Raw genomic sequence first — 54,607 nt, forward strand, 5'->3', positions numbered from 1 at the left:
TCAGGCTGTGCTCGATCAGCAGGCGCGCGCTGCCGAAGATGAAGTCCACATCGCCGGCGATGCGGCTGTGCGCCACGCGCACGCGGCCGGGGCCGTCGGCATAGAAGGTGTCCTGGTGGCCCAGCAGGCTCACCGCATCGAGCTGGATGCGGTCGCCGCGCGTCAGCAGGGCCACGGCCTGGGCACCACCGCTCTCGCCCGCGCCGCTCGGGTAGCCCTGGCCGGCGCGCACGCCCTCCAGGGCGTCGTTGGCCACCGTCAGGCCGGCCAGGCGCACTTCGTCCTGGGCGATGACCAGGGTGGCGCTGCCGGCCGTGCCCACGCTGCGCTGGCCCCAGCCCGGCACGCAGGGCTGGGCCGCCGCCTCGGGGGACTTGGCCTGGCCGGCGTGACGGTTGTCGACCAGGCGCACCGCACCGGGCTCGCCCACGCCATAGAGCGTGAGGGGCCCGAGGCCGCGCAGGCAGACCGGGCCGCGATACTCGCCGGGTTCGATGCGCACGTAGCGGCGCGCACCGCTGGACGGAGGCAAGGCGTCCAGCAGAGCCTGCAGGGATTGGCCGGGGCGCAGCACGGCGTCGGCCGGCCATTGCGCGCGCGCGCTGTCGGGCTCGGGCGTCCAGTCGCCCAGCCAGGCTTCCCGCGTGAAGGCGGCGGCCTGCTCCGCACTCAGCTGCGGTCGTTCCTGAGCCCAGGCCGTACCCAGCAAGAGCGCCACCATCACGGTCAGCAGCCAGGCCTTCATGTCGGATCGGCCAAATCAGCGAGGTACAGCGCGGGCTCGCCCTCGGCATCGCAGCTGAACAGCACCTGCGTCTCGTCCGGCGTGAACGAGGGGTGCGGGTGCGTGACCTGGCGGTTGCCCTTGTAGACGCCCCAGCTGCTGTCGTGCCGCGCCACGCGGCGGGTGCTGCCGGCCTTCAGGTCGAACAGGTGCAGGAAGGGATCGGTGCGGATTTCATGGGCCGCGCCATCGGCCACGTCGGCGGGCGAGCCGCAGCCGTCGCCGATCAAGAGCGTGCCGTCCGGGTTGCTCATCAGGTGCGAGCAGGGCGGCATCTGGGTCAGCACGCGGTCCTGCAGGGTCAGCGGGTCCAGGCTACGGATCCAGCGCTCGCGCTCGCCCTTGCGGTAGGACACATAGACCATGGCCGAGCCATCGGGCACCCAGAACTCGTGCGTGCAGCTCTCGCCCTCGGCGTGCACCTTGGCGCAGCGGCGGTTCGTGCCGTCCTCGTTGATGAACCACATGCGTGCGTCCACAAGATCGTGCGGGCCCTCGTGGCAGTAGGCCACGGTGTGGTCGTCAAAGGGCCGGTACTGCGGGTGGCCCAACCAGCCCTGCTGTTCCAGGATGACGCTGCGCTCGCCGGTGGCCAGGTCGATGCGGATCAGCCGGCAGCGCGGCTTGGCATGGAACATCTGGTGGAACTTCTGCCAATCGCTCAGAGGGAACCAGTCGTCGGCATGGATCTCGATGCCCACCATGCGCGTGCAGGCCGAGTTGGCCACCCAGGTGCCATAACCCACCCAGCCGGCGGGCACGGTGTAGACGACCTCTTCGCTCAAATCGGCCAGCGCCAGGCGGACCAGCTGGCGCTCCTGGCGCACGAAGTAGAGGTGACGGTCGTCCGGGCTCAGGAAGCCGCCGAAGCTGTTCTCGCCAGGCTGGTCGGTGAGCTGGGTGCTGACCTGGCGGTCCAGGTCGAGCAGGTGGTAGTTGAAGTCCTTACCGCCTTCGTAGGCTGCGCCGTAGACGAGCCGGCGCCCGTCGTTGGTGAAGCACTTTTGATAGAAGTAGGTGCGGTGGCTGGCCACGTCCAACGGCGTCAGGCGCGTCACGCGGGCGCCGGTGTCCGGGTCCTGCCGGGTGACGAATTGCAGCGGGCGTTCGAGGTGTTTCATAGGCGGTGAAGCAGGGCGTTGCCCTCGCGCACCAGGCGACGGGCGGCGTCCTGGTCGGTGGTCTTGGCGTACGCGACGGTCTCGAAGACCTCGCGCATGAACTTGAGGAAGCGGGCGTGCTCGAACAGCGGCGCGGGGTGGCGCAGGCGACCGGCCTCGCGCTGGGCGCGGATCTGCTCGTGGGCGGCCAGTTCCAGCGGGGGAAGTCCACCCTGGGCTCTCAGCACCTCCAGCGCGCTGCGCGCCGAGGGCAGGCCGCGCGTGCGGCCCAGCAACTTGGCGGCCTCGGGGTCGCAGAGCAGGAAGTTCATCAGGCGCGTCGCCCATTCGGCCTGCGCGCTGCTGCGGCCCACGGCGTACATCACGGTGGGGCGGCCGAACAGGCCGCTGTCCTGGGCGCCGGGCAGGGTCGGGAACTCGCCCAAGGCCAATTGGTCGGCGCTGGGCAGCGTGGAAGCCCGCAGGCCGATGAGCGAATCCCAGGTGTAGTTGCCGGCCCAGCGGCCGGCCACCCAGTCGGGCTGCTGCTCAGTGGGCTTCTCGGCCCCGCCCAGGCTGGCGCGCAGGGGCAGCGGGGTGCACACCTGCTCATCCACCAGCCGGCGGTAGCAGCGCACCCAGTCCAGCGCCGCGGCCTCGCTCATGGCGATGCGACGCGCGTCGGGGTCCACGAAGGGCGTGCCGTGGCGCTGCTGCACCCAGCTCTGGGACAGCAGCATCATGTCGTAGAGCTCGCCGTCCAGCGGGTAATGGCCCTCGCCCAATGCCTTGCGGAAGGCGCGGCCGCTGGCGAAGAGCTCATCCCAGTTCGTGGGCAGGGCCAGCCCGGCGCGCTGGAAGCTGAGGCGGTTCCACAGCATCACGCGCGCGCTGAAGGAGGTGGGCAGGGCATTGAGCTTGCCGGCCACCTCGCCATAAGCCAGGTCGGCCGGGCTGAACTGGTCCAGCTGCAGGCGGCGGGCCTGGGCGTGCAGGTCGGCAAAGCCGTTGCCGCGCTTGCTGAACATCGCCAGCCAGGCCCAGTTGATCTGCATGAGATCGGGCTCGGAGCGGCCGGCGATCTGCGTGGTCAGGCGCTCCAGATAGCCGTTGAAGCCCATGTACTCGGCCTTGACGCGCAGGCCGGGGTGGCGGCGCTCGAACAGGCGCAGCGCGGCCAGCGTGGCCTGGTGGCGGCTGCTGCCCCCCCACCAGGCGAAGCGCAGCACGCGTTCCGTCTGGGCATGGACGAAGGGGGCGACGGCCCCGAGGCCGAGAACCAGGCGGCGCTTCATGCCAGGAAAGAGGCGCCGGCCTCGTCCGCAGCGAAGAGCTGCGCGTGCTGCATCTGGAACTGCAGCGTCAGCGTAGAGCCGCGTGCCAGGTTCATCAGGGCTGCGCCCTGCTCGGCCGGCACACGCGCGCTGAAGGCCTGGCCCTGCGCCTCGGCATGCAGGTAGACCTCGGCCCCCATGTGCTCGCAAAAACGCAGCTGGGCCGGCACGGCGACGCTGTGCGCGCCGGCCTGCAGGCCGATGTGCTCGGGGCGCAGGCCGAACTGCACCGGGCCGCTGGAGGGCCGAAAGCGGCCGGCGGGCAGCGGCAGGCGCAGCGTGCCCAGGCCCACCGTGTCGCCCTCGCGCGGCGTCTGGAACAGGTTCATCTCGGGCGAGCCGATGAAGCCGGCCACGAAAGCATTGGCCGGCCGCTCGTACAGCGCCGTGGGGGTGTCGACCTGCTGGATCACGCCGCCCTTGAGCACGCAGATGCGCTCGCCCATGGTCATGGCCTCGGTCTGGTCGTGCGTCACGTAAATGGTGGTGGCGGGCTGGCCGGCCTCGCGCAAGCTGCGGTGCAGCTCGGTCAGGCGCACGCGCATGGCGGCGCGCAGCTTGGCGTCCAGATTGGAGAGCGGCTCGTCGAACAGGAACACCTCGGGCTTCTTGACGATGGCGCGGCCCACCGCCACGCGCTGCGCCTGGCCGCCGCTGAGCTGCTTGGGGTAGCGCTCCAGCAGGTGCTCCATTTCCAGCAGCGTGGCGGCATGGCGCACGCGTTGGTCCAGCTCGGCCTTGGGCGTCTTGGCCAGGCGCAGGCCGAAGGCGAGGTTCTCGTACACCGTCATGTGCGGGTACAGCGCGTAGTTCTGGAACACCATGGCAATGCCGCGCTGCTTGGGCGCCAAGTCGTTCACCGCGCGGTTGCCGATGCGCAGCTCACCGCCGCTGATGGACTCCAGCCCCGCCACCATGCGCAGCAGCGTGGACTTGGCGCAGCCCGAAGGGCCGACGAAGACCATGAACTCGCCGTCCTTCACCTCCAGGTCCACGCCATGCACAGCCTTGAAGCCGTTGGGGTAGACCTTCTCGATCTTGCTCAGGGTGACTGCCGCCACGACTTATCCCTTCACGCCACTGCTGGTGGCGCCCTCGATGAAATGCTTCTGCGCGGCGAAGAACACCAGCACGGACGGAATCAGGGCCACCACCGAGATGGCGATGACGTTGGCCCACTCAACTTCCTCGGTGGCGCCGATGCTCATCTTGAGCGCCAGGCTGACCGGGTATTTCTCCACCGAGGCCAGGTAGATCAGCGGGCCCATGAAGTCGTTCATCGTCCAGATGAACTGGAACACGATGACGGAAATGATGGCCGGCTTGAGCAGCGGCACCACGATGTGCCAGAGCAGCTGCAGCGCGTTGCAGCCGTCGATCTGCGCGGCCTCTTCCATGTCGCGCGGGATGCCGCGCAGGAACTGCACCAGCATGAAGACAAAGAAGGTGTCGGTGGCGAAGGCTGAGGGGACGATCAGCGGCAGGTAGCTGTCCAGCCAGCCGATCTCGCGGAACACCAGGTACTGCGGCAGCCGCAGCACGATCAGCGGCAGCATCATGGTGGCGATCATGATGCTGAAGAGCAGCTTCTTGCCCCAGAACTCGAAGCGCGCGAAGGCGTAGGCCACCAGCACGCAGCTGATCACCGTCACGACGATGCGCGGGATGGTGATCAGGAAGCTGTTCAGGAAGTAGGTCGCGAAGGTGTACTCGGTGCTGGTCTTCCAGCCCTTGGCATACGCGCCGAAATCGAACTGGCTGGGCCAGAAGCCAGCCGAGGCAAAGATCTCGCTATTGCTCTTGAACGAGGCGCCGATCAGCCAGATCAGCGGATAGAGCATCACCGCCGCCACGGCGGCGAGCGTGAGGTAGCGCAGCCACGGGGTCTTGGGCGCCTTCACTTCTTGCTCTCCTTTTCCCCGGCATAGAACACCCAGTACTTGCTGCTCCAGAAGGACAGCAGGGCCAGGCCCCCCACCAGCGCGAACAGCACCCAGCTCAGCGCCGCGCCGTAGCCCAAGTTGAAGAAACGGAAGCTCTGGTCGTAGATGTAGAGCGCCAGCACGTAGGTGGAGTGCAGCGGGCCGCCCTCGGTGATCATGTAGGGGCCGTTGAACTCCTGGAACGCGTGCACCATCTGCATGATCAGGTTGAAGAAGATCACCGGCGTGATGAGCGGCACGGTGATGCGCCAGAACTGCTGGGTCTTGCTGGCACCGTCGATCTCGGCGGCTTCGTAGAGCGAGGTCGGCACGTTCTGCAAGGCGGCCAGAAAGATCACCATGGCCGAGCCGAACTGCCAGGTGAAGAGCAGCACCACGGTCCACATCGAGTAGTGCTCATCGGCCAGCCAGGCAATGGGCTCCATCCCCAGCTGCGCCAGCACCAGATTGACGAGCCCGTTCTTGGCGAACAGAAAGCGCCACAGCACCGCCGTGGCAATGCTGCCGCCCAGGATGGACGGGATGTAGAACGCCGCGCGAAAGGCATTGATGCCGCGCAGCTTGAAATTCAGCACATGGGCGATGAAGAGCGCAAAGCCCACGCGCAAGGGCACGGCCAGCACGGCGAACCAAAGCGTGACGCCGAGCGACTTGGTGAACAGCGGATCCGCCGTGGCCAGCTCGGCGTAATTGCGCAGCCCCACCCACTCGGGCGGGTCGATCAGGTCGTACTGCGTGAAGCTGAGCGCAAAGCTCATCACGAAGGGGAAGAGCTTGAACAGCAGCACCCCCAGCACGAAGGGCAATACGAACAGGAAGCCGAGGCGCTTGTTTTCGTACACGGTGGGTCGATCAGTGACTGTGAATCCGCCGCTCAGCGGAGGGCTCGGTGCGGGTCAGCGACGCAGGCTTTCACCGTGCCAACCAGCCACCGTCAACCGCCACCGTGTAGCCGTTGACGTAATCCGACGCCTGCGAAGCCAGGAACACCACCGGCCCGCCCAGATCCTCCGGTCTGCCCCAGCGGCCGGCCGGGATGCGCTCCAGGATGGAGGCGTTGCGCGCCTCATCCGCCCGCAGCGCGGCGGTGTTGTTGGTGGCCATGTAGCCGGGGGCGATGGCGTTGACATTGATGCCGTGCTGCGCCCATTCGTTGGCCATCAGCCGGGTGATGCCCATGACGCCGCTCTTGCTCGCCGTGTACGAGGGCACGCGCACGCCGCCCTGGAAGCTGAGCATCGAGGCGATGTTGATGATCTTGCCGCCCTTGCCCTGGGCCAGGAAGGTCTTGGCCACCGCCTGCGACAGGAAGAACACCGACTTCAGGTTGAGGTCGATGACATCGTCCCAATCGGCCTCGCTGAACTTGATCGCATCCTCGCGGCGGATGATGCCGGCGTTGTTCACCAGGATGTGGACCTCGCCATTCAGGGTCTTGGCCTGGGTGATGAGATCGGGGATGCAGGCGATGTCCGCCAGGTTGGCGCGCAGGTCCAGGAAGCGCCGGCCCAGGGCCTCGACCTGGCGGCGCGTGTCCTCGGGCGCGGAGACATTGACGCCGACGATGTCGGCCCCCGCCTGCGCCAGCGCCACGGCCATGCCCTGGCCCAGGCCGGTGTTGCAGCCGGTGACGATGGCCGTCTTGCCGGCCAGCTGAAAGTGTTCGAGCACCATGGCAGGCCTTAGCGGAGGGTGGTCATGGGCACGTGGTCCATGTCCTTGAAGACCTGGTTCTCTCCCACCATGCCCCAGATGAAGGTGTAGGCGCGCGTGCCCACGCCGCTGTGGATGGACCAGCTCGGGTTGATGACGGCCTGCTCGTTGCGCACCACCACATGGCGCGTCTCGGTGGGCTCGCCCAGCATGTGGAAGACCACCGCGTCCTCGCTCATGTCGAAGTAGAAGTAGACCTCCATGCGGCGGTCGTGCGTGTGGCAGGGCATGGTGTTCCACAGGCTGCCGCTCTCCAGCTGGGTCAGGCCCATCAGCAGCTGGCAGGTGGGCAACACGTCCGGCACCAGGTATTTGTAGATGGTGCGGCGGTTGCTGGTTTCGGCGCTGCCCAGGGTCTCGGGGCTGGCCTCGGCCTGCGTCACCTTGCGGGTGGGGTAGCTGGTGTGCGCCGGCGCGCTGTTGAAGTAGAGCTTGGCGGGTTGAGCGGCATCGACCGACTCAAAGGCCAGCTCGCGGGCGCCCTGCCCCACGTACAGCGCCTCGCGGGCGCCGATTTCGAACACCGTGCCATCCACCGTCACGCGCGCCGCGCCGCCGATGTTGATCAGGCCCAGCTCGCGGCGCTGCAGGAAGAAATCGGTGCCGGTGTGCTTGCCCAGCTCGGCCGCGAAGGCGACGGCCTTCGTCACCGGCTGGATGCCGCCCACGATGATGCGATCGATCTGGCTGTAGGTCAGCGTCGCCTGGTCGGGCTGGAACAGGGTCTCTACCAGGAAGTGACGGCGCAGGCCGGCGGTATCCAGGCTGCGGGCGTGTTCGCTATGAATGGGTTGACGGATTTCCATGGGGTGTCCTTGGCTGGATCGGATGAGTTGAAACGCAGTTCCGAACTCGCGCTGGCTCGCAGCATAGGTGCTGGCGGCGAAACCGCGGAATCATGGTTTTCAATTAGTGAACCGCTGTTCCACTTTTGCACGAGACCGCTATAGTCCGCCACAACGTAAAGCGAAACACCGTTCCATGAGCCCTTATTTCATTGACGCGGACACGCCCTGGACCGAGCTGGGCGACGGCATCCGCCGCAAGATCGTCGGCCACACGCCCGAGCTGATGTCGGTGCTGGTGCAGTTTGACGAAGGCGCCGTCGGCACGCCCCATGCCCACGATGCGCACGATCAGATTGCCTTCGTCCTCAAGGGCCGCTTCGAGTGCGAGGTGGGCGGCGTGACACGCGTGCTCAAGCCGGGCGACGCCTTCGTGGCGCCGCGCCTGACGCTGCATGGCGTGAAGGCCCTGGACGCCGGCGCCACCCTGCTGGACCAGTTCTCGCCCCGCCGCGACGACTACCTCTGAACAGAAACCGGATGGCCGGGCCGGCACTGCAGCCGCCCCGACCCTGAACACCGGGTGCCCTGCGTGCGCCCCAGAACGAACCCGCCGGCCGCGCCCCTTCGCCGCCGCGCCACACGCACCTGGAGACCCGTGATGCCCACCCTCAAGCCCCACCCCGTGGCCCTGGCCGCCAGCCTGCTGGCCAGCGCCGCCGCCCTGGCGCAAACCCCGCCGGCCAAGGACGAGAAGACCCAGCTGGATGCCGTCGTCGTCACCGGCATCCGCGCCTCGCTCGAATCCGCCCTGAACGCCAAGCGCCAGGACAAGGGCATCGTCGACGTCATCAAGTCCGAGGACATCGCCAAGTTCCCCGACACCAATCTGGCCGAATCCCTGCAGCGCATCCCCGGCGTGGTGATCGACCGCGACGCCGGCGAGGGCCGCAACATCACCGTGCGCGGCCTGGGGGCTGACTTCACCCGCGTGCGCATCAACGGCATCGAGGCCCTGGCCACCACCGGCGGCACCGACAGCAGCGGCGGCGCCAACCGCAGCCGCGGCTTCGACTTCAACGTCTTCGCCGCCGAACTCTTCAACAGCTTGACGGTGCGCAAGAGCAACCAGGCCGATGTGGACGAGGGCTCGCTGGGCGCCACCGTGGATCTGCAGGCCGCCCGGCCCTTCGACCTGAAGCGCTTCGTGGCCACCGGTTCGGTGAAGGCCAAGTACAACGACCTCAGCGGCGAGACCGACCCGCGCCTGGCCTTCCTGGTCTCCAACACCTGGGCCAACGAAACCCTCGGCCTGCTCGTGTCTGGCGCCTACTCCAAACGCCGCCTGTTCGAGGAAGGCTTCTCCACCGTGCGCTGGGACAACGGCGCCTCCTCCGGCGGCTGGTGCGCCCCCAACGGCGTGACCAACAACCCCGCCAACAGCACGGCCACCAGCTGCGGCCCCAGCGCCCAGGGCGTGGGCCGCCTGCCCGCCAGCGCCGAGAACACCGCCGACTACAACCTCGCCAGCAGCGCCGCCAACTTCCACCCCCGCCTGCCGCGCTACGGGCGCCTGACGCACGACCAGGACCGCCTGGGCCTGACCGCCTCGGCCCAATGGCGCCCGGCCGACACCACCCTCGTCAGCCTGGACCTGCTGTACTCCAAGCTGGACGCCACGCGCCAGGAAGACTTCCTCGAAGCCATCAGCTTCAGCCGCACCGCCGCCCAGGGCGGCAAGCCCCAGACCAGCGTGCTGCAGGCCGAGTACGCCGCCAATGGCGCCCTGCTCTACGGCCGCTACAACGGCGTGGACATCCGCTCCGAATCGCGCTTCGACGAACTCACGACCACCTTCACCCAGCCCAGCCTGACGGTGGAGCATGAGTTCACCGACACCCTGCGCGGCGCAGTGAAGATCGGCCGCGCCGACAGCAAGTTCCGCAACCCGGTGCAGACCACCACCACGCTGGATGCGCTGAACGTCAACGGCTATGTGCTGGACTTCCGCGCCAACGACCGCCTGCCCGTCATCGCCTACCCCTTCGACCCCGCGCAGGCGGGTGGCGCCCTGCAGATCGTGGGCGTGCCGGTGGTGGCCAGCGGCACCCAGCCCACCACGGTGCCCAACACCACCACCAGCGAGATCCGCATCCGCCCCCAGGGCGCCAACAACGTCAACGAGATCGGCCAGGCCGATCTCGTCTGGGACGCCCTGCCCAATCAGCTGACGCTCAAGGCCGGCGCCCAGCACAAGAAGTACCGCTTCGACACCTACGAATTCCGGCGCATCAACCAGAACGACACCGTGTTCGCCCCGGCCACCGGCAGCGCGCTCACCACCCAACTCAGCGGCTTCGGCAAGGGCCTGAGCCTGCCCGAGGGCACGCCCACCACCTGGCTGATTCCCGACCTGCGCGCCATCGCCGCCGCCTACGACATCTACTGCAACTGCCTGAAGAGCGGCCCGGCCGGCGGCCCCGGCGACTTCACGCTCAGCTCCACCACCAATGGCAATGCGCGCGGCAACAACCGCGCCGTGCAGGAAACCGACCAGGGCGCCTACCTGATGGCCGAGTTCACGCAGCGCCCCTTCGGCATCCGCGTGGACGGCAATGTGGGCGTGCGCTACGTCAGGACCGAGCAGGTCGCCACCGGCTACCAGTCGATCGGCGGCGGCACCGAGGTCACCACCACCAACCGCTACAGCGACACCCTGCCCTCGCTCAACCTCAGCGCCACGCTCACGCCCGAGCTGCTGCTGCGCGTGGCCGCTGCCAAGGCCATGTCGCGCCCCCAGCTGGGCAATCTGAACCCGGGCGGCTCCATCGCCACCACCGGCACGCTCAGCATCACGGCCGGCAACCCCTACCTCAAGCCCTTCCGCGCCAAGACCTTCGACACCAGCCTGGAGTGGTACCACGGCAAGAGCGCCTTCATCGGCCTGGGCCTGTTCCAGAAGAACATCAGCACCTACATCCAGAGCCTGCGCACCAATATGGCCTTCAAGGAGACCGGCTTGCCGCTCTCCCTGCTGCCCAGCAACTTCACCGGCGACGAGGTGTTCCAGTTCACCTCCCCCATCAATACCGACGGCGGCAAGTTGCAGGGCTTCGAGATCAACATCCAGCAGCCGCTGAGCTTCCTGCCCGGTTGGGGCAAGCACTTCGGCGTGCTGCTGAACTACACGCAGGTGAAGAGCAAGATCACCTACCTGGTCTCGCCCACCAGCAACGCCACCATCGTGGACGACCTGCTCAACATGAGCCCCAAGTCCAGCAACGCCACGCTGTACTACGACGACGGCGAGTTCAGCGCCCGCGTCTCGCTCTCCAAGCGCTCCGCCTTCCTGACCCGCGTGCCGGGCCAGAACAACAACGACGTCGAGGGCAAGAACGGCAGCAGCAATGTGGACCTCTCGCTGACCTACAAGCTCAACAAGAACCTGGACCTGACGCTGGAGGGCGTGAACCTCACCAACGAGGCCAACGACCAGTTCATCAGCCGCGCGCGCAACAGCTCGGTGGTCTATCACGTCACCGGCCGGGAGTTCCTGCTTGGGGCGCGCTACAAGTTCTAAGTGCGCGGCGCTGCTGGCGGCGCTGGCGTTCGGCGCCGCCGCTGCGGCCCAGGGCAGCCCGCCCGCCGGCCCGCGCCTGATCCTGGTGGGCGACTCCACCCTGGCGCCCCGCAGCGGCTACGGCAATGCCCTGTGCGCTGAGTTCCAGCAGCTGCCCTGCCTGAACCTGGCGCGCGGCGGGCGCAGCAGCAAAAGCTACCGCGCCGAAGGCCTGTGGCAGACCGTGCTGGCGCTACTGAACGAGACCGGCGCGCCGCAGCAGAACCTGGTGCTGATCCAGTTCGGCCACAACGACCAACCTGGCAAGCCCGGCCGCAGCACCGATCTGGCCACCGAGTTCGGCCCCAACCTGGCCGCGTATGTGCAGGAGCTGCGGGCCGCGGGCGGCCAGGTACTGCTGATCACCCCCCTGGCGCGCCGCAGCTTCAAGGAAGGCGCCCTGCCGAACGACTTGCGCCCCTGGGCCGAGGCCACGCTGCGCGTGGGCGCCGAGCTGGGGGTGCCGGTGCTGGACCTGAACGCCAGCAGCCACGCCACCGTGCAGGCCCTGGGCCAGGCCGGGGCGGACGCGCTGGCCGAGGCCCCACCGCGCTTTGACCGCACCCACCTCGGCCCCCAGGGTGCCGCCCTGTTCGCCGCCCAAGTGCGCGACGGCCTGCTGCGCCTGCGGCCCGAGCTGGCGGCGGGCCTCACCCTGCGGCCCTGAGCTTGAAGCCCCGATGGACGCGCTGCTGAGCCCCGCCCAGCTGCTGGGCTACGCCGCTTTTGTCTTCGGCGTGGCCTGTTTCGCGCAGACCGACGACCGCCGCTTCAAGCTCTTCATGGCGGCCGAATGCGCGGCCTACATCGGCCACTTCTGGCTGCTGGGCCAACCCACCGCGGTGGCCAGCACCACGGTCTCGCTGCTGCGCTCATTGGCGTCTTTGAAGGCGCGCAGCGCGGCGCTGGGCCTGGGCTTCATGGCCCTCTCGGCCGGCCTGGGGCTTTGGCTGATGCAAGGCTGGCTCTCGCTGCTGCCGATCGCCGCCAGCTGCATCGGTACCTTTGCGCTGTTCTTCCTGCAGGGCCTGCGCATGCGCGCGCTGATGCTGGTGGGCACCCTGCTCTGGCTGCTGAACAACCTGCTCGTGGGCTCGATTGGCGGCACGGCACTGGAGGCGGTGCTGGCCGCCACCAATGCGCACACGATCTGGCGGCTCTGGCGATCGCGCTAGAGCAGAGTCAGAGCAAATCCTGCATCGCCTCGCGCGGAATCACCGCCCCGGGGTGCTGGATCACGCGCGCGGCCAGGCGGTTGCCGAAGTCGGCCGCCTGCGCCGGCGCTTCACCGCGCAGGCGGCGGCTGAGGTAGCCGCCGGCAAAGGAGTCCCCAGCGGCGGTGGTATCCACCACACGCGCCACGGGCTGGGTGGGCACCTCGGTCCACGCGCCCGCGCCGCGCACCAGCGTGGGCGCGGCACCGCGCTTGAGCACGAGCTCGGGCACCGCCAGGTCTTGCGCGGCCGCCACGGCGGCCGCGGCGCTGGGCAGATCGAACAGGGCCTGGTGGTCATCGGTGGTGATCAGCGCCAGCGAGGCCACGGCGAAGGCGCGCTCGAACCAATGCCGCGCCGTGGCTGCATCGCGCCACAGGATGGGGCGGTAGTTGTTGTCGAAGGCCACCCAGCGGCCGGCAGCCCGCAGGCGCGCCGCCAGCTGCAGCAGGCGCTCGCGCCCGGCGTCCGGCAGGATGGCCAGGCTGATGCCCGAGAACAGCAGCGCATCGAGCCCGCCCTCGGCCTGCTCCAGCGGGGTCGGCTCGGTGCAGTCGAAGTAGTCGCGCGCGGCACTTTGGCCGCGCCAGAAGTGGAAGCGGCGCTCGCCCTGTGCATCCAGCTCGATCTGGTACAGGCCCGGCCGGCGCCCAGGCAGCCGGCGCACCAGCGAGAGCTCCAGGCCCTCGCCGCCCCAGCGCTGCAACAGGGCCTCGCTCAGGCTGTCATCACCCAGCGCGCTGGCGTAGCTGACCTTCGCCGGGCCGCAACGCGCCAGGTAGCAGGCGGCATTGAAGGTGTCTCCGCCGTAGTGCTGGCGCAGTTGGCCAAAGGCCGGCCCCTGCAGCTCCAGCATGCATTCGCCCACGGCGGCAACCCGGATGGTCTCCATATTGAACCTATCGCATTAATTTACTTAAAACGTCGTTTCAAGTGTATGGGAGAGCCGGGCTGAAGCCATCCGCGTTGCCCCCAGTGCGGCGCTGAAATGAAAACGCCCGCTGTCGCGGGCGTTGGGCGGGGGAGCATGGGGCGTGGCAGCTCAAGGGCGCCGTGCGAACTCAACCGGCAGCTCGCTGCGCGGCAAGGCCACCAGCAGCACCGGGTAGGTGATGACCGCGGTGCAGGCGATGCCGGGCGGGATGGGGCGCTCGCGGTAAGCCACCAGCAGCTTGCCGGCCTCGGCACGCACGTCCGCGATCTCCAACGAGGCACAGCCGCTGCTGCCCTGCTCGGCAATGGCCAGCACCATGTCCTGGCCGAAGTCCACCTGCGGCGCCGGGCGGTAGGGGCTGCTCTGCAGCTGCCAGGCGTCCACCAGGGCCTTGAACTCGGCGGCACTGCGGACGACCCGCTGCTCGCTCGGCGCAGCCTCGACCAAGCCGCGGTGCAGGTTCAGCACCTCCCAGGCCTGCACCTGCACACTGATCTGCGCGCTCACGCCGGGGAAGTCCTCGCGCTCCACCCGCACGTGGTACTGGCCCACCTGCGGTGGCGCCGTGTACTGGCCGCTCAGGGCATCGATGCGGCCGCCCTCGGCCTCCAGCACCGACCAGCGCACCGGCTGGCGGATGTACATGACGTTGGGCGGGTAGTTGGTGTCCGCACTGAAGCGCCAGCTCTGGCCCACGCGCAGGCTGAGCTCGGGCGCTGGCACGCTCAGGCGCGGCACGAAGGCATCGCGCGCCAGCACGGTCACCTCCACCGTGGCCCCGATGCCGGCGAAGTCGTCCCGCACCACCTGGACGTGATAAGTGCCGGGCTGGGCCGGGGCCTGGTAGGCACCGCTCAGGGCGTCGATGCTGCCGCCCCCCGCCTCCACCACGCTTCAGCGCAGCGGCTGGCGCAGGTAGCGCACATTCGGCGGGTAATTGGTAATCGCCGTGAAGCGATGGCTTTGCCCGGCTGCGAGCGTGAGCTTGTTTTCTGCCAGCGCCAGGGTGGGCACGAAGGCGGCGGGTTCAGGCAAGGGCCCACCGCTGGCCAGCAGGCGCGCCCAGCCGCTCCATTGCTCGGCGCTGGCGCGTTCCTTCAGAGCGTCCAGCAGCTTGTCCTGCGGGTCGGTCGAGGGCTGGCCGGGCGTGGCGGCCTTCAGGGGCGTGGCCACCAGGTCCGGCAGCGCGCTCAGGTCCACCACGCCGTTGAGCAGGCGGCGCACGTCGCTCTCGGCAGCGCGCACCTCGGCGGAGCTGGGCGCGCTGGCCGGGTTGAAGCCGTCAAACAGGCTGGCGGCGTCCTTGCGGCTGGCGCGCAGCACCAGCAGCTCGGTCAGCGGAGTGATGTTGGCCAGCGCCTGCTCGCCCGCCCCCAGGGCGAGCGAGTGCAGGCGGGTGCCGTCGCTCGCGCTCACGCGCAGCAAGCAGGGCTGGCTGGCGCCGCTGAGCTGCAGGCGGAAGCCGCCATCGGCCGCTGTGGTGGCCGTGGCCTCAGCACCCGCGCACTTGGCCTGCACGCTGGCATTCGCCAGCGCCAGACCCACCGCCGCGGTGCCGCTCAGCGTCAGGCTCTGGGGCGCCGGCAACGGTGCCGGTACGGGTGCCGGGTTGGAGCCGCCGCCACCGCAGGCGGCCAGCAGACAAAGCAGGCCGGCCAGCAGCGGCAGGCGTGGGTTCGAAGCGCTTCTGGAAATGGGGCTGGACATGGGAACTCCCGCTCGACGCGGCGCAGGAGTGTCCCTCGCACCCCGTGGAGCGAACCACGGGGTGCGGGTAAGCGGGTGTTTCAGCGGCCGAGGTCGAACACCAGCACCTCGGCCTGCTCGCCCTGCTCGAACTGCAGGCGCAGCGCGGCGCCGGCCCCCGGCTCCAGTTGCAGCGCATCGCCCGCGGCCAGGCGCTCGCCATTCACCACCAGGCTGCCGCGCGCCACATGCAAATAAGCCAGGCGGCCCGGGGCCAGCGTCAGCTCGGCCTGTTCGGCGCCATCGAAGCGGCCGGCGAACAGGCGCGCGTCCGAATTGATGGCCACCAGCCCACCTTCGGGTGCGGCCAGCAGGCCCAGGCGGCCGCGCAGGCTGGCCGGCTCGATCGCCGCCTGCTCATAACCCGGCGCACCTCCGCGGCTGCGCGGCAGCAGCCAGATCTGCAGCAGGTGCACGGGTGCGGCGCTGTGGTTCATCTCGCTATGCAGCACGCCGCTGCCGGCGCTCATGCGCTGGATTTCGCCCGGGCGGATCACCCCGGCATGGGCGCCGCCGGCTTCCCCGTTGCCCATCGAATCCTTGTGCGAGAGCTCGCCGTCCAGGATGTAGGTGACGATCTCCATGTCCCGGTGGCCATGCGTGCCAAAACCACTGTGCGGCGCCACGCGGTCTTCGTTGATGACACGCAGCACGCCGAAGCCCATGCGGCTGGGCTCGTACCAGTCGGCAAAGGAAAAGCTGTGCTTGGCCTGCAGCCAACCGTGGTTGGCGGCACCGCGCTGTTCGGAACGAAAGACCGTTTGCATGGCAGAGCTCCTAGGGAATGCCCTCACTCTAGGGGCTGCGCCCCGCCCGGTGGGCAAGGCAGGATGACGAGGTCGTTCAAATCCTTTAAACCCAGGCTGAGCCATGCACATCGCCGACAAGCGCAGCGTCCTCACGCCCGACGCCCTCGCCATGGTGGACGCGATTGCCCGCACCGGCAGTTTTGCCGGCGCCGCACGCGAACTGGGCAAGGTGCCCTCGGCCCTGACCTACTCGGTGCGCCAACTCGAAGACGCCATGGACGTGCTGCTGTTCGACCGCAGCGCGCGCCACGCCCAGCTCACCGCCGCCGGCCAGGAGCTGCTGCTCGAAGGCCGCCGCCTGCTGATCGAGATCGATGCCGTGGCCAACCGCGTCAAGCGCATCGCCACCGGCTGGGAGGCCGAGCTGACGATCGCTGCCGATGACGTCATCGCCCGCGCACCACTGTTCGACCTGATCCAGTCCTTCCAGACCCAGCAGATCGAGCCCTGCCCGCATGCGCCGGGCAAGCCCGCCAGCGGCCCCGAGCACCCGCCCACGCGCTTGCGCGTGCGCACCGAGGTGCTGTCCGGCACCTGGGAGGCCCTGGTGTCCGGCCAGGCCGATTTGGCCATCGGCACCAATTCCTCGCCGCCGGGCTCGCACATCAGCTGCGAGGTCATCGGTGAGCTGGGCTTCGTGTTCGTCATCGCCCCCAGCCACCCGCTGGCCGCTGTGGACGAGGCGCTGACGGCGCAGCAGATCGCCCAGCACCGCATCATTGCCGTGGCCGACACCGCCCGCCAGCTCACCCAAATGACGCTGGGCGTGGTGCCCGGTCAGGACGTGCTGACCCTGCCCACGCTGCAGAGCAAGCTCGAAGCCACGCTGCGTGGCCTGGGCTGCGGCTGGCTGCCCGAGCCCATGGTGCGCGAACCCCTGGAGCGCGGCCTGCTGGTACGCAAGACCACCTTTGACGACCGCCGCATCACCCTGCACTACGCCTGGCGCGTGGGCGCGCAGCCGCCCGGCAAGGCCCTGAGCTGGTGGCTGCAGCAGCTCAAGAGCGAGGCCACGCGGCGCGCCCTGCTCGAACACCACCGGCTCTGATGGCCTACGTCGGTCGTTTCGCTCCGTCGCCGACGGGGCCGCTGCACGCCGGCTCGGTGCTGGCGGCGCTGGGCAGCTGGCTGGATGCGCGCGCCCACCAGGGGCGCTGGCTGGTGCGAATCGAGGATGTCGACCGGCCGCGCTGCCCGCCCGGCACCGACCAGCTCATCCTGCGCCAGCTCGATGCCCTGGGCCTGCGAGCCGACGCGCCACCGAGCTGGCAGTCGCAGCGCGAGGCGCTGTACGAGCAGGCGCTGCAGCGCCTCATCGCCGCCGACCTGGCCTACCCCTGCGCCTGCACGCGCAAGGAACTCGCCGCCGCCCAGGGCGAGCGCGCAAGGCATGGCGAGCGGGTCTACCCCGGCACCTGCCGGCCCGAGAACGGCGGCCTGCGCGGCCGGCCAGCGCGCGCTTGGCGCTTCCGGGTGCCGGCGGGCGTGGTGCACTGGCAGGACCGCCGCCTGGGCCTCCAGCAGCAGGATGTGGCCCAGGCCGTGGGCGACTTCGTGCTGCGGCGCGCTGATGGCCTGTGGGCCTACCAGTTGGCGGTGGTGGTGGACGACGCCGAGCAAGGCATCACCGACGTGGTACGCGGCGAGGACCTGGCCGACAACACGCCCCGCCAGATCCAGCTGCAACAGGCGCTGGGCCTGCCCACGCCGCGCTACCTGCACCTGCCCCTGGTGCTGGCGGCCGATGGCCAGAAGCTCTCCAAGCAGAACGGCGCCGCCGCCTTCGACAGCAGCCAACCCCTGCAGGCGCTGCAGGCCGCCGCCACGGCCCTCGGTCTGCAGGGCATGCCCGCGTCCGCCACGCTGCCTGAGTGGCTCCACGCCGCCACCCGGGCCTGGGCCGCGACAATCGCGCCCTTTTGACCGGAGCCATTCCATGAACACCCTGCCCAGCGGCCTGCAATTTGAAGACACCACCGTCGGTGAAGGCGCCGAAGCCCAAGCCGGCCGCACCGTGCGCGTGCACTACACCGGCTGGCTGTGGAAAGACGGCGAAAAGGGCGCCAAGTTCGACAGCAGCAAGGACCGCGGCCAGCCCTTCCACTTCCACCTCGGCGGCGGCGAAGTGATCCGCGGCTGGGACGAGGGCGTGCAGGGCATGAAGGAAGGCGGCACCCGCGTGCTGATCATCCCGCCCGAGCTGGGCTATGGCGCGCGCGGCGCCGGCGGCGTCATCCCGCCGAACGCCACGCTCTGCTTCGAAGTCGACCTTCTGAAAGCCTGATCAACCCAGCACGCCCAAGGGCGTGCTGGAGAAATTGCCCAGATTGGGCAGAACGTAGGGCAGCTCGGTGGCGCTCAGGCCCATCCAGCGGCCCAGCTCGGCGCCCAGCTGCGTGACGGCTGTGCTCGGCAGCAGGCGGCCCGAGCCCACGTCGTCGGCCGTTCCCAGTGCCGTGACCGGGAAGTTGCCGTAGATGTTGCGGCCGCGCACGGCACCGCCGACGACGAAATGGTGCGAGCCCCAGCCGTGGTCGCTGCCGTCGCCATTGCTCACCAGGGTGCGACCAAATTCCGAGGCCGTGAAGAGCGTGACCTGGTTCTGCAGGCCCAAGGCGGTGAGGGCCTGCATGAACCAGTCCACCGACAGCGCCACGCGCGCCATGTGGTTGGGTTGGTCGCGCAGCTGGCTGTTGTGGGTGTCAAAGCCGCCGAGCGACACCATGAAGACCTGGCGGCGCAGACCCAGGCGCTGGCCGCTTTCCACCAGGCGCGCCACCATGCGCAGCTGCTTGGCCAGGCCGTCATTGGCCAGCGTCACCGCGTTGGCCGCGCCCAGTTGCACGGGCGTCGTCGGCAAGGCCGCGGTCTGGGTCTGCGCCAGCGCGGCCTGCAGGGCGGCACTGGTGTCCAGCGAGCGGCGCATCACCGCCGCGTACTCGGCCGAATAGGGGTCGTTGCCTGCCGCCACCAGGGTGCGGCGCAGCACGCCGGCCAGCTGGGACGAACCCAGGGTCCAGCTGTTGCTCAGGCCCCGCACGCCCACCGGCCCCTCGCTGCCCACCTGGTATTGCACCGCCTGCGCGCCACTGAGGAACACGGCATTGCCACTGACCGAGATGGCCGTGAACACTGGCTGGGCGTTGGCGGACATCAGGATGTCGCCCATGCGCCCACCCCAGCCGCTGGGCGCGCCCTCGGCCTGCAAGGACTGCCAGGCCGAGGTCTGGTCGTTGTGCGAGAAGAGCTTGGGCGGCAGGTTGCGGCCCTGCTGGAAGTCGGTCTTGCTGACCGGTCGCTGCAGCGGACCCACATTGGCCAGCACGGCGGCACGGCCCCCTTCGTAGAGCGCGCGCAGCGGCGCCAGCTCGGCCGGCATGCCGAAGCTGCGACCGCTGGCCTGGCGGTTCTGGCTGATGGGCTGCAGGCTGGCCAGCGGCACGGCGAGCTCGCGTCGGGCGGCGGCATAGGGTGCGTAGTTGGCGCTGTCGGTTGGCACCACCCAGTTGTGCATGTCGCTGCCGCCATGCAGGTACAGGCAGACCAGGGCACGGTAGCCGGTGGAGACATCGGCCGCCTGGGCCGATTGGTTGGCCAGGGTGCCCAAGCCGGCAAGGCTGAGCGCCAGCGGCGTGGCCGGGCCAACGGCCGAGAGCGCGGCGGCGCTGCGCAGGAACTGGCGGCGGGAAGCGGTTTGGCTCATGGCGGGTCTCACTGGATGTTGAACTCGGGGGCGCTGAGCGCCACGTACACGGCGATGCGGACCCGGTTGAGCTGACTGGCGGCGTCGTTGCCGCCCACCCCGGCCATGGCCTCGATCAAGGCCGACTGCAGCGCCGCCGACATGCGGCCCGCATACAGCTGATGGTTCAGGCGCTGCACCACGGCCTGGGCGTTGCCGGTGTTGAGCAGGGCCACGAGCGGCGTGTAGTCGGCCACCACATCGGCGCTGCTGCCGTTCCAGCCCAGGCCGCTGCCGGCCATGGACTCGGCGCGGTTCACCCAGGTGGCGGTGCTGCCCTCGTTGACGATCTGGAACTCCGGCGCCACCCCACCCTGCTGGGCGATGACGGTGCCCGGCGGCGTGTAGCCGGGGCGGAAGTAGCCGAACACCGAGGGCGCGTTCGTCACCATCTGCGCCAGCGGCTCGAAGTCGTAGACCATCTGGAACTCGCCGCTGGGCGAGCGGGCGTCGAAGGCGCGCAGCCAATGCGCCACGCGCAGCACGGGCTCGCGCAGCTTGCCGGCGCTGGGCAGCACGGGCGAGTTCTGTGCCCAGCCAGCTTCGACGTCCAGCAGCACGGCGCGCACGGTGGCAGCCAGGTCGCCGCGCACACCGCGGCCGTTGTTGGCGAAGGCCGCCGCCACGCGCTGCACATAGGCCGGGCTGGGGTTGCTGCGGGTGAAGCGCTGGATCAGCTGCTTGGCCACGAAGGGACCCATATTGGGGTGCTGGAACAGCGCATCCAGCGCCAGCTTCAGGCGCTGCGCCGGCGCCGCGCTGCCCGGAATGGCCACGGCGTTGGGCTTGCCGGCGAACAGCACGACATCCGCCGTGGAGGCCTGGCCGGGGTAGGCCTTCATGCGCTGCAGGTCGATCTGCGTATCGGCTGCGGCGCTGTAGTCCGGGCTCTTCCAGCGGAAGGTGCTCTCTGTGAGCTGGTTGTCCGGGAAGGCCCATGACCATCCGGTGAACACCTTGGCCAGGGCCATCACGTCGGCATTGGTGTAGGTCTCGATCGGCTGGCCGTTGGCGTCCTTCCTCACGCTGCCATCGGAGTTCAGCTCGTGCAGGCCGATGGTGAAAAGCTGCATCAGCTCGCGCGCGAAGTTCTCGTCCGGCATGCGGCCCGTCGCCGGGTCTTCCTTGCGGTTGCGGATGTGCGAGAGGTAGATGCCCATGGCCGGGCTGAGCGCGATGTCCTCGATCAGCTGGCGGTAGTTGCCAAAGGCGTGGCGGTTCAGGATGTCGAGGTAGTTCGCGTAGGCGCGCTGGTGGTGGTAGAGGTTCGAGTCCGCCATCGACACCATCAGAATGTGGTGCAGCGCGAGCGCCGTGCGGCGGCGCAGCTGGTCCTGCCCCTGCGCCACACCCGCCCAGAAGCGCTGCGGCAGCCAGCGCGTCTGGTACTTGCTGCCATTGGGCCGGTAGTCGGCCCCCAGCGCGTACTTGGCCTGGATGTGGTTCACGAAGTCGTTGCTCGGCTGCATGGCCATCTGGTCGGCGATCCAGCGCGTCGGGCTGCTCTGGCTGGCCAGGGTCTCGGCCTCGCCCGGGCGCGGCCCGAAGCCTGCCTGCAGCAGGAAGCGGGTGGCCTGCGCCACCGCGGGCGACGGCGGCGTGGCAGCGGCCGGCCAGCGCAGGCGCAGCGCCGCGTTCCAGTAGATGCCGCTCTGGCCGGGGCGGGTGTCCACGCCGTCGAAGGCGGCGGCGCCCTTGCCGCGGTCGATCAGGGCGGTGGGGGCCGTGGGCAGCACGGTGGTGGCGCCGCTGCTCAAGTAGTCCACGTAAAGGTTGCGGTCCTCGCCGTTGGCGGCCGCGTCATTGGTGAACACCACGTCCACCTGGGCGCCGGCAGAGAGCGTCGGCACCTCCAGGCTGAAGGTCTGGGCGCTGGTGTTGTTGATCTGCAGGGTGCGCACCAGCGCGCCGTTGACACGGACTTCCACGCTGGGGCCCACGCCCTGCACCAGGCTGCCGTAGGCACGCAGGTTCAGGGTGTCGGCCGCGGCGCCGGCGCACAGGGCCAGCAGCAAGGGCAGGAATACAAGTCGCGGGGAAGTTGAGGCGGCCATGGCAGCAATCTCGGCATTGGAGGCGGCCCGATTGGCGCATGGCCCGGCGCACCGGCCGGTAGCACTTTGTGTCGCGCCGAGCGCGGGGCTGTCGTAGCCCATGCACCAGCTTGGAGCCGCAAGTCAGGACTTGCACGGAGCCGCGTGACGCGTTTCATGCCGCCCCCGCTCCGAGCGGTTCATGGCAGCGGATGAGCGGCGCGCGGTTCGACACACGCGCGCCGGTGCCGCCGATGCAATTTGTCGCAGTTCAGCCGCGCAGCCAGTTCAGCCAGGGTTGCCAGGCAGGAGTGCACAGGCCCACCAGAAGCAGCAGGTTCAGGCTGGTCATGGCCCAGGTCCAGCGCAGAAAGGCCGGCTTGCTGATCTTGTGTGCGAACACTTGCTGGCCCAGCAGCGCGCCCGGCCAGCCACCCAGCAGAGCCAGCAGGTGCAGCGTGACCTCAGGCACACGACCAGCGCCGCGCCGGGCCGACCATTTGTCGATGCCATAGACCACGAACAGGGCCATGGACAGGCTGCTGTAGAGCAGCGGCACGGGCCGCGGCAGCGGCCAAGCCAGGTGGATGCCGCCCAGCACCAGGGCGAAGAGCGGAATCACCAGCAGGCGCGTCGAGGCCAGTTGGCGCGGCGAAGGGGGGGCCGCTGCCTGCGCCCGCGCAGGTGGCGGTGCCAGCAGCGGCTGCACCTGCACCGCGCGCTCGCGGCCGGGGCCGGAGCGGGCGCGGCGAAAACGCACCGCCTCACCCAGGGCCGGCGCCCGGAAACGCAAACGCCCGGCCAGATCGGCGCGCCGCAGCAGCAAGCGCTCACCGCCCTGGTCGGGCGCAATGAAGCCCAGGCCCTTGGCCGCGTCCCATTGCAGGACGCGGCCGCGCTCCTCGCGCGGGCCTGCCACTATTTACTCGTAGTTGCGGCGCGGCTTGCCGAAGCCAGCCGGACGCTCGGACTTGCGCTCGTCCCACGAACGCTCGGCCTGCGGACGGTCACCATGGCCACCGAAGGCGGGGCGCTCGCCATAGGGCTTGCGATCGGCGAACTGGGGACGGTCGCCGTAGGGCTTGCGGTCCGCACCAAAGGCAGGACGCTCGCCATGGGGCTTGCGGTCACCGAAGGCCGGGCGGTCGCCATAGGGCTTGCGGTCACCGAATGCCGGGCGGTCGCCGTAGGGCTTGCGATCACCGAAGGCGGGACGCTCACCGAACTGCGGACGCTCGCCAAAGGGCTTGCGATCACCAAATGCCGGGCGATCACCCTCGTGGAACGGACGGCCTTGGCCGGCAAACTGCGGGCGCTCGCCGAACGGCTTGCGGTCACCGAAGGCCGGGCGGTCACCGAAGGGCTTGCGCTCGCCCCAGGGCTTGCGGTCGCCGCCGAAGGCCGGGCGGTCACCGTAAGGGCTGCGCTCGCCACCGCCGAACTCGGTGCGCGGACGCTCGCTGAACACCACCGGATCCGGCTTCTTGGGCTCCAGGCCTTCGATGCGGCTCGGCGCCAGGGCTTCCTTGGTGTAGGCCTGCAGGCGGCGCAGGCGCGGCAGGTCTTCGCGCATGGCCAGGGTCACGGCCAGGCCGGAGCGACCGGCACGGCCGGTGCGGCCGATGCGGTGCACATAGTCCTCGGCCTTCATCGGCAGGCCCAGGTTGATGACGTGGCTGATGGTCGGCACGTCGATGCCGCGGGCAGCGACATCGGTGGCCACCAGCACGCGCAGCTCGCGGCGGCGCAGGCCTTGCAGGGTGCGGTTGCGCTTGCCCTGCGGCATGCCGCCGTGCAGCGCGGCCACGGCATGGCCCAGCTCGGCCAGCTGGCCGGCCAGTTGCTCGGCCTCGATCTGCGTGCCGGCAAACACCACGGCCTGGTCGACGGTGGCGTCGGCCAGCACATGCTCCAGCAGGGCGGCGCGGTGGTGCGGGTGGTCGGCCCAGTGCAGGCGCTGCTCGATCTGCGCCTTCTGCTCGGGGGCGGAGGCGACGTCGATGCGCTGCGGCTGGTTCAGCAGCTCGCGGGCCAGGCCACCGACGCGGCCGTCAAAGGTGGCGCTGAACATCAGGGTCTGACGCGGCTGCGGCAGCAGGGCGGCGATGGCCTCGATGTCCTCGATGAAGCCCAGATCGAGCATGCGATCGGCTTCGTCCAGCACCAGGGTCTTGATCTCGCTGAGCATGCCGGTCTGGGTGTTGGCCACATCCAGCAGACGGCCCGGGGTGGCGATCACGATGTCGGCACCGGCGCGCAGACGCGCCAGCTGGGCCTGGTAGGGCATGCCGCCCACGATGGTGCAGACCGAGAAGCCCGGAATGCCACGGCCCAGCTGCACCGCCATCTGGGCCACCTGCTGGGCCAGCTCGCGGGTGGGCGCCAGCACCAGGCCGATGGGGTTGACCACAGGACCATTGGCACGCGGCGTGCGCGGTGCACGCGGGCCGCCGCGTTGCGGGCGACCACCGAAGCGCGGCAGGAAGGCCGGCACCAGCTCGGGGTTACTGGCACGGCGCGCCAGCACCTGGGTGAGGATGGGCAGCAAGAAGGCCGCCGTCTTGCCGCTGCCGGTGCGGCTGCTGACCATCAGGTCGGCGCCGGCCAGGCCTTGCGGAATGGCTTGGGTCTGCACCTCGGTGGCGTTTTCGTAACCGGCCTCACGGACGGCGGACAGCAGCTGCTCGGGCAAACCCAGGGAATCAAACGACATCTCGAACTCTCTTCTGACAACAAGGCGCCGCACCGGCCTCCTCGGTCGGTGGACACAGGGCCTCCAGGGCCCGTGGGGTCGCTAGGTACTCCGCGGGCCATCCATTCGGGCCCAATCGGTGCGACGGCATCGCCGCCGACCAGAGCCTGCCGCAGCAGGTCGGACCGAATTGCCGGTCCAAGGAGGAGTCAGAGGAGATGAACGAACCGCGCAGACAGTCGGGCTGCTTGCGCGAAGCGTGCACTGTAACACTGGTGCTAACCCGGATGCACCTTGTTCATGATGCGCATGTGACATGCTGCACAGCAGCAACACAACTGCTTACAGCAGATCACCGAGGGCGAATCCTAGGAAAAAACTGTAACTTTCACACGTAAATTCGCACCCCGATTGGAACTTTGGCCGTTCTGGCCTTCAGGAGCCCGCACCGATGACGGCACTGCGCACCCCCATCCCCTCGCCCTGGGGTGCGTTGCCGGGTCGCCTGGATCGGCTGCTGCTCGGCTTTTCCGCCTACCTGCTGCCATTGCTGCTGGGCCTGCTGACCCTGCTGGCACTGAGCCAGTGGCCGCGCGAATTTTCTGAATCCACCCCTGCCGCGCTGGACCTGCGCCGGCTCGAACACCTGAGCAGCCAACCCAGCCCGGGCCTGCGCGCCTTGCTGAGCCAGCAGGCCATGGCCAAGGCGCACGACACCCGGCTGTCCGAGCAGCCGCAATGGCTGCAGCTGGTGGTGCCCATGGGCACACCCTGGCTGGAATTTCCTTCGCGCCACCTTCAGGCTCTGCGCTGCTGGGACGCCGAAACCGGTGCCCTGCTGGGCCAGGCCGACCGGCGCAGCCAACGGGGCGCAATGGAAGCGCTGAAGGCCGGCTTTGCGCTGCGCCTGCAAGCCAGCCAGGCCGGGCGTGAGCTGATGTGCCAGGCCCAGGCGGCCGGCCCAGCGCGTCTGCAGGCGCTGGCTTGGGCAGAGGCGGCGCTGCAGAGCTCGGTGCTGCAGTTCCACCATGCCGCCGGCCTGCTGGATGGCGGCCTGACCCTGCTGGCGGCCTTCCTGTTCATCAGCGCCCTGATCAACCGCAACACCAGCTACTCGGTGTTTGCCGTCTGGCTGGTGCTGAACCTGCGCATGGCCGCGCTGTCGGCCGGCTGGGATGCCCAGTGGTTCGGCCACCAGGTGCCGCTGGAATGGCTGTACCCCTTGCGCCAGGCCACGATGGCGCTGTACTACCTCAGCACCTATGCGCTGTTCCGAAGCTTCTTCCGCGAGGAGTTGCAGCGCGTGGGTGCCGGGCCGCTGCTGCAGCTGGCGCAGTGGAGCTGCGTGCCGCTGCTGCTGGCAGCACTGACCCTGCCCTACTCGCAGTTCCTGCCACTGATGTGGGTCTGCACCGCGATCGGAGTGGGCGTACTGGTGCATTACCTGGCGCGCATCCTGTGGGTGACGCGCTCGCAGGTGGCGCTCTGGTACGCGGCCTCACTGGCCATCACCTTGGGCGCGGGCCTGGCCGAGGTGCTGGCGGCGGCCTTCGGGCTGCGCGCCTTCAGCGGCATCGGCAACAGCGTCACCGCCGCGCTCTCCAGCAGCCTGCTGGCCTCGCTCTCGGTGGCGGCCCAGATGAAACAGGCGCAGGATGCCCGCCGCGCCGCGCAGGGCAAGCTGGAGCAGACCTTCTCCGCCCTGCCCATCGGCCTGTTCACGCTGAACCTGCGCGGCCAGTTCCTGGCGGCGAATCCGGCCCTGCAACAGATGCTCGGCAGCCAGGTGCTGGAGCCCGGCGCGAACGATTTCCAACGCCACTTCGAGCCCGGCAGCTGGGTGCGCTTGCACGAGCGCCTGTACGCCAGCCCCCAGGTGGAAATGGAGCTCAACAACCAGGGCGAACGCCGCTTCCTGGTACGCGCCGCGCTCAGTCAGGACCGCATCGAGGGCTCGCTGCAGGACGTGACCGAGCGCTCACGCGCGGCCGAGAACCTGCATTTCCTGGCCCATAGCGACACCCTCACGCGCGTGCTGAACCGGCGCGGCATCGAGGCCCGGCTGGACGAGGCGCTCAAGGCCCTGCTGCCCGGCGACACGCTCTGCCTGGCCTACCTGGACCTGGACCGCTTCAAGCTCATCAACGACCTCTACGGCCACAGCGCCGGCGACGCCGTGCTGCAGCAGGTCTGCGCACGTGTGCAGGGCGTACTGGTGGAACCCATGCAGTTCGGCCGTGTGGGCGGCGACGAATTCCTCATCGTCATGGCCGGCATCCGCACGCCACTGGCGCGCCTGATCGCCCAGGGCGTGGTGGGTTGCATCGGCAACAGCCCCTATCGGATCGACGAGCGCGCCTTCCATGTGCGCGGCTCCGTCGGCTTGGTGGAGATACCGGCCGGCACGCCGATCAAGGATGCCATCGCGCGCGCCGACCGTGCCTGCCGCGAGGCCAAGGGCAAACCGCAATCCGAAGGCCTGGTGGTGTTCGAGCGCGACTCCCCCGCTCAGCAGGAGCACGAGGCCGAGATGAAGCTCGTTGCCCTGCTCTCCGCCGGCGAAGAGATCCAGGGCCTGCACCTCGCCATGCAGCCCATCATGAGCCTGCTGCAGCCGCGCGGCTCGCTGAACTTCGAGGTGCTGCTGCGCATGCACGACGGCGCCGGCCGCCCGGTGCCCACGCATCGCCTGATCGCCGCCGCCGAACTCAGCGGCCGCATGAGCGTGATCGACCGCTGGGTGCTGCAGCAGACCCTGCTGTGGATCATTCACCACCGCGCCGAGCTGCCGCAGCTGAAGTTCGTCTGCATGAACCTCAGCGGCGCCTCGCTGAACGACGAGCATTTCGTCGAGGACGTGTTCGACATGCTCGAAACGCACATCGAGGCCGCGCCCTATCTGTGTCTGGAGATCACCGAATCGGTGGCCCTGCATGACCTGGCCAATACCCGGCGCTTCATCAGCCAGGTGCGACAGATCGGCGCCAAGGTGGCGCTGGACGACTTCGGTGCCGGCTACACCTCCTTCAGCTACCTGAAGGAGCTGCCGGGCGATCTGCTGAAGATCGATGGCAGCTTCATCGTCAGCATGAACCAGCACCCGGCCAACATCGCCATCGTCGAGGCCATCGTCAGCCTGGCGCGCAACCTGGGCATGAAGACGGTGGCCGAGTGGGCCGAGGATGCCGAAACGGTGGAGACCCTGGCCGAGATCGGCGTGGACTACGTGCAGGGCTTCGCCGTCGCGCGGCCGCAATCGCCGCAGGAGCTGCTCAAGCTGCGCTCCGCCGCCGACCTGATCGACGACGAGGCGCTGCACGCCTTCATCCAGCGGGTGGAAACCGGTGGCGCCGTCACCGGCATGTTCGTCGGCTCCAGCCCCGGCTTGTTGCGCCAGTGATCAGTGCAGGGCCCGCGCAGCCGCGGGCGTGCCGGCCGGCAGTTGCAGGTCCGGGTGCTCGGTGCCGCACATGAAGTTCAGCAAGGGGTGACGCGCCGCCTGCCAGCGCGCCTGCGCGCCGGGTACATGCAGATGCATCACGCGATGCGGCAGCTGGTGCACATGGGCCATCGCGTAGGTCTGGTGCGGGGCCCAGACATCCTCGAACAGCAGGCGCTGGTACTGGCGATCGATGGGCGTGCGGCCCGTGATGACCATGTGGTCCACGCCCTGGCTGCGGCAGATCAGATAGAAGGCCTTGAACAGCGCCGCCTTCACCAGGCGGCCCCTCTCGCCCTGGGCCAGACCCAGGCGCGTGGCCTCGGCCAGGCGGGCGTTCGCCAGCTCCGGCGGCAGGCTCATGGAAGCCTCCAGGTCCAGCGGGCGGCGCGCATTGGTCTGGATGCGCAGGCTGCCCAGCGGGCTGCCGTCCAGCTTGCTGCGCGCCAGCAGCACCCAGTTGCCGGGTTCGCTGTCGGCGGGCTCGGGCTCGCCCAAGGTCTCGGCAAAGCTGGGCAGGTGGCGGGCGTAGGCGCTCTGGCGCACCCGCACGGCGTCCCGCAGGTCCTGCTCGCTGCGCGCCACCGTCACCGTAAAGGGCAACCGCTCCTGCACAAGCTCAGCACCGCTGGCCGGGCAGGCTGCCAGCGAGGGGGACACACGCAATTCCGAAACCGAGCCAATCATCGAGCGCCTCTCCGTGGGGATCCCCCTCATTCAGGGGGTCGGCGGACTGTAGGAATCGGTAACAGGGCTGCGTAGTCAGGCGGGCGCGCTACCCGCTGTCAGACAAATTCCGACAGGGGAACTACCGAGTCGGTGGCGGCGGCTCGCGCCAGCCCGGCAGGCGTACGCCGGTCAGCATGGCAAGGACACGCAACAGCGTGGCCGTGCCGGCCGCGGCCAGCAGGCTGGGGCCCTCGCCCCAAGCCAGGGCCTGGGCGCCCACCAGCACCCAGCCGCCGGCAAAGGCGCACACGGCGTAGGGCCGGTGGTCGTGGAAGGCCTTGGGGATTTCGTTGCAGACGATGTCGCGCAGCACACCACCGCACACGGCGGTGATGACGCCCATCAGCACCGCCACCAGCGCCGGCAGGCCCTGGTCCAGCGCCAGCTGGGTGCCGCCGGCGGTGAACAGGCCCAGGCCCAGCGCATCCGGCCACTGCATGGCCCGGTTCGTCACCGCCAGGTGCCGCACCTTCAAAAGCGCCATCGCCGCCAGGCACAGGCCCAGCAGCGCCCACAGCCAGTTCGAGTGCTCGACCCAGAAGAAGGGCCGGCGGTCCAGCAGCACATCGCGCAGGGTGCCGCCGCCAAAGGCCGCCAGGCCCGAGACCACGCAGACCCCCACCACGTCCAAGCGCTTGCGTGCGGCTTCCAGCAGGCCGGACAGCGCAAAGGCCAGCGTGGCCAGGGCCTCGATGCCGGTGAGCCAGGGCGAGAGGTTCACAGCAGCTCCGCCCGCAGCCAGCCGCGCAGGGCGTTGAACCAGGCGATGGCACTGGCGCGCTGCAGGTCCTCGCGCAGCAGGCGGGCCTCGCGGATGCGCCCCTGCGCCAGCCAATGCGCGCGCCCCACGCCGGGCAGCAGGCCGGCTTCGAGCCGCGGCGTCAGCCACTTGCCGTCGATGCACAGCGCCAGATTGCCGCGCCCGCATTCGGTCAGCTCGCCCTGCTCGTTGTAGAGGATGAGATCGAAGGCGCCAGCCGGCTTGTGCGCCAGCAGGGCCTCGTAGCCCCCGCGGCGCGTGGTTTTGTGCTCGATGAACTCGCGCGCCAGCCCGCCCGTGGCGATCGGCCGCGGCGCCAGCGCCAGCCGCACCGGCTCGGGCGTGGGCTCCAGCGGCTGGCATTCGGTCTGGAGGGTGCGCCCCAGCTGCAGCCGCACGCGCCAGCGCCCCTGCGGGTGGGCGGCGGCCACGGCATCCAGCGCCGCCTGCAGCGCGGCACGCTCAAAGCCCAGGCCGAAGTGCTTGGCGCAGCGCGCCAGCCGCGCCAGATGCGCCGCACCCTGCGGGTACCGGCCATCCTGCATCCGCAGGGTCTCGATGCCGGCGATCGGCGCACGCGCGCGCTCCAGGAAGCGCGTCTTGGCCTGCCACTCGGCCAGCTCGGCCGCGGGCTCGGAATCCAGCGTGATGCCGCTGCCCACACCGGCACGCAGCGCGCCGCCGGGAAGCTGTTCCACGGTGCGGATCGGCACATTGAAGGTCGTCGCGCCGCCAGGCTGCATCAGCCCCAGCGCGCCGCAGTACCAGCCGCGCGGTGCGGCTTCCAGTTCGCGAATCAGCTGCATGGCGCGGCGCTTGGGCGCACCCGTCACCGAGCCGCAGGGAAACAGCGCGGCAAACAGCTGCGCCAGTCCGGCGCCCGGCTGGGTGATGGCGGTGACCGTGCTGGTCATCTGCCAGACCGTGGGCAGCTCATGCAGCTCAAAGAGCCGCGGCACGCGCACGCTGCCGATGCGCGCCACCTGCCCAAGGTCATTGCGCAGCAGGTCCACGATCATCAGGTTCTCGGCGCGTTCCTTCTCGCTGGTGCGCAAGTAGGTTTGCGCAGCCTCGTCGCTGGCGCGGTCGGCGCCGCGCGGGGCCGTGCCCTTCATGGGCTGCGCGGCCAGGATCCAGGTCTTGCCATGGTCGGGCAGCGGCCGCCAGTCAAAGAACAGCTCGGGCGAGACCGAGGCCACGCCGGGTTCATCACCCAGCTGCTTCAAGTAGAGCGAGAAACCGCCCGGTTGGGCCTGGTGCAGGGCGCGGAACAGTTCGTCCAGGCCCACGCCCTCTTCCAGCGCACTGAGCAGGCGGGTGGTCAGATTGATCTGGTAGCAATCGCCGGCGCGGATGGCGGCGCGCACGGCCTCGATGTGCTCGGCGTCCCGTTCGGGGTCGTGCAGGTCCTGTGCCCAGGGCAGGCAGCGGGCGCGCTCCACGCCAGGCTCGGGCCAGTCCTGCGGGGCTGTGCGGTAGACGGCAAAGGCCGCCAGCAGGCCTTCAGCGGGTTCACAGTCCAGCGCCGGGTTCAGCGCCGCCGCGGCCTCGTAGCGCAGGCCGCCCAGCACCCAAGCGCCGGCGCGGGCGGCGGCGTGGGCGGCGTCGATCACCCCCGCCAGCTCGGCCGGCTGGCGCGCCAGCAGCCACTCGTCCGGCGGCGCCGTCCAGCCGCCGCGCAGGCGCTCACCGTCCTCGCGCGCCAGCGGGTGGCGCGGGAAGTCGAAGGCGGCGAACAGGGGCGTGGTCAAGCCAGGTTCAGGAAGGTCGCGCGGTAATGCACCAGCTCGTCGATGGACTCGTGAATGTCCGCCAGCGCGGTATGCGCCTGGGCCTTCTTCACGCCCTCCAGCACGGTGGGCTTCCAGCGCCGCGCCAGCTCCTTGAGCGTGGAGACGTCAAGGTTGCGGTAGTGGAAGAAGGCTTCCAGATCGGGCATGTAGTTCACCAGGAAACGGCGGTCCTGGCAGACCGAGTTGCCGCACATCGGGCTCTTGCCCTTGCCCACGTACTGCTGCAGGAACTCAATGGTGGCCTTGGCGGCGGCGGCTTCATCGGTGGTCGAAGCCTTGACGCGATCAATCAGCCCGCTCTTGCCATGCGTGCCCTTGTTCCACGCGTCCATGCCGTCCAGGGTCGCGTCGCTTTGGTGGATGGCGAACACCGGGCCTTCGACGCGCACCGCCAGATCGGGGCTGGTGACGACGACCGCCACTTCGATGATGCGATCCTTGTTGGGCTCCAGACCGGTCATCTCGCAGTCGATCCAGATCAGGTTGTTGTCGTTGCGCTCCAGGCTCATGGCAAATCCTTGGTGTGAATCGGCAGGATTGTGCCCACCTACACTGGCCGATCCGTCTGAGAAACCGCGGTCCGCCCTTGCTTGCCCCCTCTTCCGTCACCCTGTTTTTCGTGGCCGCGCTGCTGGCCACCACCCTGCTCAAGCTCTGGCTGAACGGCCGCCAGCTGAGCCATGTGGCCCTGCACCGCGGCCAGGTGCCGGCGGCCTTTGCGGCCAAGGTGCCGCTGGCCGCGCACCAGAAGGCGGCCGACTACACGCTGGCCAAGGGCCGGCTGCAGCTGGTCTCGCTGCTGTTCGGCGCGGCGGTGCTGGTGGCCTGGACCCTGCTGGGCGGGCTGAACCAGCTCAACCTCTGGCTGTTCGGCCAGGTGGGCCCGCAGGCCTGGGGCGGCTTTGCCTACCCGCTGGCCCTGCTGGCGGGCTTCACGCTGATCAATGCCCTGATCGACCTGCCCTTCGAGCTCTACACCACCTTCAAGCTGGAAGCCCGCTTCGGCTTCAACCGCACCGATCTGAAGACCTTCGTGGCCGACCAGTTGAAGGGCCTGCTGGTGCTGGTGCTGCTGGGCGGCCCGCTGGCCTGGGGCGTGCTGGCGGTGATGCGCCATGCCGGCTCCAGCTGGTGGATCTGGGCCTGGGCGCTGTGGTTCGGCTTCTCGCTCACGCTGATGCTGCTCTACCCGCTGCTGATCGCCCCGCTGTTCAACAAGTTCACGCCGCTGAGTGACGCCACGCTGAAGGAACGCGTCGAGCAGCTGTTCGCGCGCACCGGCTTTGCCGCCAAGGGCCTCTTCGTGATGGACGCCGGGCGCCGCTCGGCCCATGGCAATGCCTACTTCACCGGCCTGGGCGCGGCCAAGCGCGTGGTGCTGTTCGACACCCTGCTGGAGCGCCTGGACCCACCCGAGGTCGAGGCCGTGCTGGCGCACGAGCTCGGCCACTTCAAGCTGCGCCATGTGCCCAAGCGTTTGGTGCTGATGGCCGGCCTGACGCTGGCCGGCTTTGCCCTGCTGGGCTGGCTCTCGCAGCAGCCCGCCTTCTACGTGGCCTTGGGCGTGCAGCCCAATCTGCTGGGCGACAACGAGGCCCTGGCCCTGCTGCTCTTCGGCCTCGTGCTGCCGGTGTTTAGCTTTCCCCTCACCCCGCTGATGGCGCGCGGCTCGCGCAAGCACGAGTTCGAGGCCGACGCCTTCGCCTGCCAGCATGCCGACGGCCGCGCGCTGGCCTCGGCCCTCCTGAAGCTGCACGAGGACAACGCCAGCACCCTTACGCCTGACCCGCTGGTGGCGCGCTGGACCTACTCCCACCCGCCGGCTTCTGAACGGCTCCCCGCCATCCTTTCGCACGCGAGGCCCGCATGAACCCGCTCACCGCCCATTGCCAGGCCAATGCCCCCGCGCTCGACGACAGCGCCGTGGCCGAATGGCTGCCCCAACTGCCCGGCTGGACCCACGAAAACGGCGGCCTGCGCGCCCGCTTCGAGTTCGACAACTTCTACCAGGTGATGGCCTTCGCCAACGCCGTGGCCGAACTGGCCCATGCGCAGGACCACCACCCCGACATGTCGCTCAGCTACTCCATGGCCACGGTGCGCTGGAGCACCCACAGCGCCGGCGGCAAGGTGAGCCTGAACGACGTGATCTGCGCGGCGCAGGTGAGCGCCCTGCCTGAGGTTTCTCCTTGAGCGCGGCCGCCCGGCCGCTCCGAAGGTCGCGCGGCGTCCCGCCTGGCGGGACCGCGCGCAGCGCGAGGGTGCCCACGTGAGCCGTCCGGGCTCGCGCGAACGGCGGCTGCAGCAGCCCGCGCGCGACCATCTGGACCTGGGCCTGGTGGTGCGCGGCCACGGCCGCCACTACCTGGTGGAAACGGCGGAAGGCGGACGCATCCTCTGCCATCCGCGCGGCAAGAAGAGCGACGCCGTGGTGGGCGACCGCGTGCGCTGGCAGATGACGGGCAGCGACGAGGGCGTGATCGAAGCCCTGGAGCCGCGCCGCAACTTGCTCTACCGCCAGGACGAATGGCGCAGCAAGAGCTTTGCCGCCAATGTCGACCAGCTGCTGGTGCTGGTGGCCGTGGAGCCGGTGTTCAGTGAATCCCTGCTCAGCCGCGCCCTGGTGGCGGCGGCCGAGGCCGGCATCGAGGCCCGCATCGGCCTGAACAAGACCGATCTGCCCGGCGTGGCCGCGGCGCGCCAGCGCCTCGCGCCCTACACCGCCATGGGCATCCAGGTGTTCGAGTGGAGCCTGCAGGCCGACCCGGCCGGAGCCCTGGCGCTGCTGCGCCCCTGGCTGCAGGGCAAGACCACGCTGGTGCTGGGCCCCAGCGGCACGGGCAAGAGCACGCTCACCAATCTGCTCATCCCCGATGCCCAGGCCCAGGTGGGCGAGATCTCCGAAGCCCTGAACAGCGGCCGCCACACCACCACGCACACGCAGTGGTACTGGCTGGACGCCGAGCGCCAATCCGGCTGGCTGGATTCGCCGGGCTTCCAGACCTTCGGCATCCAGCACATCACGCCTACCCAACTGGCCGGCCTGATGCCCGACTTCGCCGCCGCCGCGGCCGCGGGCTGCCGCTTCGCCAACTGCACGCACCGGCAGGAGCCGGGCTGTGCGGTGCAGGCGGCGCTGAAGGAGGGGCGGATCGTGGAGAGCCGGTATCGGATCTATCTGGAGTTGTTTGAAGAGTTGAGCCGGCCGCCGCACTATGGTTGAACGCCTGCAGAGGCTGCTGAAGCTCAGTTCCCTGTTGATCGCAGTCTGTCTTGTCCTGCCCCTGCAGTCCTGCACGCTCAATGGAAAGGAGGATGTCTTCTTTCCTCTTTCAGGCGATCCGAGCCAGTGGTGGATGGTGCTGGCGGTTTACCTGCCACCGCTGCTGATGTGGTGGCGGCGAGCTCCCATGAGCTGGCGCCTCTTTGCCTCAATTGCCGCCTGTGCCGCCTGTGCCGCCGGGCTGTATGCGACCAGCTTTCTGACCTTCGCCCTGCAATGGAAGGGCAAGCTGCTGCTCGGGTGGTATGTCTACACCGTGGCATCGGCAGTTCATCTGAGCGGCAGTCTTCTGCTCGCATTGCAGTGCTGGCATGCCCGGCGAATTGCCAAGGGCTCCACGGGCTGAGAACGTAGTCTTCGGCGGCTCAGCGTGCGTCGATGGATCGAGCTCGCAGGCAGGTAGGAAGATTCGCCAGTGCGACGAATGCTTGAGGGTCTGCATTTGTCGACTCGCTCGTCACCCAGTTGCCGCATTCGGAGCCAGTAATGACCGACCGCCCCGCCCTAATCAACTTGCTCCGCGCCCTCCCCAAGGCCGAACTGCATCTACACATCGAAGGCACGCTGGAGCCCGGGCTGATCTTCCAGCTCGCGCAACGCAATGGCATTGCCCTCGCCTACCCCAGCGTCGAGGCCCTGCGTGCGGCTTATGCGTTCACGGATCTGCAGAGTTTTCTGGACATCTACTACGCCGGTGCCAGCGTGCTGATCCAGGCGCAGGACTTCGAGGACATGGCCTACGCCTACTTCGAGCGCGCGGCGGCCGATGGCATCGTGCATGCCGAGCTGTTCTTCGACCCGCAAACCCACACCGAGCGCGGCGTGGCCATGGGCACGGTGATCGACGGCCTGACGCGTGCAGGCGTACGGGCGCAGCAGCAGCTTGGCATCAGCAGCGCGCTGATCCTGTGCTTCCTGCGCCACCTCAGCGAAGACGCGGCCTTCGAAACCCTGGAACAGGCCCTGCCCTACCGCCAGCACTTCATCGGCGTGGGGCTGGACAGCAGCGAGCGCGGCCACCCGCCCGAGAAGTTCGCGCGGGTGTTTGCGCGCTGCCGCGAGCTCGGCCTGCATGTGGTGGCGCATGCGGGCGAGGAAGGGCCGCCGGCCTACATCGAAGCCGCACTGGATGTGCTGAAGGTCGAGCGCATCGACCACGGCGTGCGCTGCAGCGAAAGCCCGGCCCTCGTCGAGCGCCTGGCACGTGAGCAGATTCCGCTGACGGTCTGCCCGCTCTCCAACGTCAAGCTCTGCGTGTTCAAGCGCCTGGCCGAGCACAACCTGGCCGCGCTGCTGGCGGCCGGGCTGAAGGTGACGATCAACAGCGACGACCCGGCTTACTTCGGCGGCTACCTGCTGCAGAACTTCCTCGAAACCTTCGAGGCCCTGCCCCAGCTGGGCCCCACGCAGGCGATCCAGCTGGCGCGCAACAGCCTGGAAGCGAGCTTTGCGTCGACCGAGGCGAAGGCTGGCTGGCTGCGGCGGCTGGAGGAAGTGGCGGCGAGCTGCGGCGCGGCCTGACCCCCACCAGTCCGCGCCCATGACTACACGCTGGATCCCCACTGCACTCGCGTTCGCGGTCGCCGTGCTGGGCGGTCTGCATCGCGGCCTCTTCTAATGCGGCGGCTATGTGTGGCACCGCCATGTCCTCTGGGCGGCCCTGTTCTTCGTCACGCTGGTGGCACTGCTGCTGCCGCTGCGCCGGCGTCACCCGCTCGCGAGCCGGGCAGCGCTCGCGCTCGGTGTACTCGCCACCTACCTCTTGTTTGAAGCGCTTGCGGCCCCGTTCTATCCTGGGCCGCCGGCAAGCTGGAGCGAGTTCCTGTCAGTCTTCTTGACGACGCTGGAGCGTGACCCTTGTTAGCGCCAAGGGCTGGTGATGAAAGCGCCAGCTCTGTTTTGGCGCTTGTGCGAATCGACCGCTCCTGCACGGCAGCAAGGCGGAAGCCAAGCGGGTGAACCAGTCCGTCTGCCTCCTGTTCGCCTTGCGCAGCCGCTTTGCCCGCTAGGCGCCGCGTGGTAAACGCAGCACTCAATGCCCCCAGTAGCTGCCCAAGCTGCGCTCCCCCTCGGTCAGGGCCTCGCACTCGTGGTCCAAGGCTTGGTACTCGGCCTCGAAACGTTCGCGAAAGGCAGCATGGGCGGCGGCGCTGGCCCAGCGGTCCACGATCAGGAAGCGTTTTTGGTCTTCCTGGTCCTTTAGCAGCTGGGGGCCCTGGTACCCCGCTGCCCGGGCGAACAGCTGGGCCCAGCGCCCCTGCGGCCCGTAGGCGGCCAGAAACTCGGCCTTGCGCCCTGGCGTGACCTGGAACTCCCAGACTTAGGCATAGGCAGGGCTCATGGGCATCTCCCTTCTGAAGCCTGCATGATGCGGGCCCCGACCCGGAGAGCCCGATGAATCTGACCGCATTCGAAACCATGACGGCCCAGCTGGATGGCGCCGTCGCCGTCATCAGCCTGAACCGCCCCGACAAGGCCAACGCCATGAACTGGGCGATGTGGCAGGACATCCGCAGCGCCCTGCAATGGGCCGACCGCACGCCCGAGGTGCGCGCCGTGGTGCTGCGCGCCGAAGGGCCGCACTTCACGGCCGGTATCGACCTCGGAATGATGATGGGCCTGCAAGGCCAGATCCAGGACGACTGCGAGGCGCGCGTGCGCGAGAAGCTGCGCGCCTTGATCCTGGAGCTGCAGGACACGCTGACCAGCCTGGAGCGCTGCCGCAAGCCCGTGTTGGCCGCCGTGCACGGCGCCTGTCTGGGCGGCGGCATCGACCTGATCTGCTGCGCCGACATGCGCTACTGCAGCGCCGAGGCCGAGTTCGCCATCAAGGAGATCGACATCGGCATGGTGGCCGACGTGGGCACCCTGCAGCGCCTGCCCAAGCTGGTAGGCAACCAGGGCCTGGTGCGCGAGCTGGCCTACACCGGCCGCAAGGTGGACGCCGCCGAGGCCCTGTCCATCGGCCTGGTGAATCGCGTGTTCGCCAGCCGCGCCGAACTGGACGCCGGCGTGCTGGCGCTGGCGCAACAGATCGCCAGCAAGTCGCCGCTGGCCATCCGCGGCAGCAAGCAGGCGCTGAACTACGCGCGCGACCACAGCGTGGCCGACGGCCTGGAGCAGATCGCCAGCTGGAACGCGGCGATGCTGATCTCCGAAGACCTGATGACGGCGCTGATGAAGGGCCGCGGCGGCCAGGCGCCGCAGTTCAGGGATTGAGCGCGGGCGGCCCGCCACTCAGCACCAGCAGCAGGGAAAGGCCCAGGTAGAGCGCTCCGAACAGCGCGCCGGCCTGGATCTCGCGCGGCGCGAGCTCGCGCAGCGCCGGCTCCTCGGGCTTGGCGCGGCGCGCCCCGTGCAGCGCAAAACCCACCACATAGGCGATGAAGAGCCCGGGCAGCCAACCAGGCACAGGGGAATCGGCCTCCTGCCAGGCCAGCAGGGCCAGGGCGGCCCAGATCCATTCGGCCAGCGAGAAGCACAGCGTCGTCAGCCCGATGCGCCCCTGGGCGCGCCAGAGCAGCTGCGCGTCCACCCACTGGCCCAGGCCCATGGCCACGCTGCCGAGCAGGAACCAGTGGGTGTTCATGCGGGGCCTGGGGGGTGCTGACGGAACCAGGCCACGATGTCCGGCATATGGACCTCGAAGCCGCCGGGAATCGACAGGTTCAGCAGGCCGGCCCGTTCATCGCCCCCGTTCTGGAAGTCGTGCGTCACGCCGCCGGGCACCAGCACGAAGCCGCCCGGCCCGAGCTCCTGCCATTGATCACCCATCAGAAAGCTGACCCGCCCGGCGTGCACGTAGAAGACGTCGTCCTCGGCATGCGCTTGGGCGCCCGGGCCCTGGGTATGCGGCTGCAGCCACCACTCGGAGATCGCGTAGCGCTCCGCGCTCCTCGCGCCGTCGGCCTTGAACAGGGCGTCCAGCGCACCCATGGCATAGGCGCGGCCTTCGCCCGGTTGAAGCAGCAAGGACTGGCGCGGCGGGGCGGCGCCCAACAGGCTGATGCGCTCCTGCGGCGCGGTGATCAGCGGAAGCACCCGGCTGGCCACCAGCCAGCTGAGCCCAAAGGCCACCAGGCCGACGCGCTCGCCATAGAAGGTCAGGCGCGGCCAATGGGCCCTCAGGCTGCCGCCAGTCAGGCCGTCGTAGCCCAGCACCAGGATGGCCGCCACGATCGCCACCCCACAAGCGGCATAGATCCAGGCGCGCCAATGGGCCTGGGGCGCTGGTTTGGCGCGCGCCCGGCCGTAGAAGATCCAGCACAGCGCGGCCAGCACCCCGAACATCAGGGCCGCCGAGAGCCCATGCACCTTCGGGATGATCTCCGGCCGGCCACCGCACTCGCAAGGAAAGAAGGCCACGCCCAGCGCCGCCAGCGCGGCCAGTTTGCTCAAGCCCTTTTCGAGCTGGCTGCTGCCGTTGTAGGCCGCCAGAAAGGCCGCGATGGCCACCAGCGCCCCCACGAACACGTCGCGGGCCCAGCCGCCCACGTGGTACGCATCGCTGATCGACGGCAGGGCTTGGCCGGACAGAAAGGCCGTCAGATTGGCCAGGCCCAGCGCAATCAGGCCGACGATGAGCTTGAGCGTGTGGTGGTCAATTTCCGGGCGGAACTGCGGCGGCTTGGACATGGTGGCTCCCTGGGCGGCTCCGGCAAGGGCGCCCAGGTGCTTTGTAGCCTGCCTCGGCCCCCGGCCGACATCCGCCTCAAGCCGGAGGTTCGAACAGGCCCAGGGGGTTGACCAAGCGGACCCTGAGCTTGCCGTCCACCACCGCAACACCGCGCAGCGCCAGCTTGGCCAGGGACTCGGTTCGCGAATCCGATTTCAGCCGGTACAGCGGCACGTTCTGGACAATGGCGGCCATTAGCTTGGGGCCGCGGACCTTAACGACCTGATCAAAGTCCGGCGCATTGCCGCTCATCTCGAACTCGCTGACCTCGACCGCGTCGAGATAGAAGGCGGCGTTCGAAGCTTCGTAGCGCGGCTTGCCGCTCAGCACCACTCGGCCCGGCATGCTGCGCTTGCCCAGGGTGGCGACAAACTGGGCCCGCATGGCGATGCGGTCCGAACCGGCGCGCAGCTCCAATTTCGGCTCACGCAGCTCCAGGCAGTTGGTCTTGAGCAGGCATTCCTGCTTCGGGAACTTCGGATCCAGCTGGGCTTGCAGCTGGGCCTGGGTCAGATCCACGGTGAGATCCGGACTGAAGATCATGATGGCCCAGCGGGCCACGGCCAGCAGCAGCAGAAGCAGAACCAAGCCCAGCAAGATGCGTTTGAACATGAGCAAGCGTCAGCCGCCGACCGCTCCGCGGCCGGGTAAGGCAATCAGTTGAAGGTAGACCAAGCGAGCGCAGTGCGCGGCTGTGGCAGAGCGGCCCTTAGCGCACCTCGCGCACCTCGGCATCCACCACCTCGCCCGCGCGGCCACGAGCCTGCTGGCGGCGCGGCCAAGCCTGGGTGGCGAAGCGGAAATCGGGCCGGCGCGGCTGCGGCCGGCCGAGCAGACGCGCCAGCAGGCGGCGCAGACCGAACACGGCCAGCAGCACCGCCGCCACCAGCAGGCCCAGGGCCAGCAGACCCAGGGTCAGGACGGCGGCCGCCACCACGAACACGGCCCGCACCACGGCATTCAACACAGCAGCAACTCCTTGCAAGATGCCCGGCGACATGGGGGTATCAGGCCGGAATTCAAGCATGAGTGGCTCGGCCAGTCAGAAGATCTTCTGGTTAAGGGCTCATGCCCAGCGTCGCGCCGGCAGGGTTTCGCACGTGGACCAAAGGCCTGCCGGGCGCGGTATCAAGCGCCGTGACAGACCGGGCAAACCCACCCCCGCAAGCACGCGCCAGGCGCAAGGGCTCCGCAAGCAATCTGGGGGAAGATTCCGCCCCATGCCCGCCTACCGCCTGCTCTACATCGAGGACAACCCCGTCAACGCCCTGGTGGTGGAAGAGCTGGTGAGCCGAAGGTCGGACATCGAATTGCGCGGCGCCGAAGACGGCCATTCCGGTCTGGCGCTGGCGCGCGATTGGCGGCCGCACCTGGTGCTGCTGGACATGCAACTGCCCGATCTGGACGGCTTCCAGGTGCGCCAGGCCCTGGCCGAGCACCCCGATACCACCGCGATTCCCTGCATCGCCCTGTCGGCCAATGCCATGCCCGAGGACATCAAGTCCGCGCTGGCCGCCGGCTTTGCTGATTACTGGACCAAGCCGATCGATTTCCAGGCCTTCCAGAAGGGCCTGGCCGAGCGCCTGCCCCCCGCCTGAAACAGAACAGGCCGGCAAGGCCGGCCTGTTCTCTTGTGCTTCAAGCCCAGCTCAGACCGGAATCAAGCCCCGGCCCTTCAGCATCGGCTCGATGTGCGCATCGCGGCCGCGGAAGGCGCGGTAGGCCGCACCCGGCTCCTGGCTGTTTCCCGCAGCCAGGATCTGCTCGCGGTAGCGCTGCGCAGTGGCGGCGTCAAAGATGTCGCCGGCTTCCTTGAAGGCCTCAAAGGCGTCGCAGTCCAGCACCTCGGCCCACAGGTAGACGTAGTAGCCGGAGGCATAGCTGTCGCCCACGAACAGGTGCTGAAAGTGCGGCAGGCGGTGGTTCATGCCGCAATCGGCCGGCGCCCCCAGGCGCTCCAGGGTCTGCTGCTCGAAGGCGACGATGTCCGGCGCTTCTTCCTCTTCCAGCGCGTGGATGGCCAGGTCGACCAGGGCCGAGGCGGTGTAGCGCACCGTCTCGTAGCCCTGGTTGAACAGCTCGGCGGCCTTGATGCGCTCGATCAGCTCGTGCGGGATGGCCGCGCCGGTCTGGTAGTGCTTGGCGTGGCGCTGCATCACCGTGGGGTCGGCGATCCAGTGTTCCATCAGCTGCGAGGGCAGCTCAACGAAGTCGCGCAGCACCTGAGTGCCGCTGAGGCGCTCGTAGCGGGTCTCGCTCAGCATGCCGTGCAGGCCATGGCCGAACTCGTGGAAAAGCGTGCGCACGTCGTCCAGGCTCAGCAGGGTAGGTTCACCCGGCGCGCCCTTGGCAAAGTTGTTGTTGTTGAGGATGACGGGCGACTGCGCGAAGCCGTTGCGGTGCGCCCAGCGCAGCGCGTTCATCCACGCGCCGCTGCGCTTGCCCACGCGGGCGAAGTTGTCGTGCAGGAAGACGGCGCGGTGGGCGCCGCTCTGATCGAACACCTCGTAGGCCACCACATCGGGGTGGTAGACCGGCCAGTCGGTGCGCTGTTCGAAGCGCAGACCGTAGAGGCGCTGGGCGCAATCGAACATGGCCGCGACCATCGCTTCGAGCGGGAAGTAGGGCTTGAGCTCGGCCTCGTCGAGCGCGTAGCGCGCCTGGCGTACTTTCTCGGCGTAGAAGCGCCAGTCCCAGGCTTCCACCTTGTCCATGAAGCCGTGCGAGAGCGCGGCGGCCTGCACGGCCTCGCGTTCCAGCTGGGTGGCGTTCAGCGCGGCATCCCACACCCGCTTGAGCAGGCCCTGCACGGCGGCCTGGTTCTGCGCCATGGTGTCGGCCAGTTGGTAGTCGGCGAAGTTGGTGTAGCCATGCAGGCGCGCCTGCTCGTTGCGCAGGGTCAGGATTTCCTGGGCGATGGCGCGGTTGTCGGTCTCGCCCTCGTGCTCGCCGCGCGAGACCCAGGCGGCCCAGGCCTGCTGGCGCAGGTCGCGCCGGGCCGAGAAGGTCAGGAAGGGCACGACGTGGGAGCGCGAGAGCGTCACGAGGTGAGCGCCTTCTTCCAGACCACGCTCCACAGCGGCCTGCTTCATCACAGCGCGCACGAACTCGGGCAGGCCGGCCAGCTCGGCCTCACTCTTGAGGATCAGGCGGTAGCCGGCCTCATCGGCCAGCACGTTCTGAGCGAACTGGGTGTTCAGCTCGGCCAGGCGCTGCATGATGGCCGCATAGCGCGCGCGGGCGGCCGGGGCCAACTTGGCGCCGGCGCGCACCGCCTCCAGGTGCAGGCGCTCCAGCAGGCGCTGCTGGTCGGCGGCCAGGCCCAGCTGGGCGCGCTGTTGCATCAGCGCGTCCAGGCGCTGGAACAGGCCCTGGTGCATGGCCACCCAGCTGGCGTGGGCGGCCATCGGGGCGGCCACCTCGCGCTGCACGGCCTGCAGGGCCTCGTTCGTGGCCGAAGCGGCCAGGGTGTAGAACAGCGCCTCAATGCGGTTCAGCAGGCGGCCGCTGGCGTCGAAGGCGGCCACGGTGTTGTCGAAGCTCGGCGGCGCCGGATTGGCAGCGATGGCGTCGACCTCCTGCCGGTGCGCGGCCATCGCGGCTTCGAAGGCCGGCATGAAATGCGCCGGGGCGATCGCGGCGAAGGGTGGCAGACCGGCCGGGCCGGTCCAATCCTGCAGCAGCGGGTTCATGCGCACCCCGCTCACTGGCCGGCAGCCTTCTTGGCGGCCATTTCCTTCTTGATGGCGTCTTCGTCGCGCTCGTCGTAGGGGCGGTTGCCACACTCGGCGCGCCACTTGTCCTCGGCCTCACCGAGCTTGTCCACGCGCGCCGACGCTTCCGACTGGCGCTTGTTGAAGTCGTCAATCTTCTGCATCAAGGCCTCTTCACGGGCCTTCAGGGCCTTCAGGCGGGCGTTGTGGGCGTCCACGCGGGCGGTCAGTTCGGCAGCGGCCTTGTCGTAGTCGGCCTTCACTTCCTTCTGCTTGGCCGGCTTGAGTTCACCGATGGTCTTGCTCAGCTCCTCACCACGCTTGCGCAGAGCCTCGTTGTCGGCCACCAGAACGGTCTGCGCGGCCACGAAATCCTTCTGCTCGTTCTCGAACGCGGCCTTGTCGGACTTGACGGCGTCGGCATGCGTCAGCAGTTCCTTGTCTTCCGCCTCGATGGCCTTGCTCTCGGTGACATTGGCCTCGCGGCGCGCCAGGCATTCCCGCAGTTCGTCTCGCGACATCAGCTTGGGCCTGGCCTTGGCCGGCGTGGCTTCGGGCTTGGCCGGCGCCTTGGCGGCGGGCTTGGCCGGCTGCTTGGGCTGGGTTTGCGCGATCACCGCGGTGGTGCTCAGGGCGGCAATCAAAGCCAGGGTCAGAAGGGGTGCGCGCATGGCTGAAACAGGGTCAGTTGGACGAGCCGGCGATGATGCCATGACCCCTGTCCGGCACCGGAAGCCTCCCCATAATCCCCGGCTTCCCAAACCGTCGGCGCCCTGCGCCGCCCCAGCCGCTCATGAAACCCGTCCTGCTGGCCAGTCTGCTGGCCACCGCGCTGACCGCCGGCGCCCAGACCCCCGAAGAAGATCCCTACCTCTGGCTTGAAGAAGTCAGCGGCGAGAAGGCCATGGCCTGGGTCAAGGCCCGCAATGCCGAGACCGAAGCGCTGCTGAAGAACCGCCCCGGCTTCGAGGCCCTGCGCGCCGAGTTGCTCGAAGGCCTGAACGCCAAGGACCGCATTCCCCGCTTCACGCGCATGGGCGACTGGGTCTACAACCTCTGGCAGGACGACAAGCACAAGCGCGGCATCTGGCGCCGCACCACGCTGGCCGAGTACGCCAAGGCCGAACCCGCCTGGGAAACCGTGCTGGACCTGGACGCTCTGGGCGCCACCGAAGGCAAGAGCTGGGTGTTTGCCGGCGCCAACTGCCTGGCGCCCGACTACCGCCGCTGCCTGCTCTCGCTCTCGCCGGGCGGCTCGGATGCCTCCGCGGTGCGCGAGTTTGACACCCGCGACAAGGCCTTTGTCAAAGGCGGCTTCGAGCTGCCCGAGGCCAAGAGCCAGGTGGACTGGCGCGACCAGAACCAGATCTTCGTCGGCACCGATTTCGGTCCCGGCAGCATGACGGATTCCGGCTACCCGCGCATTGCCAAGCTGTGGACCCGCGGCACCCCGCTGGCCAGCGCCAAGATCCTGTTCGAAGGCGAGCAAAAGGACACCTGGGTGGGCGTGGGCGTGGACGGCCATGGCGCCCAGCAGCGCGCCCTGATCCAGCGCGCGCTCGACTTCTACCGCGCCGAATACCGCCTGCTCACGCCCAAGGGCCTGCAGAAGCTGGACCTACCGCTGGACGCCCAACCCCAGCTCTGGGGCGAGCGCCTGCTGGTGCGCCTGCGCTCCGATTGGACCGTCGGCGGCCAAGGCTTCAAGGCCGGCAGCCTGCTGGTCGGCAGCTGGAAGGACTTCCTGTCCGGCAAGCCGAAGTTCAACAGCCTGTTCGAGCCCACCAGCACCCGCTCGCTGGCCAGCTTCGTCACCACCCAGCAGCATGTGGTGCTGAACATCTCGGACAAGGTCGCCTCCAAGCTGGAGGAGTGGGACTTCCGCGGCAAGACGCCCGCCAAGCGCACCGTGCAAGCGCCCTTCCCCGGCACCCTGTCGATCAGCAGCCTGTACGACAGCGACCTGAAGAAGGACGCGCTGGCCGACCGCTACCTGATCAACTACGCCGACTTCCTGACGCCCGACACCCTGTCGCTGGCGCGCGCGGGCAGCGACGAGCGCCAGCCCCTGAAGAGCCGCACCACCTGGTTTGACGCCGCCGGCATGCGCGCCGAGCAGCACTTCGTCAACAGCAAGGACGGCACCCCCGTGCCCTACTTCGTTATCTACCCCAAGGGCGCGCAGGCGGATGGCAAGAACCCCACCCTGCTCTACGGCTACGGCGGCTTTGAAGTGAGCATGACCCCTGGCTACAGCTCCAGCCGCGGCCGCGGCTGGCTGGCCAAGGGTGGCGTGTTCGTGCTGGCCAACATCCGCGGCGGTGGCGAGTTCGGTCCGGCCTGGCACAAGGCCGCGATCCGCGAGAACAAGCAGCGCAGCTACGACGATTTCATCGCCGTGGCCGAGGACCTGATCGCCAAGAAGATCACCAGCCCCAAGCAGCTCGGCATCATGGGCGGCAGCAATGGCGGCCTGCTGATGGGCGCCATCGTCACCCAGCGCCCCGACTTGTTCAACGCCGTGGTCTGCCAAGTGCCGCTGCTGGACATGAAGCGCTATCACAAGCTGCTGGCCGGCGCTTCCTGGATGGCCGAGTACGGCGACCCCGACAAGGCCGAGGACTGGGCCTTCATCAGCCAGTACAGCCCGTACCAGAAGGTCAGCAAGGACATGAAGATGCCGCGCGTGCTGATCAACACCAGCACCAAGGACGACCGCGTGCACCCCGGCCACGCCCGCAAGATGGCCGCGCGCATGATCGAACAGGGCCACAACCCGCTGTACTGGGAGAACATCGAAGGCGGCCATGGCGGCGCGGCAGACAACGAGCAGCGCGCCACCTGGCAGGCCATCGAGTACAGCTACCTGTGGATGCAACTGGGCGGCAAATGAAGCTGGACATTCAGCACCTGCCCGGGCAGCAGCGCTTCGAAGGCCGCCACCCCAGCGGTGTATGCGAGCTGGACTACGTTCGCCAGGGCCAGGTGCTGACCTTCACCCACACCGGCACCCCGCCGGCACTGCGCGGCCAGGGCCTGGCCGCGCAGGTGGTGGAGGCCGGCCTGCAATGGGCGCGTGAGCAGGGTTGCAAGGTGGTGCCGGCTTGCAGCTATGTGGCGCTCTACTTGCAGCGCCACCCAGAGTGGAACGACCTGCAGGCCTGAACGCCCCCCGACGGAAAGGCCCGCAGCGCGGGCATTTTTTCAGATCAGATCGAGCACCCGCTCGGGCGGCCGGCACAAGGCCACCCCGCGCGGTCCCACCACGATGGGCCGGTTCAGCAGCACCGGGTACCTTTCGATCGCATTCAGCAAGCTGTCGTCATCCAAAGCCGGGTCGTCCAGGCCCAGCTCGGTGTAGGCCGCTTCCTTGCTGCGCAGCAGGCCGCGCAGGCCCAGGCCGCTGGCGCGCGCCAGCTCTTTCAGCGTGGCACGGTCCGGCAGCGTCTGCAGATACTCCACCACCCGGGGTTCGTGGCCGGCTTGGCGAAGGAGCGCCAGTGCGGCGCGCGAGTTGCTGCAGCGGGGGTTGTGATAGATGGTGATCACAGGCGGGGTCTCCGAAAGCGGGGTCCGCACTGTCGCTCAAGACCGACCCTCACCCCTCACCTCATGCGTGCGGCCATCACGGATGTGATAGAGCCGCTTGAAGGTCGGGATGATCTTTTCATCGTGGGTGACGACGATGACCGCCGTATGGTGCTGCACCGCCATCTGATTCAGCATCGCCACCACTGCGAGCGCACGTTCGCTGTCCAGCGGGGCGGTGGGTTCGTCGGCCAGGATCACCGGCGGCCGGTTGGCCAGCGCGCGGGCGATAGATACGCGCTGCTGCTCACCGCCTGATAGCACCGAGGGCTGGGCGCGCGCGCGGTGCTCCACGTCCAGCGCCCTCAACAGCTCGCGGGCGCGGGCACGCGCCTCGGCATTGGGGCGGCCGGCCAGCATCGGAAGCAGGGCCACGTTGTCGGTCACATCCAAAAAAGGAATCAGGTAGGGCGCCTGGAACACGAAGCCGATGCGGTCGCGCCGCAGCGCGCGCAAGTCGCGGGCCTTCCAGCCTTCGTCGTAGATGGTTTCACCACCCAGCACCATGCGGCCGCCGCTGGGCTCGATGACCGCGCCCAGGCACTTCAGCAGCGTGCTCTTGCCCGAGCCCGAGGGCCCAACCAGGCCCACCACCTCGCCCGGCGCCACCTGCAGGTGCACGTCCTTGAGCGCGTCCACCGCGGTGTCCCCCTGGCCATAGCGCTTGCGCAGGCCTTCGATGCGGATGCCCGGCTCGGCCATCTCAGCCCCCGATCGCCTCGGCCGGATCGACCTTCAGCGCCACGCGGATGGCCAGGGTGCTAGCCAGTGCACAGATCAGCAGCACCACCAGCAGGCCGCGCACGGCGTCGCCCGTTTCCAGCAGCACGTATTTGGGGAACACCGGCGCCCACATCGTGGCGGCCAGCTTGCCCACCGCGAAGCCGATCAGGCCCAGGCCCAAGGCCTGCTGCAAGATCATGGCGGCAATGGTGCGGTTGCGGGTGCCGATGAGCTTGAGGACCGCAATCTCGCGGATCTTGCCCAGCGTCATGGTGTAGATGATGAAGGCCACGATGGCCGCGCTGACCACGGCCAGGATCACCAGAAAGAGGCCGATCTGCCGGGCTGAAGTGGCAATCAACTTGGCCACCAGGATCTCTTCCATCTGCGCGCGGGTGTAGGCCTCCAGGTGCTTCCAGCGGCGCACTGGCTCGGCCACCGTCTCGGCGGGCGTGCCCGGCTGCAACTGCACCAGGATGGCGTTGACCTGGTGGTTGCTGGCCAAGGCAGCCCGCACCCCTTCCAGCAGGCCCGGCACGCCCGGGCGGTTGAAGGCCGGGTTGGCGGCACTGCGCGCACGTTCGTTCAGGATGGCCTCGTTGTCCTTCAGAAACTGCGCTTCCTGAGCGTCCTTCAGCGGAATGAAAACCATGGGGTCGCCGCCGGAAGACACCTGGCGGCGCGTGAGGCCGACCACGGTGTAGTCGTGGCGCCGGATGCGTATCCGCTCGCCCAGCGCGAAGCCGGTGCGCACATCGGCCACGGCCTCGTAGTGGTTTCGGGTGAGTTGCCGGCCCGCCACCAGGTAGCCCGGTTCGCCAGGCTGGCCGGCCTGGCCCGACTGACCTGATTCATAACCCACCACCATGGCGCGCACCTCGCGCTCTTCATCCGCCCGGCCGACACGCCGCACCTGCATCGTCAGGTAGGTGATGTTGGCCGCCCGCGCCACGCCCGGCAGCCCGCGCACGCTGCGCACCACGTCATCGCGCAGGCTGGAGGCCTCGGCATAGGGGCCCTGGGTGTCCTGCTGGACGACCCACAGGTCCGCACCACTGTTGCTCAGCAGGGCGCGCGCATCGTCCACCATGCCGCGGTACACGCCCGCCATGGTGAGGGTGACGCCGATCAGCAGGCCCAGGCCGATGCCGGTAAGCACGAACTTGCCCCAGGCATGCAGGATGTCCCGGCCCGCCAGGCTGATCACGGCTGCGGCCCGGCCAGCGCCGCCACCACGCGGATGCGGCTGCGCGCGTCCAGCGCCTTTTCGCTGTGCACCACCACGGTGGCACCGGTGGCCAGGCCTTCCAGCACCTGGACTCGCCCGTCCAAGCTGCTGGGCCCCAGGCGCACGGCTTGAAAGCGCAGACCGCCGGCGTCCACCTGCCACACCCCACTGCGCCCTTGCAGGCGGCGGATGGCGGCATTGGGAACGGTTGGCGCCGGCGCGCTGGGCGGCAGGGTCAGCGTCACCTCGGCCAGTTCGCCTACCGAGAGCGTGGCCGGCAACTGCTCAAAGCGCACCTGGGCTACGCGCTCCTCGGTCACGCTGTCGCTGAGCGCCTCCACTCGCTCCACCTGGCCGGCGCGCGGGTGGTCTGGGTCGGAACGCAGCACGATCTGGGCCGGCAGTCCGGCGCTCAGGCCGGCCGAACGGCCTTGGTCCAGCCGCAGCCTGACCCAGAGCGAGGCGGGGTCAATCAGGCGCAGCACGGCCTGGCCGGCCATCAGGGTGGAACCGGGCTCGGCATCACGGCCGACCACCATCGCATCGATCGGCGCCCGCAGCTGCACCTGGGCGCGCTGCAGGCGCAGGCCGGCGCGCTCGGCCTGCAGGCGCTGTTCCTCCAGGCGCGCGGCCGCCTGGTTGGCCTGTGCGACGCTAAAGGCGGCCTGGGCGGACGCCAGCTCCTGCTGGCGGGCCTCCAGCGCCCCGGGGCTGATGAAGTTCTGGGCCGCCAGTTCCGCATGGCGCTGCAGCGTGGCCGCCGCCAGGGCCTGGCGCGCCCGCGCATCGACCTGCTGCGCCTGTGCGGCCTGCCTTGCGCTGGCGGCGCGTGCACTGGCGGCGTCCAGCGCGGCCAGGCGGGCGTCCAGATCCACCGGATCCATTTCGGCCAGCAACTGGCCGGCCTTCACAAGCTCACCCACATCCACCGCCACGGCCTTGACGCGCCCCGGCGTGGTCGGGCCAATCAGCATGCTGCGGCGAGCCTCCACGGTGCCGATGCCAAACAGGCCCGGCGCGATACGCGCCTGCTGCGCCTGCGCTACCGTGACGCGGACAGGCGCCAGCGGCCCGGCGCGCAGTGCGCCGAACAGCAAGGCGGCCAGCAGGGCCGAGCCCAACACAGCCAGCAGCAGCGGGGCCAGGCGCCTCATGCCCCGGCTCCCACGCCACGCAGGTACAGCATCAGCACACGGCCCGCTAGCTGGCGCATGGCCGCCGGCTGCCCGGCCAGCATGGACTGCATCACCAGGCCCTGGATCAACCCGACGAAGCCGGTGGCGGCTGCCTCGGCGTCCAGATCGCCCCGCAACTGCCCCTGTGCCACCGCCTGGCCCAGCAGGCGCAGCAGCAGTTGCCGGTAGTCCTGCAGCAGCATGCGAACTTCCCGCTTGGATGGCGAATCCGCCGGCTGCTGAAGCTCATGAAAGATGACACGCGGCACGCCGGGGTGGGCCACCACAAAGCCCACGTGGGTATGGAACACCGCCTCCAGCGCGGCCAGGGGCGTGGCCGCCGCGTCCGCCGCTTCCTGCAGGGCCCGCAGCAGACTGGCATGCACCCAGCCCATGGCAGCCAGCCAGATGGCGTCTTTGCTCAAGAAATGCTTGAACAAGGCGCCTTGGGTCACCCCCACTGCGGTGGCGATGTCGGCGGTGGTGATCTGGGCCGGGCTGCATTCGCCGGCTAGGCGCAGGGCGGCGGCCACGATTTCAGCCTGGCGTTCTTCGGTGGGCAGTCGGGCGGGCATGGCGAGCTTTGCGAATTGGTAAGTAATCAGTTACTTATCAGTCTACGCCGTTTCCGCCCGGTCCGCCAGCGACTACCGGTAAGGCCCAGCAAATGCCTGCCCCATGCAGCAGCGCGCGCACCGGCAGCCAGCCGGCCGCCGAACAATGAAAGCCTTACCCCAACCGCAAGAAGCGAGGACTGCGATGTACGGATTCACCACCACCCTGACTGGCCTGAGCTTTGACGAGGCCTTGAGCCGCACCACGGCCGCCCTTAAGGCCGAGGGCTTTGGCGTGCTTAGCGACATCGACGTGCAGCACGCCATGAAGGAAAAGCTGGGCGCCGAGATGCGGCCCTACCGCATCCTGGGCGCCTGCAACCCGCCGCTGGCCCACCAGGCCCTGCAGGCCGAGCCCGACATCGGCCTGCTGCTGCCCTGCAACGTCATCGTGCGCGAAGAGGTTCCGGGCCGGGTAGTGGTCGGCTTCCTGGATCCGCAGACCATGGTGGCCCTGGTGGGCAAACCCGGTGTCAAGCCGGTGGCAGACGAAGCCGAGCGGCGCCTGCGCCGCGCCTGCGCGGCATTGGCCGGCGCCTGATCGGCGCCCGATCAGGTCCTGAGCGGCCTCAGAAGCTCAGCACAAAGGCCGCCCCGCCCTCCAGGGGCCGCGCATGGCGCAGCCGGCCGCCCATGCCATGCACGAGCTGACGCGTCAGCGTCAGGCCGATGCCATGCCCACCCGGCGTGGCGCTGAAGAAGGGCAGAAAGATCTGCTGCTCCAGCCCGGCGGGCACCCCGGGGCCGTTGTCGCGCACGCTAATGCGAAGGCGCCCGCCGCGCGACAGGCGCGCCTCGACCCAAAGCCGCGGCTGTGGGGTGTCGCAAGTGGCGTTCTCGGCGTTGCGTATCAGGTTCAGCAGCGCCTGCTCCAACTGCGCCGGGTCGGCCTGCAGGCGCAGGCCGGGGTGGGCCAAGTCCACCTGCGCGGCCCCACCGCGTGCAGCCCAGGCCGGCGCCACGGCGGCCTGCAGGCGTGCCAGCAGCGCGCCCAGGTCCACCGGCTCCAGCTGCGGCGGCGGCAGCTGGCTCAGGCGGCGGTAGTCGGCCACAAAGCGCTGCAGACCGGCGGCGCGCTGGGCGATGGTGTCCAGCGCCAGGCGCAGCTCGTCACCCGCCTCGGGGTCGTCCAGCAGCTCCAGCGCACCCTGGCTCAGGCTGGCGATGGGCGTGAGCGAGTTCATGATCTCGTGCGTCAGCACCTGCACCAGCTGCTGCCAGGCCAGCAGGCGCTCGCTTTCCAGCGCCGATTCCAGTGGCAGCAGCACCAGCAGCACCTGGGCTTCGCCCGCCAGCTGCAGGGGCTGCAGGGCCAGGCTCCAGCGCTCGCTGCCGCGCTCGGTTTCCAGCTGCAGCTGGCCGGCCTGACCGGCGCGCGCGCGCTCGATCAGCAAGGCTTGCAGCGCCGCCGCGTCCTGCACCGCGCCGGGGGCCAGCAGGCGGCGGGCGCGCTGGCTCAGCGGCTGCAGCCGGCCCGCGCCGGTCAGCACCCAGCTGGCTGCCGGCAGGTGCTCCAGCTGGATCTGCAGGCGCGCCAGGGCGTCGGGCGGCGGCGCGGGCGCGGGCGGCTCCGGCTGGGGCGGTACGGCCACGCGGCGAGGCCAGCCCAGGGCCAGCGCGGCCAGCAGCAGCAGGGCGGCCGCACTGAGCCAGCGCGCGCTGGCCTGGCCGGCGGCGGCACCGGCCGCCACCGCCAGCGCCAAGCCCGCCAGGGCACGCCAGCGCTCAGAGCCCATGTTTGTCCAGGCGCCGGTATAGGGCCGCACGCGAAAGACCGAGCAGCCGCGCGGCCGCGCTCAGATTGCCCTGCGCCTCGGCCATGGCGGCCAGCACGGCGGCCCGCTCCTGCACCGCCAACGAGCGCGGTGGCTCGGCCGGCGCCCCCGCCACGGTCTCCGCGGCTTCGCGCGGGGTCAACTGCAAGGCGTCCCGGCAGGTGGCCACCAGGCGGGGGTTGTCCCAGGGTTTGGTGAGGAAATCGAAGGCTCCGCGCTTGACCGCCTGCACCGCCAGGTCGATCTCGGCATAGGCCGTCATCACCACCACGGCCGGGGGCTGCGGCCGCGCCTGCACCTCGGCCAGCAGGCGCAGGCCCTGGGCGCCATCGCTGCGGCCCGGGCCGAAGTTCAGGTCCAGCAGCAACAAGCCGGGGCGCAGGCGATCCAGCGCGGCCAGCAGCTCGGCCGGGCGCTGGATGCAATGCACCGGGGCGACACGGCGCTGCAGCAGCAGTTGGGCGGCGAGGCCGACGTCCGGATCGTCGTCAAGCAGCAGGATTGGCGGCGTGGGGCTCATCACGGCCCGCATCTTCGCCGCCTGGGCGATGCCGGACGAGGCCGCTGTCCGCTTCCGGACAGGGGGCTGGGCAAGCCCGGGACCGGCCGCGACAGTGGCGCCATGTCTACCGCTCCCAGGCCCCCCGCCCCGCCGGCACCGCACACTGGCGCCGCGATGGACCGCGCCCTGCCGCCCACCGGGCGGCTGCGCCGGCTCGCGCCCTGGGGGCTTGGCGGGCTGGGTCTGCTGATTCCGCTCGCCTTGGCGCTCTGGGGCGGCCAGGCCCTGCCCAGCCAACCGGTGGCTCGCAACGCCCAGCTCGCCCCGGTGCGGCAAGGGGAGTTCCGCGACGAGCTCGCCCTGCGTGCCCGCGTGGAGCCCCTGCGCTCGGTGCAGCTGGATGCGCAGGAAAGCGGTCGCGTCGAAGCGGTTTTCGTGCGCGACGGGGATTGGGTCGAGGCCGGCAGCCCGCTCTACCGCCTGCACAGCCCGGAGCAGGAACAGCTGCTGATGCAGCGCCGTGCCGAGGTGGCGCAACAGCTGGCGAACATGGCCGCGCAGCGCAGCGCCCAGGCCGCCAGCCTGGCGCAGAGCCGGCGCGAGCTGCTGCAGTTGCAGGCCGCGCAGCAGCAGGCCGAGGCCGAATACCGGCGCCAGGCCACCCTGGCCGCGCAGGGCTTCGTCTCCAGCGCCGCGCTCGATCAGGCGCAGCGCCAGCTGCAGTTGGCCGAGCAGTTGCTGACCCAGACGCGCGAGGACCAGGCGCAGGAGGCGCTGACACGCCAGCAGTCCCTGGATGAAATGGCACGCGCCGTCAGCGGCCTGCAGGGTGGCCTGCAACTGCTGCAGCGCACGCACGAGCGCCTGCAACTGCGCGCCCCCTTGAGCGGCCGCCTGAGCGGCTTCACGCCCCAGCTGGGCGCCACGCTGCGGCCGGGCGAGCGCCTGGGCCGCATCGATGACCTGGACGCCGGCATGCAGCTGGTGGCCGAGCTGGACGAGTACTACCTGCCGCGCCTGCAGCCGGGCCAGCAGGCACTCAGCAGCCTGGGCCCGCTGCAGCTGACCCAGACCCTGCCCCAGGTGCAGGGCGGCAAGGCCCGCGTGATGCTGCGCTGGCTCCAGCCGCCGGCCGCGGCCAGCCTGCGCCCCGGCCAGGCGGTGGAGCTGCGCCTGCAGTTCAGCCCGCCCAGCGTGGCCCTGCTGCTGCCCGATGGACCGGGCGTGCAAAGCCGCCTCTATGTGCGCCAGGGCGGGCAGCTGCTGCGCCGTACGGTGCAGCTCGGCCGCCGCGCGGCCGGCCAGGTGGAAGTGCTGGCCGGCCTGCAGGCTGGCGAGCAGGTCCTGATCTCCCAACCCCCTCACGAGGCCGAGCGCCTCGCCCTGCCATGATCGAACTCCAGCACATCAGCAAGCGGCACCGCGCCGGCGCGGTTGAAACCATCGCGCTCGACGCCGTCGACCTGCGCATCGAAGCCGGCGAGTACCTCGCCATCACCGGCCCCTCGGGCTGCGGCAAGTCCACCCTGCTCGGCCTGCTGGGACTGCTGGATCGCCCCAGCAGCGGCCGCTACCTGCTGCAGGGCGAGGACCTGACGCAGCGCAGCGAACGCGAGCTCGCGGCCATCCGGCGCGGCCGCATCGGCTTCGTGTTCCAGAGCTTCAATCTGGTCGACGAGCTCACGGTGGCCGACAACGTGCAGCTGGCGCTGCGCTACGGCGAGCTGCCCGCCAAGGCCCAGCGCCAGCGTGTGGCCGAAGTGCTGGAGCGCCTGGGCCTGGCGCACCGCGCCGCCCACCACCCCAGCCAGCTCAGCGGCGGCCAGCAGCAGCGTGTCGCCATCGCCCGCGCCATCGCCGCCCGCCCCGCCCTGCTGCTGGCCGATGAGCCGACCGGCAATCTCGACAGCGCGCACGGCCATGAGGTGATGCGCCTGCTGCGCGAACTCAACGACGAGGGCACGACGCTGGTGATGGTGACGCACAGCGCCGAGCACGCGGCGCTGGCGTCGCGCACCCTGCGCCTGCTCGACGGCCGCGTGCTGGTGGACGCCCCGCTGGAGCTGGCGGCATGAAGGCGCTGCTGATGGATGCCCTGCGTGCGCTGCGCAGCCGTCCCGGTGCCACCGGGGTGGCGGCCGGCGGCCTGATGCTGGCCCTTG

General features: G+C 69.4%; 55 protein-coding genes and 1 pseudogene (1 of these 56 cut by a window edge). 22 read left to right on the top strand and 34 right to left on the bottom strand.

What is annotated here, in order from left to right:
* From ACE3QP_RS10340 to kduI, 8 genes are all read right to left on the bottom strand, one after another.
* On the bottom strand, positions 1-745 hold a 745-nt coding region (locus ACE3QP_RS10340), incomplete at its 3' end, for a pectinesterase family protein (RefSeq protein ID WP_374435819.1).
* Positions 742-1,905 carry an oligogalacturonate lyase family protein gene (locus tag ACE3QP_RS10345; protein WP_374435821.1) on the bottom strand — a complete coding sequence of 388 codons (1,164 nt, stop codon included), beginning with the start codon at positions 1,903-1,905 and terminating at the stop codon, positions 742-744. The genes ACE3QP_RS10340 and ACE3QP_RS10345, both read right to left, overlap by 4 nt.
* The gene (locus ACE3QP_RS10350) at positions 1,902-3,179 is read right to left on the bottom strand and encodes an ABC transporter substrate-binding protein (protein ID WP_374435823.1); all 1,278 of its coding nucleotides are present in this window, start codon (positions 3,177-3,179) and stop codon (positions 1,902-1,904) included. Before ACE3QP_RS10350 ends, ACE3QP_RS10345 begins: the two co-directional genes overlap by 4 nt.
* Positions 3,176-4,279, bottom strand: coding sequence for an ABC transporter ATP-binding protein (locus ACE3QP_RS10355; RefSeq protein ID WP_374435825.1), 1,104 nt, complete (start codon positions 4,277-4,279; stop codon positions 3,176-3,178). The genes ACE3QP_RS10350 and ACE3QP_RS10355 overlap by 4 nt, the downstream gene beginning before the upstream one ends.
* A 3-nt stretch (positions 4,280-4,282) precedes the next feature.
* The gene (locus ACE3QP_RS10360) at positions 4,283-5,119 is read right to left on the bottom strand and encodes a carbohydrate ABC transporter permease (protein ID WP_374435826.1); all 837 of its coding nucleotides are present in this window, start codon (positions 5,117-5,119) and stop codon (positions 4,283-4,285) included.
* Positions 5,116-6,003 carry a carbohydrate ABC transporter permease gene (locus ACE3QP_RS10365; RefSeq protein WP_374435828.1) on the bottom strand — a complete coding sequence of 296 codons (888 nt, stop codon included), beginning with the start codon at positions 6,001-6,003 and terminating at the stop codon, positions 5,116-5,118. The genes ACE3QP_RS10360 and ACE3QP_RS10365 overlap by 4 nt, the downstream gene beginning before the upstream one ends.
* A gap of 70 nt (positions 6,004-6,073) precedes the next feature.
* Complete coding sequence (gene kduD / locus ACE3QP_RS10370) at positions 6,074-6,835, bottom strand: 2-dehydro-3-deoxy-D-gluconate 5-dehydrogenase KduD (protein ID WP_374435830.1); 762 nt, start codon at positions 6,833-6,835, stop codon at positions 6,074-6,076.
* Positions 6,836-6,843: 8 nt separating this feature from the next.
* Positions 6,844-7,680, bottom strand: coding sequence for a 5-dehydro-4-deoxy-D-glucuronate isomerase (gene kduI, locus ACE3QP_RS10375; protein ID WP_374435832.1), 837 nt, complete (start codon positions 7,678-7,680; stop codon positions 6,844-6,846).
* Positions 7,681-7,855: 175 nt separating this feature from the next.
* On the opposite strand from kduI, the gene ACE3QP_RS10380 reads away from it, so the two are divergent.
* From ACE3QP_RS10380 to ACE3QP_RS10395, 4 genes are all read left to right on the top strand, one after another.
* Positions 7,856-8,188, top strand: a complete 333-nt coding sequence (locus ACE3QP_RS10380) for a cupin domain-containing protein (RefSeq protein WP_374435834.1) — start codon at positions 7,856-7,858, stop codon at positions 8,186-8,188.
* A 132-nt stretch (positions 8,189-8,320) separates the two neighbouring features.
* A complete protein-coding gene (locus tag ACE3QP_RS10385; protein WP_374435836.1) occupies positions 8,321-11,239 on the top strand; it encodes a TonB-dependent receptor in 2,919 nt (972 codons plus the stop codon).
* On the top strand, positions 11,217-11,945 hold the full coding sequence (locus ACE3QP_RS10390) for a rhamnogalacturonan acetylesterase (RefSeq protein WP_374435838.1): 729 nt from the start codon (positions 11,217-11,219) through the stop codon (positions 11,943-11,945). The genes ACE3QP_RS10385 and ACE3QP_RS10390 overlap by 23 nt, the downstream gene beginning before the upstream one ends.
* Before the next feature lie 13 nt (positions 11,946-11,958).
* Positions 11,959-12,453 carry a YgjV family protein gene (locus tag ACE3QP_RS10395; RefSeq protein WP_374435840.1) on the top strand — a complete coding sequence of 165 codons (495 nt, stop codon included), beginning with the start codon at positions 11,959-11,961 and terminating at the stop codon, positions 12,451-12,453.
* Positions 12,454-12,460: 7 nt separating this feature from the next.
* On the opposite strand, the gene ACE3QP_RS10400 is transcribed toward ACE3QP_RS10395, so the two are convergent.
* The 4 genes from ACE3QP_RS10400 to ACE3QP_RS10415 form a co-directional block, all read right to left on the bottom strand.
* Positions 12,461-13,384 (bottom strand): sugar kinase, encoded by a 924-nt coding sequence (locus ACE3QP_RS10400; RefSeq protein ID WP_374435843.1) that lies wholly within the window; start codon positions 13,382-13,384, stop codon positions 12,461-12,463.
* Positions 13,385-13,534: 150 nt separating this feature from the next.
* A complete protein-coding gene (locus ACE3QP_RS10405; protein WP_374435845.1) occupies positions 13,535-14,317 on the bottom strand; it encodes a hypothetical protein in 783 nt (260 codons plus the stop codon).
* Between the two features lie 3 nt (positions 14,318-14,320).
* Positions 14,321-15,133, bottom strand: coding sequence for a hypothetical protein (locus tag ACE3QP_RS10410; RefSeq protein WP_374435847.1), 813 nt, complete (start codon positions 15,131-15,133; stop codon positions 14,321-14,323).
* Positions 15,134-15,213: 80 nt separating this feature from the next.
* On the bottom strand, positions 15,214-15,939 hold the full coding sequence (locus tag ACE3QP_RS10415; protein ID WP_374435849.1) for a pirin family protein: 726 nt from the start codon (positions 15,937-15,939) through the stop codon (positions 15,214-15,216).
* A gap of 109 nt (positions 15,940-16,048) precedes the next feature.
* On the opposite strand from ACE3QP_RS10415, the gene ACE3QP_RS10420 reads away from it, so the two are divergent.
* Genes ACE3QP_RS10420 through ACE3QP_RS10430 form a run of 3 tightly spaced genes read left to right on the top strand, consistent with a single transcriptional unit; the run spans position 16,049 to position 18,265 of the window.
* Positions 16,049-17,029 carry a LysR family transcriptional regulator gene (locus tag ACE3QP_RS10420; protein ID WP_374435996.1) on the top strand — a complete coding sequence of 327 codons (981 nt, stop codon included), beginning with the start codon at positions 16,049-16,051 and terminating at the stop codon, positions 17,027-17,029.
* Positions 17,029-17,904, top strand: a complete 876-nt coding sequence (gene gluQRS, locus ACE3QP_RS10425; RefSeq protein ID WP_374435851.1) for a tRNA glutamyl-Q(34) synthetase GluQRS — start codon at positions 17,029-17,031, stop codon at positions 17,902-17,904. The genes ACE3QP_RS10420 and gluQRS overlap by 1 nt, the downstream gene beginning before the upstream one ends.
* A 13-nt stretch (positions 17,905-17,917) precedes the next feature.
* On the top strand, positions 17,918-18,265 hold the full coding sequence (locus ACE3QP_RS10430) for an FKBP-type peptidyl-prolyl cis-trans isomerase (protein WP_198112387.1): 348 nt from the start codon (positions 17,918-17,920) through the stop codon (positions 18,263-18,265).
* On the opposite strand, the gene ACE3QP_RS10435 is transcribed toward ACE3QP_RS10430, so the two are convergent.
* The 4 genes from ACE3QP_RS10435 to ACE3QP_RS10450 form a co-directional block, all read right to left on the bottom strand.
* Positions 18,266-19,684: a DUF1501 domain-containing protein gene (locus tag ACE3QP_RS10435; protein ID WP_374435853.1), complete on the bottom strand. Its 1,419-nt coding sequence runs from the start codon at positions 19,682-19,684 to the stop codon at positions 18,266-18,268. It abuts the gene before it with no gap.
* 8 nt (positions 19,685-19,692) lie between these two features.
* On the bottom strand, positions 19,693-21,777 hold the full coding sequence (locus tag ACE3QP_RS10440) for a DUF1800 family protein (protein ID WP_374435855.1): 2,085 nt from the start codon (positions 21,775-21,777) through the stop codon (positions 19,693-19,695).
* A gap of 250 nt (positions 21,778-22,027) precedes the next feature.
* Positions 22,028-22,675, bottom strand: a complete 648-nt coding sequence (locus tag ACE3QP_RS10445; RefSeq protein WP_374435857.1) for a DUF1294 domain-containing protein — start codon at positions 22,673-22,675, stop codon at positions 22,028-22,030.
* A 3-nt stretch (positions 22,676-22,678) separates the two neighbouring features.
* Entirely contained in the window at positions 22,679-24,469 is a 1,791-nt protein-coding gene (locus tag ACE3QP_RS10450; RefSeq protein WP_374435859.1) for a DEAD/DEAH box helicase, read from the bottom strand.
* A 430-nt stretch (positions 24,470-24,899) separates the two neighbouring features.
* Here ACE3QP_RS10450 and ACE3QP_RS10455 point away from each other — a divergent pair, with 430 nt between their 5' ends.
* A complete protein-coding gene (locus ACE3QP_RS10455) occupies positions 24,900-27,848 on the top strand; it encodes a putative bifunctional diguanylate cyclase/phosphodiesterase (RefSeq protein WP_374435861.1) in 2,949 nt (982 codons plus the stop codon).
* On the opposite strand, the gene ACE3QP_RS10460 is transcribed toward ACE3QP_RS10455, so the two are convergent.
* The 4 genes from ACE3QP_RS10460 to orn all read right to left on the bottom strand — a co-directional run bounded on the left by ACE3QP_RS10460 (position 27,849) and on the right by orn (position 31,678).
* Positions 27,849-28,574, bottom strand: a complete 726-nt coding sequence (locus ACE3QP_RS10460) for a hypothetical protein (protein WP_374435863.1) — start codon at positions 28,572-28,574, stop codon at positions 27,849-27,851.
* 121 nt (positions 28,575-28,695) lie between these two features.
* Entirely contained in the window at positions 28,696-29,337 is a 642-nt protein-coding gene (locus ACE3QP_RS10465) for a trimeric intracellular cation channel family protein (protein WP_374435865.1), read from the bottom strand.
* Positions 29,334-31,127, bottom strand: a complete 1,794-nt coding sequence (locus ACE3QP_RS10470; RefSeq protein ID WP_374435867.1) for a chorismate-binding protein — start codon at positions 31,125-31,127, stop codon at positions 29,334-29,336. The genes ACE3QP_RS10465 and ACE3QP_RS10470 overlap by 4 nt, the downstream gene beginning before the upstream one ends.
* Positions 31,124-31,678 (bottom strand): oligoribonuclease, encoded by a 555-nt coding sequence (orn, locus tag ACE3QP_RS10475; RefSeq protein WP_374435868.1) that lies wholly within the window; start codon positions 31,676-31,678, stop codon positions 31,124-31,126. The genes ACE3QP_RS10470 and orn overlap by 4 nt, the downstream gene beginning before the upstream one ends.
* A 77-nt stretch (positions 31,679-31,755) precedes the next feature.
* Here orn and ACE3QP_RS10480 point away from each other — a divergent pair, with 77 nt between their 5' ends.
* From ACE3QP_RS10480 to ACE3QP_RS10505, 6 genes are all read left to right on the top strand, one after another.
* Positions 31,756-33,039 (top strand): M48 family metallopeptidase, encoded by a 1,284-nt coding sequence (locus ACE3QP_RS10480; RefSeq protein ID WP_374435870.1) that lies wholly within the window; start codon positions 31,756-31,758, stop codon positions 33,037-33,039.
* Positions 33,036-33,362, top strand: a complete 327-nt coding sequence (locus ACE3QP_RS10485) for a 4a-hydroxytetrahydrobiopterin dehydratase (RefSeq protein WP_374435872.1) — start codon at positions 33,036-33,038, stop codon at positions 33,360-33,362. The genes ACE3QP_RS10480 and ACE3QP_RS10485 overlap by 4 nt, the downstream gene beginning before the upstream one ends.
* A 76-nt stretch (positions 33,363-33,438) precedes the next feature.
* Complete coding sequence (rsgA, locus tag ACE3QP_RS10490; protein ID WP_374435874.1) at positions 33,439-34,392, top strand: ribosome small subunit-dependent GTPase A; 954 nt, start codon at positions 33,439-33,441, stop codon at positions 34,390-34,392.
* Positions 34,385-34,798 carry a hypothetical protein gene (locus ACE3QP_RS10495; protein WP_374435875.1) on the top strand — a complete coding sequence of 138 codons (414 nt, stop codon included), beginning with the start codon at positions 34,385-34,387 and terminating at the stop codon, positions 34,796-34,798. Before rsgA ends, ACE3QP_RS10495 begins: the two co-directional genes overlap by 8 nt.
* 140 nt (positions 34,799-34,938) lie before the next feature.
* Positions 34,939-35,973 carry an adenosine deaminase gene (locus tag ACE3QP_RS10500; protein ID WP_374435876.1) on the top strand — a complete coding sequence of 345 codons (1,035 nt, stop codon included), beginning with the start codon at positions 34,939-34,941 and terminating at the stop codon, positions 35,971-35,973.
* 109 nt (positions 35,974-36,082) lie between these two features.
* The gene (locus tag ACE3QP_RS10505) at positions 36,083-36,316 is read left to right on the top strand and encodes a hypothetical protein (RefSeq protein ID WP_374435877.1); all 234 of its coding nucleotides are present in this window, start codon (positions 36,083-36,085) and stop codon (positions 36,314-36,316) included.
* Between the two features lie 168 nt (positions 36,317-36,484).
* On the opposite strand, the pseudogene ACE3QP_RS10510 reads toward ACE3QP_RS10505, so the two are convergent.
* Positions 36,485-36,754 (bottom strand): annotated as a pseudogene (locus tag ACE3QP_RS10510) (antibiotic biosynthesis monooxygenase); the annotation flags it as partial.
* A gap of 92 nt (positions 36,755-36,846) precedes the next feature.
* Here ACE3QP_RS10510 and ACE3QP_RS10515 point away from each other — a divergent pair.
* Entirely contained in the window at positions 36,847-37,671 is an 825-nt protein-coding gene (locus ACE3QP_RS10515; RefSeq protein WP_374435878.1) for a crotonase/enoyl-CoA hydratase family protein, read from the top strand.
* Here the strand turns inward: ACE3QP_RS10515 and ACE3QP_RS10520 are convergent.
* From ACE3QP_RS10520 to ACE3QP_RS10535, 4 genes are all read right to left on the bottom strand, one after another.
* Positions 37,661-38,041, bottom strand: coding sequence for a hypothetical protein (locus tag ACE3QP_RS10520; RefSeq protein WP_374435879.1), 381 nt, complete (start codon positions 38,039-38,041; stop codon positions 37,661-37,663). The genes ACE3QP_RS10515 and ACE3QP_RS10520 overlap by 11 nt on opposite strands.
* The gene (locus ACE3QP_RS10525; RefSeq protein WP_374435880.1) at positions 38,038-39,087 is read right to left on the bottom strand and encodes a cupin domain-containing protein; all 1,050 of its coding nucleotides are present in this window, start codon (positions 39,085-39,087) and stop codon (positions 38,038-38,040) included. Before ACE3QP_RS10525 ends, ACE3QP_RS10520 begins: the two co-directional genes overlap by 4 nt.
* A 76-nt stretch (positions 39,088-39,163) precedes the next feature.
* Positions 39,164-39,739 (bottom strand): DUF1439 domain-containing protein, encoded by a 576-nt coding sequence (locus ACE3QP_RS10530; protein WP_374435881.1) that lies wholly within the window; start codon positions 39,737-39,739, stop codon positions 39,164-39,166.
* A gap of 97 nt (positions 39,740-39,836) precedes the next feature.
* Positions 39,837-40,094, bottom strand: a complete 258-nt coding sequence (locus tag ACE3QP_RS10535) for a hypothetical protein (protein ID WP_374435883.1) — start codon at positions 40,092-40,094, stop codon at positions 39,837-39,839.
* Positions 40,095-40,347: 253 nt separating this feature from the next.
* On the opposite strand from ACE3QP_RS10535, the gene ACE3QP_RS10540 reads away from it, so the two are divergent.
* A complete protein-coding gene (locus ACE3QP_RS10540; protein ID WP_374435885.1) occupies positions 40,348-40,725 on the top strand; it encodes a response regulator in 378 nt (125 codons plus the stop codon).
* Positions 40,726-40,776: 51 nt separating this feature from the next.
* Here ACE3QP_RS10540 and ACE3QP_RS10545 read toward each other — a convergent pair whose 3' ends face one another.
* The gene (locus tag ACE3QP_RS10545; protein WP_374435887.1) at positions 40,777-42,819 is read right to left on the bottom strand and encodes a M3 family metallopeptidase; all 2,043 of its coding nucleotides are present in this window, start codon (positions 42,817-42,819) and stop codon (positions 40,777-40,779) included.
* A gap of 11 nt (positions 42,820-42,830) precedes the next feature.
* The gene (locus ACE3QP_RS10550; protein WP_374435889.1) at positions 42,831-43,511 is read right to left on the bottom strand and encodes a hypothetical protein; all 681 of its coding nucleotides are present in this window, start codon (positions 43,509-43,511) and stop codon (positions 42,831-42,833) included.
* Positions 43,512-43,633: 122 nt separating this feature from the next.
* On the opposite strand from ACE3QP_RS10550, the gene ACE3QP_RS10555 reads away from it, so the two are divergent.
* A complete protein-coding gene (locus tag ACE3QP_RS10555; protein WP_374435891.1) occupies positions 43,634-45,733 on the top strand; it encodes a prolyl oligopeptidase family protein in 2,100 nt (699 codons plus the stop codon).
* Complete coding sequence (locus tag ACE3QP_RS10560; protein WP_374435892.1) at positions 45,730-46,005, top strand: GNAT family N-acetyltransferase; 276 nt, start codon at positions 45,730-45,732, stop codon at positions 46,003-46,005. The genes ACE3QP_RS10555 and ACE3QP_RS10560 overlap by 4 nt, the downstream gene beginning before the upstream one ends.
* 39 nt (positions 46,006-46,044) lie before the next feature.
* On the opposite strand, the gene arsC is transcribed toward ACE3QP_RS10560, so the two are convergent.
* The 5 genes from arsC to ACE3QP_RS10585 are packed head-to-tail and all read right to left on the bottom strand — an operon-like array spanning position 46,045 to position 50,129.
* Positions 46,045-46,389 (bottom strand): arsenate reductase (glutaredoxin), encoded by a 345-nt coding sequence (gene arsC / locus ACE3QP_RS10565; RefSeq protein WP_374435894.1) that lies wholly within the window; start codon positions 46,387-46,389, stop codon positions 46,045-46,047.
* 36 nt (positions 46,390-46,425) lie between these two features.
* On the bottom strand, positions 46,426-47,130 hold the full coding sequence (locus tag ACE3QP_RS10570) for an ABC transporter ATP-binding protein (RefSeq protein WP_374435896.1): 705 nt from the start codon (positions 47,128-47,130) through the stop codon (positions 46,426-46,428).
* Position 47,131: 1 nt separating this feature from the next.
* Positions 47,132-48,358, bottom strand: a complete 1,227-nt coding sequence (locus tag ACE3QP_RS10575; protein ID WP_374435898.1) for an ABC transporter permease — start codon at positions 48,356-48,358, stop codon at positions 47,132-47,134.
* Positions 48,355-49,533: an efflux RND transporter periplasmic adaptor subunit gene (locus ACE3QP_RS10580; RefSeq protein ID WP_374435900.1), complete on the bottom strand. Its 1,179-nt coding sequence runs from the start codon at positions 49,531-49,533 to the stop codon at positions 48,355-48,357. The genes ACE3QP_RS10575 and ACE3QP_RS10580 overlap by 4 nt, the downstream gene beginning before the upstream one ends.
* The gene (locus ACE3QP_RS10585) at positions 49,530-50,129 is read right to left on the bottom strand and encodes a TetR/AcrR family transcriptional regulator (RefSeq protein ID WP_374435901.1); all 600 of its coding nucleotides are present in this window, start codon (positions 50,127-50,129) and stop codon (positions 49,530-49,532) included. Before ACE3QP_RS10585 ends, ACE3QP_RS10580 begins: the two co-directional genes overlap by 4 nt.
* A 184-nt stretch (positions 50,130-50,313) precedes the next feature.
* On the opposite strand from ACE3QP_RS10585, the gene ACE3QP_RS10590 reads away from it, so the two are divergent.
* The gene (locus tag ACE3QP_RS10590; RefSeq protein WP_374435903.1) at positions 50,314-50,709 is read left to right on the top strand and encodes a DUF302 domain-containing protein; all 396 of its coding nucleotides are present in this window, start codon (positions 50,314-50,316) and stop codon (positions 50,707-50,709) included.
* A 28-nt stretch (positions 50,710-50,737) separates the two neighbouring features.
* Here ACE3QP_RS10590 and ACE3QP_RS10595 read toward each other — a convergent pair whose 3' ends face one another.
* Together ACE3QP_RS10595 and ACE3QP_RS10600 are read right to left on the bottom strand one after the other, a co-directional pair.
* Positions 50,738-51,904, bottom strand: coding sequence for a PAS domain-containing sensor histidine kinase (locus ACE3QP_RS10595; protein WP_374435905.1), 1,167 nt, complete (start codon positions 51,902-51,904; stop codon positions 50,738-50,740).
* On the bottom strand, positions 51,894-52,475 hold the full coding sequence (locus ACE3QP_RS10600) for a response regulator (RefSeq protein WP_374435907.1): 582 nt from the start codon (positions 52,473-52,475) through the stop codon (positions 51,894-51,896). Before ACE3QP_RS10600 ends, ACE3QP_RS10595 begins: the two co-directional genes overlap by 11 nt.
* 144 nt (positions 52,476-52,619) lie before the next feature.
* On the opposite strand from ACE3QP_RS10600, the gene ACE3QP_RS10605 reads away from it, so the two are divergent.
* The 3 genes in view from ACE3QP_RS10605 to ACE3QP_RS10615 are tightly spaced (each overlapping or abutting the next) and all read left to right on the top strand, a layout consistent with a single transcriptional unit that may run on beyond the window.
* Positions 52,620-53,837, top strand: a complete 1,218-nt coding sequence (locus tag ACE3QP_RS10605; protein ID WP_374435908.1) for an efflux RND transporter periplasmic adaptor subunit — start codon at positions 52,620-52,622, stop codon at positions 53,835-53,837.
* A complete protein-coding gene (locus tag ACE3QP_RS10610; protein WP_374435910.1) occupies positions 53,834-54,520 on the top strand; it encodes an ABC transporter ATP-binding protein in 687 nt (228 codons plus the stop codon). Before ACE3QP_RS10605 ends, ACE3QP_RS10610 begins: the two co-directional genes overlap by 4 nt.
* A protein-coding gene (locus tag ACE3QP_RS10615; RefSeq protein WP_374435912.1) for an ABC transporter permease crosses the window boundary here: on the top strand, positions 54,517-54,607 show its 5' portion. The gene runs 2,321 nt beyond the window's last position; only the first 91 of its 2,412 coding nucleotides appear in the window; the start codon lies at positions 54,517-54,519; the stop codon falls past the right edge of the window. The genes ACE3QP_RS10610 and ACE3QP_RS10615 overlap by 4 nt, the downstream gene beginning before the upstream one ends.

It is taken from the genome of Inhella sp. (genome assembly GCF_041912635.1).
In the GTDB taxonomy this organism is placed as follows: Bacteria; Pseudomonadota; Gammaproteobacteria; order Burkholderiales; family Burkholderiaceae_C; genus Inhella.

Excerpts from the sequence above, each read along its gene's own strand:
- ACE3QP_RS10345 (WP_374435821.1), bottom strand. The coding sequence starts at position 1,905 with ATGAAACACCTCGAACGCCCGCTGCAATTCGTCACCCGGCAGGACCCG.
- ACE3QP_RS10350 (WP_374435823.1), bottom strand. The coding sequence starts at position 3,179 with ATGAAGCGCCGCCTGGTTCTCGGCCTCGGGGCCGTCGCCCCCTTCGTC.
- kduD (WP_374435830.1), bottom strand. The coding sequence starts at position 6,835 with ATGGTGCTCGAACACTTTCAGCTGGCCGGCAAGACGGCCATCGTCACC.
- kduI (WP_374435832.1), bottom strand. The coding sequence starts at position 7,680 with ATGGAAATCCGTCAACCCATTCATAGCGAACACGCCCGCAGCCTGGAT.
- ACE3QP_RS10380 (WP_374435834.1), top strand. The coding sequence starts at position 7,856 with ATGAGCCCTTATTTCATTGACGCGGACACGCCCTGGACCGAGCTGGGC.
- ACE3QP_RS10385 (WP_374435836.1), top strand. The coding sequence starts at position 8,321 with ATGCCCACCCTCAAGCCCCACCCCGTGGCCCTGGCCGCCAGCCTGCTG.
- ACE3QP_RS10395 (WP_374435840.1), top strand. The coding sequence starts at position 11,959 with ATGGACGCGCTGCTGAGCCCCGCCCAGCTGCTGGGCTACGCCGCTTTT.
- ACE3QP_RS10400 (WP_374435843.1), bottom strand. The coding sequence starts at position 13,384 with ATGGAGACCATCCGGGTTGCCGCCGTGGGCGAATGCATGCTGGAGCTG.
- ACE3QP_RS10410 (WP_374435847.1), bottom strand. The coding sequence starts at position 15,133 with ATGTCCAGCCCCATTTCCAGAAGCGCTTCGAACCCACGCCTGCCGCTG.
- ACE3QP_RS10415 (WP_374435849.1), bottom strand. The coding sequence starts at position 15,939 with ATGCAAACGGTCTTTCGTTCCGAACAGCGCGGTGCCGCCAACCACGGT.
- gluQRS (WP_374435851.1), top strand. The coding sequence starts at position 17,029 with ATGGCCTACGTCGGTCGTTTCGCTCCGTCGCCGACGGGGCCGCTGCAC.
- ACE3QP_RS10430 (WP_198112387.1), top strand. The coding sequence starts at position 17,918 with ATGAACACCCTGCCCAGCGGCCTGCAATTTGAAGACACCACCGTCGGT.
- ACE3QP_RS10435 (WP_374435853.1), bottom strand. The coding sequence starts at position 19,684 with ATGAGCCAAACCGCTTCCCGCCGCCAGTTCCTGCGCAGCGCCGCCGCG.
- ACE3QP_RS10440 (WP_374435855.1), bottom strand. The coding sequence starts at position 21,777 with ATGGCCGCCTCAACTTCCCCGCGACTTGTATTCCTGCCCTTGCTGCTG.
- ACE3QP_RS10450 (WP_374435859.1), bottom strand. The coding sequence starts at position 24,469 with ATGTCGTTTGATTCCCTGGGTTTGCCCGAGCAGCTGCTGTCCGCCGTC.
- ACE3QP_RS10455 (WP_374435861.1), top strand. The coding sequence starts at position 24,900 with ATGACGGCACTGCGCACCCCCATCCCCTCGCCCTGGGGTGCGTTGCCG.
- ACE3QP_RS10460 (WP_374435863.1), bottom strand. The coding sequence starts at position 28,574 with ATGATTGGCTCGGTTTCGGAATTGCGTGTGTCCCCCTCGCTGGCAGCC.
- orn (WP_374435868.1), bottom strand. The coding sequence starts at position 31,678 with ATGAGCCTGGAGCGCAACGACAACAACCTGATCTGGATCGACTGCGAG.
- ACE3QP_RS10485 (WP_374435872.1), top strand. The coding sequence starts at position 33,036 with ATGAACCCGCTCACCGCCCATTGCCAGGCCAATGCCCCCGCGCTCGAC.
- ACE3QP_RS10495 (WP_374435875.1), top strand. The coding sequence starts at position 34,385 with ATGGTTGAACGCCTGCAGAGGCTGCTGAAGCTCAGTTCCCTGTTGATC.
- ACE3QP_RS10500 (WP_374435876.1), top strand. The coding sequence starts at position 34,939 with ATGACCGACCGCCCCGCCCTAATCAACTTGCTCCGCGCCCTCCCCAAG.
- ACE3QP_RS10515 (WP_374435878.1), top strand. The coding sequence starts at position 36,847 with ATGAATCTGACCGCATTCGAAACCATGACGGCCCAGCTGGATGGCGCC.
- ACE3QP_RS10520 (WP_374435879.1), bottom strand. The coding sequence starts at position 38,041 with ATGAACACCCACTGGTTCCTGCTCGGCAGCGTGGCCATGGGCCTGGGC.
- ACE3QP_RS10525 (WP_374435880.1), bottom strand. The coding sequence starts at position 39,087 with ATGTCCAAGCCGCCGCAGTTCCGCCCGGAAATTGACCACCACACGCTC.
- ACE3QP_RS10530 (WP_374435881.1), bottom strand. The coding sequence starts at position 39,739 with ATGTTCAAACGCATCTTGCTGGGCTTGGTTCTGCTTCTGCTGCTGCTG.
- ACE3QP_RS10540 (WP_374435885.1), top strand. The coding sequence starts at position 40,348 with ATGCCCGCCTACCGCCTGCTCTACATCGAGGACAACCCCGTCAACGCC.
- ACE3QP_RS10545 (WP_374435887.1), bottom strand. The coding sequence starts at position 42,819 with ATGAACCCGCTGCTGCAGGATTGGACCGGCCCGGCCGGTCTGCCACCC.
- ACE3QP_RS10550 (WP_374435889.1), bottom strand. The coding sequence starts at position 43,511 with ATGCGCGCACCCCTTCTGACCCTGGCTTTGATTGCCGCCCTGAGCACC.
- ACE3QP_RS10555 (WP_374435891.1), top strand. The coding sequence starts at position 43,634 with ATGAAACCCGTCCTGCTGGCCAGTCTGCTGGCCACCGCGCTGACCGCC.
- ACE3QP_RS10560 (WP_374435892.1), top strand. The coding sequence starts at position 45,730 with ATGAAGCTGGACATTCAGCACCTGCCCGGGCAGCAGCGCTTCGAAGGC.
- ACE3QP_RS10570 (WP_374435896.1), bottom strand. The coding sequence starts at position 47,130 with ATGGCCGAGCCGGGCATCCGCATCGAAGGCCTGCGCAAGCGCTATGGC.
- ACE3QP_RS10580 (WP_374435900.1), bottom strand. The coding sequence starts at position 49,533 with ATGAGGCGCCTGGCCCCGCTGCTGCTGGCTGTGTTGGGCTCGGCCCTG.
- ACE3QP_RS10585 (WP_374435901.1), bottom strand. The coding sequence starts at position 50,129 with ATGCCCGCCCGACTGCCCACCGAAGAACGCCAGGCTGAAATCGTGGCC.
- ACE3QP_RS10590 (WP_374435903.1), top strand. The coding sequence starts at position 50,314 with ATGTACGGATTCACCACCACCCTGACTGGCCTGAGCTTTGACGAGGCC.
- ACE3QP_RS10595 (WP_374435905.1), bottom strand. The coding sequence starts at position 51,904 with ATGGGCTCTGAGCGCTGGCGTGCCCTGGCGGGCTTGGCGCTGGCGGTG.
- ACE3QP_RS10600 (WP_374435907.1), bottom strand. The coding sequence starts at position 52,475 with ATGCGGGCCGTGATGAGCCCCACGCCGCCAATCCTGCTGCTTGACGAC.
- ACE3QP_RS10605 (WP_374435908.1), top strand. The coding sequence starts at position 52,620 with ATGGACCGCGCCCTGCCGCCCACCGGGCGGCTGCGCCGGCTCGCGCCC.
- ACE3QP_RS10610 (WP_374435910.1), top strand. The coding sequence starts at position 53,834 with ATGATCGAACTCCAGCACATCAGCAAGCGGCACCGCGCCGGCGCGGTT.